General features: G+C 61.8%; 53 protein-coding genes (2 of these 53 running past the window's edge). 31 read left to right on the top strand and 22 right to left on the bottom strand.

Annotated elements, in window-relative coordinates; genetic code table 11:
• From KW840_RS17180 to KW840_RS17155, 6 genes are all read left to right on the top strand, one after another.
• Nucleotides 1-106: the end of an aldehyde dehydrogenase gene (locus KW840_RS17180; RefSeq protein WP_090456300.1), read on the top strand. It extends 1,376 nt beyond the left edge of the window; the window shows 106 of its 1,482 coding nt (coding positions 1,377-1,482); its start codon lies off the left edge, out of view; the stop codon is at nt 104-106.
• Nucleotides 107-118: 12 nt separating this feature from the next.
• A complete protein-coding gene (locus KW840_RS17175; RefSeq protein ID WP_218496465.1) occupies nt 119-604 on the top strand; it encodes a flavin reductase family protein in 486 nt (161 codons plus the stop codon).
• 147 nt (nt 605-751) lie between these two features.
• Nucleotides 752-2,203, top strand: a complete 1,452-nt coding sequence (locus KW840_RS17170) for an NAD-dependent succinate-semialdehyde dehydrogenase (RefSeq protein WP_218496463.1) — start codon at nt 752-754, stop codon at nt 2,201-2,203.
• Nucleotides 2,204-2,222: 19 nt separating this feature from the next.
• Nucleotides 2,223-2,612: a carboxymuconolactone decarboxylase family protein gene (locus KW840_RS17165; protein ID WP_007991919.1), complete on the top strand. Its 390-nt coding sequence runs from the start codon at nt 2,223-2,225 to the stop codon at nt 2,610-2,612.
• Nucleotides 2,613-2,701: 89 nt separating this feature from the next.
• Nucleotides 2,702-3,454 (top strand): GntR family transcriptional regulator, encoded by a 753-nt coding sequence (locus tag KW840_RS17160; protein ID WP_015095667.1) that lies wholly within the window; start codon nt 2,702-2,704, stop codon nt 3,452-3,454.
• Between the two features lies 1 nt (nt 3,455).
• Nucleotides 3,456-4,019 carry an NUDIX hydrolase gene (locus KW840_RS17155; RefSeq protein WP_218496460.1) on the top strand — a complete coding sequence of 188 codons (564 nt, stop codon included), beginning with the start codon at nt 3,456-3,458 and terminating at the stop codon, nt 4,017-4,019.
• Between the two features lie 134 nt (nt 4,020-4,153).
• On the opposite strand, the gene KW840_RS17150 is transcribed toward KW840_RS17155, so the two are convergent.
• Complete coding sequence (locus KW840_RS17150) at nt 4,154-4,450, bottom strand: DUF1330 domain-containing protein (RefSeq protein ID WP_090456308.1); 297 nt, start codon at nt 4,448-4,450, stop codon at nt 4,154-4,156.
• A gap of 70 nt (nt 4,451-4,520) precedes the next feature.
• Between KW840_RS17150 and ribBA the strand changes: the two genes are divergently transcribed.
• The 6 genes from ribBA to KW840_RS17120 all read left to right on the top strand — a co-directional run bounded on the left by ribBA (nt 4,521) and on the right by KW840_RS17120 (nt 11,861).
• The gene (ribBA, locus tag KW840_RS17145; RefSeq protein WP_218496459.1) at nt 4,521-5,630 is read left to right on the top strand and encodes a bifunctional 3,4-dihydroxy-2-butanone-4-phosphate synthase/GTP cyclohydrolase II; all 1,110 of its coding nucleotides are present in this window, start codon (nt 4,521-4,523) and stop codon (nt 5,628-5,630) included.
• A 308-nt stretch (nt 5,631-5,938) separates the two neighbouring features.
• On the top strand, nt 5,939-6,964 hold the full coding sequence (locus KW840_RS17140) for an ABC transporter substrate-binding protein (protein ID WP_095967714.1): 1,026 nt from the start codon (nt 5,939-5,941) through the stop codon (nt 6,962-6,964).
• On the top strand, nt 6,961-7,893 hold the full coding sequence (locus tag KW840_RS17135) for an ABC transporter permease (RefSeq protein ID WP_167362897.1): 933 nt from the start codon (nt 6,961-6,963) through the stop codon (nt 7,891-7,893). The genes KW840_RS17140 and KW840_RS17135 overlap by 4 nt, the downstream gene beginning before the upstream one ends.
• Before the next feature lie 6 nt (nt 7,894-7,899).
• A complete protein-coding gene (locus tag KW840_RS17130; protein ID WP_090456315.1) occupies nt 7,900-8,709 on the top strand; it encodes an ABC transporter permease in 810 nt (269 codons plus the stop codon).
• Between the two features lie 17 nt (nt 8,710-8,726).
• Nucleotides 8,727-9,881, top strand: a complete 1,155-nt coding sequence (locus KW840_RS17125) for an ABC transporter ATP-binding protein (protein ID WP_218496458.1) — start codon at nt 8,727-8,729, stop codon at nt 9,879-9,881.
• Nucleotides 9,882-10,145: 264 nt separating this feature from the next.
• On the top strand, nt 10,146-11,861 hold the full coding sequence (locus tag KW840_RS17120) for an amidase (RefSeq protein ID WP_218496457.1): 1,716 nt from the start codon (nt 10,146-10,148) through the stop codon (nt 11,859-11,861).
• 114 nt (nt 11,862-11,975) lie between these two features.
• Here KW840_RS17120 and KW840_RS17115 read toward each other — a convergent pair whose 3' ends face one another.
• Nucleotides 11,976-12,974, bottom strand: coding sequence for a bile acid:sodium symporter family protein (locus KW840_RS17115; protein WP_218496456.1), 999 nt, complete (start codon nt 12,972-12,974; stop codon nt 11,976-11,978).
• 85 nt (nt 12,975-13,059) lie between these two features.
• Here KW840_RS17115 and KW840_RS17110 point away from each other — a divergent pair, with 85 nt between their 5' ends.
• Nucleotides 13,060-13,848 (top strand): helix-turn-helix domain-containing protein, encoded by a 789-nt coding sequence (locus KW840_RS17110; protein ID WP_218496455.1) that lies wholly within the window; start codon nt 13,060-13,062, stop codon nt 13,846-13,848.
• 219 nt (nt 13,849-14,067) lie between these two features.
• On the opposite strand, the gene KW840_RS17105 is transcribed toward KW840_RS17110, so the two are convergent.
• Nucleotides 14,068-15,168 carry a polyamine ABC transporter substrate-binding protein gene (locus KW840_RS17105; protein WP_218496454.1) on the bottom strand — a complete coding sequence of 367 codons (1,101 nt, stop codon included), beginning with the start codon at nt 15,166-15,168 and terminating at the stop codon, nt 14,068-14,070.
• Nucleotides 15,169-15,183: 15 nt separating this feature from the next.
• On the opposite strand from KW840_RS17105, the gene KW840_RS17100 reads away from it, so the two are divergent.
• Nucleotides 15,184-15,426, top strand: coding sequence for a hypothetical protein (locus tag KW840_RS17100; RefSeq protein ID WP_090456324.1), 243 nt, complete (start codon nt 15,184-15,186; stop codon nt 15,424-15,426).
• 76 nt (nt 15,427-15,502) lie between these two features.
• Nucleotides 15,503-17,095, top strand: coding sequence for a hypothetical protein (locus KW840_RS17095; protein ID WP_218496453.1), 1,593 nt, complete (start codon nt 15,503-15,505; stop codon nt 17,093-17,095).
• A 586-nt stretch (nt 17,096-17,681) separates the two neighbouring features.
• Here the strand turns inward: KW840_RS17095 and KW840_RS17090 are convergent.
• On the bottom strand, nt 17,682-18,437 hold the full coding sequence (locus tag KW840_RS17090; RefSeq protein ID WP_218496451.1) for a putative DNA-binding domain-containing protein: 756 nt from the start codon (nt 18,435-18,437) through the stop codon (nt 17,682-17,684).
• The gene (locus KW840_RS17085) at nt 18,430-19,272 is read right to left on the bottom strand and encodes a DUF692 domain-containing protein (protein ID WP_218496446.1); all 843 of its coding nucleotides are present in this window, start codon (nt 19,270-19,272) and stop codon (nt 18,430-18,432) included. Before KW840_RS17085 ends, KW840_RS17090 begins: the two co-directional genes overlap by 8 nt.
• Nucleotides 19,273-19,620: 348 nt before the next feature.
• Between KW840_RS17085 and KW840_RS17080 the strand changes: the two genes are divergently transcribed.
• Nucleotides 19,621-20,667 carry a class I SAM-dependent methyltransferase gene (locus KW840_RS17080; RefSeq protein WP_154862055.1) on the top strand — a complete coding sequence of 349 codons (1,047 nt, stop codon included), beginning with the start codon at nt 19,621-19,623 and terminating at the stop codon, nt 20,665-20,667.
• 127 nt (nt 20,668-20,794) lie between these two features.
• The gene (locus KW840_RS17075) at nt 20,795-21,637 is read left to right on the top strand and encodes an NAD-dependent protein deacetylase (RefSeq protein WP_218496445.1); all 843 of its coding nucleotides are present in this window, start codon (nt 20,795-20,797) and stop codon (nt 21,635-21,637) included.
• 120 nt (nt 21,638-21,757) lie between these two features.
• Here KW840_RS17075 and KW840_RS17070 read toward each other — a convergent pair whose 3' ends face one another.
• Complete coding sequence (locus KW840_RS17070; RefSeq protein ID WP_150814351.1) at nt 21,758-22,654, bottom strand: LysR family transcriptional regulator; 897 nt, start codon at nt 22,652-22,654, stop codon at nt 21,758-21,760.
• 175 nt (nt 22,655-22,829) lie between these two features.
• Here KW840_RS17070 and KW840_RS17065 point away from each other — a divergent pair, with 175 nt between their 5' ends.
• From KW840_RS17065 to KW840_RS17055, 3 genes are read left to right on the top strand one after another with little or no spacing between them, the layout of a single operon-like run.
• A complete protein-coding gene (locus KW840_RS17065; protein ID WP_034150336.1) occupies nt 22,830-23,528 on the top strand; it encodes a CoA transferase subunit A in 699 nt (232 codons plus the stop codon).
• 36 nt (nt 23,529-23,564) lie between these two features.
• Nucleotides 23,565-24,230 carry a CoA transferase subunit B gene (locus tag KW840_RS17060; RefSeq protein WP_218496444.1) on the top strand — a complete coding sequence of 222 codons (666 nt, stop codon included), beginning with the start codon at nt 23,565-23,567 and terminating at the stop codon, nt 24,228-24,230.
• Nucleotides 24,231-24,241: 11 nt separating this feature from the next.
• On the top strand, nt 24,242-25,423 hold the full coding sequence (locus KW840_RS17055) for an acetyl-CoA C-acetyltransferase (protein WP_090456334.1): 1,182 nt from the start codon (nt 24,242-24,244) through the stop codon (nt 25,421-25,423).
• Nucleotides 25,424-25,669: 246 nt separating this feature from the next.
• Here the strand turns inward: KW840_RS17055 and KW840_RS17050 are convergent, their stop codons facing one another.
• Entirely contained in the window at nt 25,670-26,200 is a 531-nt protein-coding gene (locus KW840_RS17050; protein WP_218496443.1) for a chalcone isomerase family protein, read from the bottom strand.
• A gap of 166 nt (nt 26,201-26,366) precedes the next feature.
• Between KW840_RS17050 and KW840_RS17045 the strand changes: the two genes are divergently transcribed.
• Together KW840_RS17045 and KW840_RS17040 are read left to right on the top strand one after the other, a co-directional pair.
• The gene (locus KW840_RS17045; protein WP_218496524.1) at nt 26,367-27,161 is read left to right on the top strand and encodes a hypothetical protein; all 795 of its coding nucleotides are present in this window, start codon (nt 26,367-26,369) and stop codon (nt 27,159-27,161) included.
• 138 nt (nt 27,162-27,299) lie between these two features.
• Nucleotides 27,300-27,866, top strand: a complete 567-nt coding sequence (locus KW840_RS17040) for a hypothetical protein (protein ID WP_218496441.1) — start codon at nt 27,300-27,302, stop codon at nt 27,864-27,866.
• A gap of 3 nt (nt 27,867-27,869) precedes the next feature.
• Here the strand turns inward: KW840_RS17040 and KW840_RS17035 are convergent, their stop codons facing one another.
• The 3 genes from KW840_RS17035 to KW840_RS17025 all read right to left on the bottom strand — a co-directional run bounded on the left by KW840_RS17035 (nt 27,870) and on the right by KW840_RS17025 (nt 30,853).
• Complete coding sequence (locus KW840_RS17035; RefSeq protein ID WP_218496440.1) at nt 27,870-28,586, bottom strand: alpha/beta hydrolase; 717 nt, start codon at nt 28,584-28,586, stop codon at nt 27,870-27,872.
• Nucleotides 28,587-28,768: 182 nt separating this feature from the next.
• Nucleotides 28,769-29,881: a succinylglutamate desuccinylase/aspartoacylase family protein gene (locus tag KW840_RS17030; RefSeq protein ID WP_218496439.1), complete on the bottom strand. Its 1,113-nt coding sequence runs from the start codon at nt 29,879-29,881 to the stop codon at nt 28,769-28,771.
• A 192-nt stretch (nt 29,882-30,073) separates the two neighbouring features.
• A complete protein-coding gene (locus KW840_RS17025; RefSeq protein WP_090456345.1) occupies nt 30,074-30,853 on the bottom strand; it encodes an ABC transporter substrate-binding protein in 780 nt (259 codons plus the stop codon).
• A gap of 330 nt (nt 30,854-31,183) precedes the next feature.
• Between KW840_RS17025 and KW840_RS17020 the strand changes: the two genes are divergently transcribed.
• Nucleotides 31,184-31,825: a type 1 glutamine amidotransferase gene (locus KW840_RS17020; protein ID WP_218496436.1), complete on the top strand. Its 642-nt coding sequence runs from the start codon at nt 31,184-31,186 to the stop codon at nt 31,823-31,825.
• 144 nt (nt 31,826-31,969) lie between these two features.
• Here KW840_RS17020 and KW840_RS17015 read toward each other — a convergent pair whose 3' ends face one another.
• A complete protein-coding gene (locus tag KW840_RS17015) occupies nt 31,970-32,404 on the bottom strand; it encodes a rhodanese-like domain-containing protein (protein ID WP_154908689.1) in 435 nt (144 codons plus the stop codon).
• A gap of 101 nt (nt 32,405-32,505) precedes the next feature.
• Here KW840_RS17015 and ftrA point away from each other — a divergent pair, with 101 nt between their 5' ends.
• On the top strand, nt 32,506-33,534 hold the full coding sequence (gene ftrA, locus KW840_RS17010; RefSeq protein WP_218496435.1) for a transcriptional regulator FtrA: 1,029 nt from the start codon (nt 32,506-32,508) through the stop codon (nt 33,532-33,534).
• A 63-nt stretch (nt 33,535-33,597) separates the two neighbouring features.
• On the opposite strand, the gene cobF is transcribed toward ftrA, so the two are convergent.
• Both cobF and KW840_RS17000 read right to left on the bottom strand, forming a co-directional pair.
• Nucleotides 33,598-34,353, bottom strand: a complete 756-nt coding sequence (gene cobF, locus KW840_RS17005; protein ID WP_154947560.1) for a precorrin-6A synthase (deacetylating) — start codon at nt 34,351-34,353, stop codon at nt 33,598-33,600.
• A complete protein-coding gene (locus KW840_RS17000; RefSeq protein ID WP_218496434.1) occupies nt 34,353-34,925 on the bottom strand; it encodes a histidine phosphatase family protein in 573 nt (190 codons plus the stop codon). Before KW840_RS17000 ends, cobF begins: the two co-directional genes overlap by 1 nt.
• A 564-nt stretch (nt 34,926-35,489) precedes the next feature.
• Between KW840_RS17000 and KW840_RS16995 the strand changes: the two genes are divergently transcribed.
• The 3 genes from KW840_RS16995 (at nt 35,490) to KW840_RS16985 (ending at nt 38,602) form a co-directional block, all read left to right on the top strand.
• Entirely contained in the window at nt 35,490-36,506 is a 1,017-nt protein-coding gene (locus tag KW840_RS16995; protein WP_154908693.1) for an arginine N-succinyltransferase, read from the top strand.
• A gap of 49 nt (nt 36,507-36,555) precedes the next feature.
• Nucleotides 36,556-37,590, top strand: coding sequence for an arginine N-succinyltransferase (gene astA / locus KW840_RS16990; RefSeq protein ID WP_090456355.1), 1,035 nt, complete (start codon nt 36,556-36,558; stop codon nt 37,588-37,590).
• A 142-nt stretch (nt 37,591-37,732) separates the two neighbouring features.
• Entirely contained in the window at nt 37,733-38,602 is an 870-nt protein-coding gene (locus KW840_RS16985; protein ID WP_046043248.1) for an oxaloacetate decarboxylase, read from the top strand.
• Between the two features lie 864 nt (nt 38,603-39,466).
• Here the strand turns inward: KW840_RS16985 and KW840_RS16980 are convergent.
• Entirely contained in the window at nt 39,467-40,540 is a 1,074-nt protein-coding gene (locus KW840_RS16980; protein WP_218496433.1) for a diguanylate cyclase, read from the bottom strand.
• 198 nt (nt 40,541-40,738) lie between these two features.
• Here KW840_RS16980 and KW840_RS16975 point away from each other — a divergent pair, with 198 nt between their 5' ends.
• The 3 genes from KW840_RS16975 (at nt 40,739) to KW840_RS16965 (ending at nt 44,942) form a co-directional block, all read left to right on the top strand.
• A complete protein-coding gene (locus tag KW840_RS16975) occupies nt 40,739-42,193 on the top strand; it encodes an NAD(P)/FAD-dependent oxidoreductase (protein ID WP_218496431.1) in 1,455 nt (484 codons plus the stop codon).
• Nucleotides 42,194-42,215: 22 nt separating this feature from the next.
• Complete coding sequence (locus tag KW840_RS16970) at nt 42,216-43,172, top strand: alpha/beta fold hydrolase (protein ID WP_090456361.1); 957 nt, start codon at nt 42,216-42,218, stop codon at nt 43,170-43,172.
• A 375-nt stretch (nt 43,173-43,547) separates the two neighbouring features.
• Nucleotides 43,548-44,942, top strand: a complete 1,395-nt coding sequence (locus KW840_RS16965) for a VOC family protein (protein WP_218496430.1) — start codon at nt 43,548-43,550, stop codon at nt 44,940-44,942.
• Between the two features lie 361 nt (nt 44,943-45,303).
• Here the strand turns inward: KW840_RS16965 and KW840_RS16960 are convergent, their stop codons facing one another.
• The 4 genes from KW840_RS16960 to KW840_RS16945 all read right to left on the bottom strand — a co-directional run bounded on the left by KW840_RS16960 (nt 45,304) and on the right by KW840_RS16945 (nt 50,219).
• A complete protein-coding gene (locus KW840_RS16960) occupies nt 45,304-45,882 on the bottom strand; it encodes a hypothetical protein (protein ID WP_154862343.1) in 579 nt (192 codons plus the stop codon).
• Nucleotides 45,883-46,014: 132 nt separating this feature from the next.
• Nucleotides 46,015-47,088: a lipocalin-like domain-containing protein gene (locus KW840_RS16955; protein ID WP_218496428.1), complete on the bottom strand. Its 1,074-nt coding sequence runs from the start codon at nt 47,086-47,088 to the stop codon at nt 46,015-46,017.
• Nucleotides 47,078-49,549, bottom strand: coding sequence for an ABC transporter permease (locus tag KW840_RS16950; RefSeq protein ID WP_218496426.1), 2,472 nt, complete (start codon nt 49,547-49,549; stop codon nt 47,078-47,080). Before KW840_RS16950 ends, KW840_RS16955 begins: the two co-directional genes overlap by 11 nt.
• A 1-nt stretch (nt 49,550) precedes the next feature.
• Entirely contained in the window at nt 49,551-50,219 is a 669-nt protein-coding gene (locus tag KW840_RS16945) for an ABC transporter ATP-binding protein (protein WP_218496424.1), read from the bottom strand.
• Nucleotides 50,220-50,356: 137 nt separating this feature from the next.
• Between KW840_RS16945 and KW840_RS16940 the strand changes: the two genes are divergently transcribed.
• Complete coding sequence (locus KW840_RS16940; protein ID WP_218496422.1) at nt 50,357-52,330, top strand: alkyl/aryl-sulfatase; 1,974 nt, start codon at nt 50,357-50,359, stop codon at nt 52,328-52,330.
• A gap of 517 nt (nt 52,331-52,847) precedes the next feature.
• On the opposite strand, the gene KW840_RS16935 is transcribed toward KW840_RS16940, so the two are convergent.
• The 4 genes from KW840_RS16935 to KW840_RS16920 all read right to left on the bottom strand — a co-directional run.
• Nucleotides 52,848-54,233 carry a DUF1254 domain-containing protein gene (locus KW840_RS16935; RefSeq protein ID WP_218496420.1) on the bottom strand — a complete coding sequence of 462 codons (1,386 nt, stop codon included), beginning with the start codon at nt 54,231-54,233 and terminating at the stop codon, nt 52,848-52,850.
• The gene (locus KW840_RS16930; protein ID WP_218496418.1) at nt 54,230-55,579 is read right to left on the bottom strand and encodes a DUF1254 domain-containing protein; all 1,350 of its coding nucleotides are present in this window, start codon (nt 55,577-55,579) and stop codon (nt 54,230-54,232) included. The genes KW840_RS16935 and KW840_RS16930 overlap by 4 nt, the downstream gene beginning before the upstream one ends.
• Before the next feature lie 155 nt (nt 55,580-55,734).
• Nucleotides 55,735-57,072, bottom strand: a complete 1,338-nt coding sequence (locus tag KW840_RS16925) for a DUF1329 domain-containing protein (RefSeq protein ID WP_218496416.1) — start codon at nt 57,070-57,072, stop codon at nt 55,735-55,737.
• An 11-nt stretch (nt 57,073-57,083) separates the two neighbouring features.
• Nucleotides 57,084-57,086, bottom strand: the end of a protein-coding gene (locus KW840_RS16920) for a DUF1302 domain-containing protein (RefSeq protein WP_218496414.1). Its footprint extends 1,824 nt past the window's final position; 3 of the gene's 1,827 nt are visible here — the last part of the coding sequence; its start codon lies off the right edge, out of view — the gene reads right to left on this strand; it ends in the stop codon at nt 57,084-57,086.

The raw sequence follows: 57,086 nt of genomic DNA, 5'->3' as shown, positions 1-57,086 counted from the left end.
TGGACGCGAAAGCGGCATCGATTCGGTGCTGGCCTACACCGAGCTGAAAACGGTGTGGATCAACCTGTCCCAGGCACCGATGCCTGATCCCTTCGTGATGCGCTAGGAGTCCTGGAAAATGATCGAACCCGGCATTTACAAAGACGTGATGAGCTCGTTCCCGTCCGGGGTCACGGTGGTCACCACCCTGGACCCGGACGGCGGCATCGTCGGCATCACCGCCAGCGCCTTCAGTGCGCTGTCGATCGACCCGGCACTGGTGCTGTTCTGCCCCAACTACGGCTCCGACACCTACCCGGTGTTGCGCGACAGCAAGCAGTTCGCGATTCACCTGCTGTCCGCCGACCAGACCGCCGAGGCCTATGCCTTCGCCGGTAAAGGCAAGGACAAGGCCAAAGGGATCGAGTGGCACTTGAGCGAACGGGGTAACCCGATCCTGGCCAAGGCTACGGCGATCATCGAGTGCGAACTGTGGCGCGAATACGACGGCGGCGATCACGCGATCATCGTCGGCGCGGTGAAGAACCTGATCCTGCCCGCGCAACCGGTCACGCCGATGATCTACCACAAAGGCAAACTGGGCCCCCTGCCCACCCTGGCCTGACACTGCTTTTCTGTGGGAGCGAGCTTGCTCGCGATGACGGTGTATCAGTCGACATGGATGTTGAATGTCAGTCCGCTATCGCGAGCAAGCTCGCTCCCACAGGTACTGCACCAGACAGTTAAGTCTTCATTCTTTCCAGGAGCCGGCATGAGCCCAGCAGCCTCGCAACTGTTCCGCCAACAGGCCTACATCAACGGCCAGTGGCTGGATGCGCCGGATGGCGCCTGTCAGGACATCTTCAACCCGGCCACCGGTGAACTGATTGGCCAGGTGCCGAACCTCGGTGCCGAGCATGCGCGCCTGGCTATCGAGGCCGCCAACAAGGCCTGGCCGGCCTGGCGCGCGCTGACCGCCAAGGAGCGCAGCAATACGCTCAAACGCTGGCATGCCTTGATGCTGGAAAACGCCGACGCCCTGGCACACATCCTCACCCTCGAACAAGGCAAGCCACTGGCCGAAGCCAAAGGCGAAATCCTCTACGCCGCGAGCTTCATCGAGTGGTTCGCCGAAGAGGCCAAGCGCATCTACGGCGACACCATTCCCAGCCACAAGGGCGATGCGCGCATCGTGGTCAGCAAGGAGCCGATTGGCGTCGTCGCGGCCATCACGCCGTGGAACTTCCCGGCGGCGATGATCACCCGCAAGGCCGGCCCGGCACTGGCGGCCGGTTGCCCGTGCATCGTCAAGCCGGCTCCGGAAACTCCGTTCTCGGCACTGGCCATGGCTGCGCTGGCGGAACAGGCCGGGATTCCAGCGGGCATTTTCAACGTGATCACCGGCGATGCCATCGCCATCGGTGGCGAGCTGACCGCCAGCAGCCTTGTGCGCAAACTGTCGTTCACCGGCTCCACCGCCATCGGCAAACTGCTGATGGCCCAGTGCGCGCCGACCCTGAAAAAAGTCTCGCTGGAGCTGGGCGGCAACGCGCCATTCATTGTCTTCGACGATGCCGATCTGGAACGCGCCGTCGACGGCGCGCTGATCGCCAAATTCCGCAACGCCGGGCAGACCTGCGTCTGCGTCAATCGCTTCCTGGTGCAGGCCGGCATCCACGACGCCTTTGTCGCACGCCTGGCCGAGCGGGTTTCGCAACTCAAGGTCGGCAGCGGTTTCGATGATGGCGTCACCCAAGGGCCACTGATCAACGAGCGCGCCGTGGCCAAGGTCGAAGAACACGTGCAAGACGCTCTGGCCCACGGAGCACAACTGCTCTGCGGCGGCGAACGCCATGCCCTGGGCAATGGGTTCTTCCAGCCGACCGTGCTCATCGGCGTCACCACGGGGATGAAAGTCGCCCGGGATGAAACCTTTGGCCCGTTGGCCGCCGTGTTCCGTTTCGACACCGAGGCCCAGGCCGTCGAGATGGCTAACGACACCGAATTCGGCCTGGCCGCCTACTGCTACACCCGCGACCTGGGCCGCGCCTGGCGCATGAGCGAGGCGCTGGAGTACGGCATGGTCGGGATCAACGAAGGGCTGATTTCCACTGAGGTCGCGCCATTCGGCGGGATCAAGTCCTCAGGGCTGGGCCGTGAAGGGTCGAAGTACGGCATCGAGGATTACCTGGAACTCAAATACACCTTGATGGGCGGCCTTTGAGCCCGCGGGAGCTACGCAAATGAACAACGAAAAGTATGAAAAAGGCCTGAAGATCCGTACCCAGGTACTGGGTGAGGCCTACGTCAATCGCTCCATCGAGAACGCCGACGACTTCACCCGACCGTTGCAGGAAATGGTCACCGAGTATTGTTGGGGTCATGTCTGGGGTCGTGAGGGTTTGTCGCTCAAGGAGCGCAGCATGATCAACCTGGCGATGATCTCGGCCCTCAACCGGCCCCATGAACTCAAACTGCATGTACGCGGCGCCTTGCGTAACGGCCTGAGTCGTGAGCAAATACGCGAAATATTGCTTCAGGTCGGCATTTATTGCGGTGTCCCCGCTGCCGTAGACAGTTTCCGGCTCGCCCGTGAAGCCTTCGCCGAAGCCGATGCCGAGGCCTCCAGTTAACCCTTGGCTGTTTGATCTGACCGGGCACGTAGATTCCCGTAATCGAAGTGCTCTTTTTTGCATGGACAGCCACAATCAGAGCGGACCCCATGAAACGCCTGCCACTCGACGACAGCTTCAAGGTCAATCGCAACCCCGTTACCCTGCGCGAAATCGTGCTGGATAAACTGCGAAGCGCCATCATGAACTTCCAGCTCCTGCCGGGAGACCGTCTGGTCGAACGCGATCTGTGCGATCGCCTGGGCGTCAGCCGTACCTCCGTGCGCGAAGCCTTGCGTCACCTGGAATCCGAAGGCCTGGTGGAATTCGCCGACGCCAAGGGCCCGCGTGTCGCGATCATCACCCTGGCCGATGCCGTGGACATCTACGAGTTGCGCTGCGTACTCGAAGGGCTGATCGTGCAACTGTTCACCCTGCGCGCCAAGGCCAAGGACATCAAGGCCCTGGAAAAAGCCCTCGAAGAAAACCGAAAGGCGCTCAAGGACGGCGAACTGCAACAGGTCATCGACTCGGTGCAAGGTTTCTACGATGTTCTGCTCGAAGGCTCGGGCAACCATGTCGCGGCCACTCAATTGCGCCAGTTGCAGGCACGCATCAGCTACCTGCGCGCGACCTCGGTGTCCCAGGAAAACCGTCGCGGCGCCAGCAACCAGGAAATGGAACGCATGGTCGAGGCGATCAAGGGCGGTGATCCGCTGGCCGCCCACCAGGCTTGCGTCGACCACGTGCGTGCGGCCGCTGCCGTGGCCCTGGACTACCTCAAGCGCAAGCAGGAAGAAACCGGCGACATCCCGGCGATTACCTTGCCCATCGCGCTGAAAGAACCGCGCATAGGTCGCTGAAATGTTCAGCCCGAGCTTTTGCCCCAAGTGCGGCAGCGCTGATCTCGGTCAGCAGTTGCCGCCAGGCGATACGCACGAGCGCCTGATGTGCCGCGGTTGCGGCTACATCCATTACATCAATCCGAAAATCATTGCCGGCTGCATCATCGAGCAGGACGGCAAGTATTTGCTGTGCCAACGCGCCATCCCGCCGCGCCCCGGCACCTGGACCCTGCCGGCAGGCTTCATGGAAAGTGGCGAGACCACCGAACAGGCGGCCTTGCGCGAAGTCTGGGAAGAAAGCGGCGTGCGTGCCGAAATCGTCTCGCCCTATTCGATCTTCAGCGTGCCGAAGATCAGCGAGGTGTACATCATCTTCCGCGCCATCGCGCTGGAGATTACCGGGCAGTACGGCCCGGAAACCCTCGACTACAAGTTCTTCGCGCCCGAGGACATTCCCTGGGACAGCATCTACTATCCCGCGATCCGGCAGATCCTTGAGCGCTATATCGAGGAGCGCCAGGCCGGGGTTTATGGCATCTACATGGGCAATGATGACAGCGGGAAGATTCACTTCATTCGCTGAAAAAACCCCATTCCCCCTGTAGGAGCGAGTCTGCTCGCGATGGTCGTCAACGATGACGCGTGCTGACTGACCGAACGCGTTGCTCTAACGTTTTTCGCGAGCAGGCTCGCTCCTACGGGGTCAAGCGGTGTTGGTCAGAGCGGCGCCATGCCCTCGACGATAATGACCTCTGCCTTCGCCACGCCTTCGCGATGTCCCCTGGCCTCCTGATACAACGCCGAGTGATAGCAAGCCACCGCCTGCTCATAGGAATCAAACTCGATCACCACGCTGCGTTGCGGCGTAGGCCGGCCTTCCATCGCCTCGCTGCGCCCGCCCCGCGCCAGAATCCGACCGCCATACTGAGCAAACGCCTTCGGCGCCCGCTGGGTGTATTGGCTGTATTGATCGGGGTCGGTGATGTCCACGTGAGCAATCCAGTACGCCTTCATAGTGACCTCTCGGTTTGTTTTGTATTATGGTATACCACAATACCCATCCAACAAACACTGAGACTCCAGCATGGCCTTCAACAGCATCGAAGAAATCATCGAAGATTACCGCCTCGGCAAAATGGTCCTGCTGGTCGACGACGAAGACCGGGAAAACGAAGGCGACCTGTTGCTGGCCGCCGACTGCTGCACGCCCGAGGCGATCAGTTTCATGGCCCGCGAAGCCCGTGGCCTGATCTGCCTGACCTTGACCGACGAGCACTGCAAGCGCCTGGGCCTGGAGCAGATGGTGCCGAGCAACGGCAGCGTGTTCAGCACCGCCTTCACCGTGTCCATCGAGGCCGCCGTCGGGGTGACCACCGGTATCTCCGCCGCCGATCGTGCCTGCACCGTGGCCGCCGCCGTCGCTGCCAACGCCGGCCCTGCCGACATCGTGCAACCCGGCCATATCTTCCCGTTGCGTGCCCGGGAAGGCGGCGTGCTGACCCGCGCCGGTCATACCGAGGCCGGTTGCGACCTGGCCCGCCTGGCCGGCCATACCCCGGCCTCGGTGATCGTCGAAGTGATGAACGACGACGGCACCATGGCCCGGCGCCCTGACCTGGAAGTGTTTGCGCGCAAGCACGGGATCAAGATCGGCACCATCGCCGACCTGATCCACTACCGCCTTAGCACCGAACACACCATCGTGCGCATCGGTGAACGTGATCTGCCCACCGTACACGGCACCTTTCGTCTGATCACCTTTGAGGATCGCATCGAAGGCGGTGTCCACATGGCCATGGTCATGGGCGATCTGCGCCGTGATGAGCCGACGCTGGTGCGCGTGCATGTGATTGACCCGTTGCGCGATCTGGTCGGTGCCGAGTACAGCGGGCCGACCAACTGGACCTTGTGGGCCGCCTTGCAGCGTGTCGCCGCCGAAGGTCACGGCGTGGTGGTGGTGCTGGCCAATCACGAATCCTCCCAGGCGTTGCTCGAACGTGTACCGCAATTGACCCAGACGCCCCGACAGTTCAGCCGTTCGCAGTCGCGGATTTATTCGGAGGTGGGCACCGGTGCGCAGATCCTGCAGAACCTGGGTGTCGGCAAGCTGCGCCATCTCGGGCCGCCGCTGAAATATGCCGGTTTGACCGGGTATGACCTGGAGGTGGTGGAGAGTATTCCTTTCACGGGTTGACGCATCCCCTGTGGGAGCGAGCTTGCTCGCGATAGCGGTATGTCAGTCAACATTGATATCGACTGACACGCCCTCATCGCGAGCAAGCTCGCTCCCACAAGGAATTGCGTCGCCGGGCAATCTTCGGAGCCACTGAAAAACCACGTTTGGCTGATAGCCGGTACGGCAAAATGCTTGCACAAAGCTTGGAATACCATAATATGATATTCCATAGACCGGACAGTCAGCACTGACTCGACGGACCTACTGCTCCCGATAGGCGGGCACTCCAAAGCCCCGCTCATAAACACAACAATGAGGGCGTGAAAATGGTGTTGAACAAACGTGCGACCGCAGTTCTTTTTGCGGGACTGCTGAGCGTGACCAGCCAGGCATTGCTGGCGGCTGAAAGCGTCAACTTCGTGAGTTGGGGCGGCAGCACCCAGGATGCGCAGAAGCAGGCCTGGGCCGACCCGTTCAGCAAGGCCAGCGGCATTACCGTCGTGCAGGATGGCCCGACCGACTACGGCAAACTCAAGGCCATGGTCGAGAGCGGCAACGTGCAGTGGGACGTGGTCGACGTCGAAGCCGACTTTGCCTTGCGCGCCGCCGCCGAAGGCTTGCTCGAACCCCTCGATTTCAAAGTCATTGAACGCGACAAGATCGACCCGCGCTTCGTCAGCGATCACGGCGTCGGCTCGTTCTTCTTCTCCTTCGTCCTCGGCTACAACGAAGGCAAACTTGGCGCCAACAAGCCTCAGGACTGGTCCGCACTGTTCGACACCAAGACCTACCCCGGCAAACGCGCCCTCTACAAATGGCCAAGCCCAGGCGTGCTTGAACTGGCGTTGCTGGCCGACGGTGTAGCAGCGGACAAGCTCTACCCGCTGGACCTGGACCGCGCCTTCAAGAAACTCGACACCATCAAGAAAGACATCGTCTGGTGGGGCGGCGGCGCGCAGTCACAGCAACTGCTGGCCTCCGGTGAGGCGAGCATGGGCCAGTTCTGGAACGGCCGGATCCATGCCCTGCAGGAAGACGGCGCCCCGGTCGGCGTAAGCTGGAAGCAGAATCTGGTCATGGCCGACATCCTGGTCATTCCCAAGGGTTCGAAAAACAAGGACGCGGCGATGAAGTTCCTGGCCAATGCCAGCAGCGCCAAAGGACAGGCGGACTTCTCCAACCTGACCGCCTACGCCCCGGTCAACGTCGACAGCGTGGCACGCCTGGATTCGGCGCTGGCCCCGAACCTGCCGACCGCCTACGCAAAGGATCAGATCACTCTTGATTTCGCGTACTGGGCCAAGAACGGTCCGGCCATCGCGACACGGTGGAACGAATGGCTGGTCAAATGAAAATGGCGGTAACCGCCTCCCGTCCATCCACGCCAGTCGGTAGCGCCTCCGGCGCTGTCGGCAAGGCGGCTGCGATGACGCAATCCCCTACCCTGGCGCAACGCTGGCGCGGATCGAGCAACCTGATCCCCGCCCTGCTGTTCCTCGGCCTGTTCTTTCTCGCGCCGCTGATTGGCCTGCTGTTGCGCGGCGTGCTGGAACCGGTGCCGGGCCTGGGCAACTATGAGCAATTGTTCGCCAACTCGGCCTATGCGCGGGTGTTGCTCAACACCTTCTCGGTGGCCGGTCTGGTGACGCTGTTCAGCCTGTTGCTGGGCTTCCCGCTGGCCTGGGCGATCACCCTGGTGCCGCGCGGCTGGGGGCGCTGGATCCTGAACATCGTGCTGCTGTCGATGTGGACCAGCCTGCTCGCCCGCACCTACTCCTGGCTGGTGTTGCTGCAAGCCTCCGGGGTGATCAACAAGGCGTTGATGGCCATGGGCATCATCGATCAACCGCTGGAGATGGTGCACAACCTCACTGGCGTGGTGATCGGCATGAGCTACATCATGATCCCGTTCATCGTGCTGCCGTTGCAGGCGACCATGCAGGCCATCGACCCGATGATCCTGCAGGCCGGCTCGATCTGCGGCGCCAGTCCGTGGACCAACTTCTTCCGGGTGTTCCTGCCGCTGTGCCGGCCGGGGCTGTTCTCCGGCGGCCTGATGGTCTTCGTGATGTCCCTCGGTTACTACGTGACCCCGGCGCTGCTGGGCGGTGCGCAGAACATGATGCTACCCGAGTTCATCATTCAGCAGGTGCAGTCGTTCCTCAACTGGGGCCTGGCCAGCGCCGGCGCCGCGTTGCTGATCGTGATCACGCTGGTGTTGTTCTACTTCTACCTGAAGCTCCAGCCGGAATCCCCGGTTGGCGCCAGCAACGCGAGGTAAGCCGTCATGCTCCTGACCCCCAATGCCATGAGCCGGCGCATGCGCTTCGGCCTGTATGCCACCACCGGGCTGATCGGTCTGTTCCTGCTGCTGCCGATTGTGTTCATCGTGCTGCTGTCGTTCGGCTCGTCGCAATGGCTGGTGTTCCCGCCACCGGGCTGGACGCTGAAATGGTACGGCCAGTTCTTCTCCAACGCCGACTGGATGAGCGCGGCCATGGCCAGCCTCAAGGTCGCGGTGCTGACCACGTTCTTCGCCGTCGCGCTGGGCCTGCCCACAGCTTTCGCCCTGGTGCGTGGCCGCTTCCCCGGCCGGGAAATGCTCTACGGTCTGTTCACTCTGCCAATGATCGTGCCGCTGGTGATCATCGCCGTGGCGGTGTACGCGCTGTTCCTGAAACTGGGCTACACCGGGACCATGTTCGCGTTCGTGGTCAGCCACGTCATCGTCGCGCTGCCGTTCACCATCATCTCGATCATCAATTCGCTGAAGCTGTTCGATCAGTCGATCGAGGATGCAGCGGTGATCTGCGGCGCCTCACGCCTGCAAGCGGTGTTCAAGGTGACCTTCCCGGCGATTCGTCCGGGCATGGTGGCCGGCGCCCTCTTCGCCTTCCTCGTCTCCTGGGATGAAGTGGTGCTGAGCGTGATGATGGCCAGCCCGACCCTGCAAACCCTTCCCGTGAAAATGTGGACCACCCTGCGCCAGGACCTGACGCCCGTGATCGCCGTCGCCTCGACGCTGCTGATCGGCCTCTCGGTATTGGTCATGGTGATCGCCGCCGCACTGCGCCGGCGCAATGAAATCAGCGCCTGAGCGCGCAGGAGTACGACATGAGTGCAGTGATCAAAGATTCCGCGCAGCAAAATGACAAGCCCCTGGTGAGCCTGCGCAACCTGAACAAATACTACGGCGACTTTGCCGCCGTGGACGACATCTCGCTGGACATCAAGGACGGTGAATTCCTCACCTTCCTCGGTTCCAGCGGCTCGGGCAAAAGCACCACGCTGTCGATGCTCGCCGGTTTCGAAACCCCGAGCAGCGGCGAGATCCTGGTCAACGGCCAGTCGCTGGTGAATGTGCCACCGCACAAACGCGACATCGGCATGGTGTTCCAGCGCTATTCGCTGTTTCCGCACCTGTCGGTACGCGACAACATCGCCTTCCCGTTGGCCATCCGCAAACTGGCCGCCGCCGAACGCGAACGCCGGGTCGATGCGATGCTCAAGCTGGTGCAGCTTGAGCAATTTGCCCATCGCCGTCCTTCGCAACTGTCCGGTGGCCAGCAGCAACGAGTCGCCATTGCACGGGCGCTGGTCTATGAGCCACGCATCCTGCTGATGGACGAACCCCTCGGTGCACTGGACAAGAAACTGCGCGAAGACTTGCAGGATGAACTGCGTCAGCTGCATCGGCGCCTGGGCATCACCATCGTCTACGTGACCCACGATCAGGAAGAAGCCATGCGCCTGTCCCAGCGCATCGCGATTTTCAGCCACGGCAAGATCGTCGGCCTGGGCAGCGGCTTTGACCTGTACCAGAATCCGCCGAATGCTTTTGTCGCCTCGTTCCTTGGCAACTCCAACTTCCTCAAACTCAAGGCCCAGGGTAATGCGGTGGCGACCTTCGAGGGGCAACCGCTGTCGATCCGACTCACGGCCGGCCTGCAAACTGATCAGAACGTGTTGCTGATGGTGCGTCCGGAAAAAGCCCTGGCCCTGAGCAATGAACAGGCCGTTGCCGAACCCTTGGCTGCCGGCTGGAACGAAGTCTCGGCCAAGGTCGTGGAAGTGCTGTTTCTGGGTGAAAGCCAGACGTGCAGCGTGGTCACCGCTGGCGGCACCTCGATGACGGTCAAGGCGCTGTCCGCCGCCGGCATGCCGCTCAAGTCCGGCGACCCGGTGCGGGTGCGCTGGGCTACCGCGGATGCCTGCGTCTACACCGAATGGGCCGAAAGCGACCTGAACAAGGCCGCCGGCGCTCACTGATCCATTGGCCTGCGCGCGCGGGCCACTATAATGAGTCACCCTCGGGCCACCACAACGTCGGGTTGTGGTGGCCTTTTTTCTGTCGCCTGTAAGATAAATTGGACAACGGATTCCTAAAATCCCGGTTTAATGCTAAATAGTGCTCAGTATTTTTAACACCCGACCCTGTCGTGCCACACAGTGCAACGAGAATAACGATATGAAAGTCCATTTCGAGAAAAGTGAAGTGTTTGGGACCCTCCACCTGCAAGCGGCGGTGGCAGCATGATCGAAGTTACCGAAGTTTCCATTGCCGAGCTGCGCGCCGCGCTCGAATCCGGCCAGACCACCTCGGTTGAACTGGTCCAGGCTTATCTTGCGCGGATCGACGCCTTTGACGGCCCCGAAACGCCTACCGCGCTGAACGCAGTCGTGGTTCGCAACCCCGAGGCGCTCGCCGAAGCCCAGGCGTCCGACGCCCGTCGCGCCAAGGGCCAGACGCTGGGAGCACTGGACGGAATCCCCTACACCGCCAAGGACAGCTATCTGGTCAAGGGCCTCACCGCCGCTTCCGGCAGCCCGGCCTTCAAGGACCTGGTCGCCTATCGCGATGCATTCACCATCGAACGCCTGCGCGCCGCCGGGGCCATCTGCCTGGGCAAGACCAACATGCCGCCAATGGCCAACGGCGGGATGCAGCGTGGTGTCTACGGCCGCGCCGAGAGCCCGTACAACGCTGACTACCTCACGGCCCCTTTCGCCTCCGGCTCGTCGAACGGTGCCGGCACGGCGACCGCGGCCAGTTTCTCGGCCTTCGGCCTGGCGGAAGAAACCTGGTCGAGCGGCCGTGGACCGGCCTCGAACAATGGCTTGTGTGCCTACACCCCTTCGCGCGGCGTGATCTCGGTGCGCGGCAACTGGCCGTTGACCCCGACCATGGACGTGGTCGTGCCGTTTGCCCGGACCATGGCCGACCTGCTCGAAGTGCTCGACGTGGTGGTGGCCGATGACCCGGACACCCGTGGCGACCTGTGGCGCCTGCAGCCCTGGGTACCGATCCCGAAATCTTCTTCGGTACGCCCTGAGTCCTATGCCGCGCTGGCCGCGAATAGCGATGCGCTCAAAGGCAAGAAATTCGGCATCCCGCGCATGTACATCAACGCCGACCCTGAAGCCGGCACCTCCGAAGCACCGGGCATCGGTGGCCCGACTGGCCAACGTATCAACACCCGTCCTTCGGTGATCGGGCTCTGGGAACAGGCGCGCAAGGCCCTCGAAGCCGCGGGCGCCGAAGTGCTCGAAGTCGACTTCCCGCTGGTCTCCAATTGCGAGGGCGATCGTCCTGGTGCGCCGACCGTGTTCAATCGCGGCATCGTCTCCAAGGAATTTTTGCACCATGAACTGTGGGACCTGTCCGCCTGGGCCTTCGATGATTTCCTGCAAGCGAACGGCGATCCCAAACTGAATCGCCTCGTCGATGTCGACGGTCCGCAGATCTTCCCTCATGACCCGGGCACCCTGCCCAATCGCGAGGGTGACCTGGCCGCCGGCATGGACGAATACGTGCGCATGGCCGAACGCGGCATCACGCCGTGGGATCAGATCAGCACGGTGCCGGACGGCCTGCGCGGCCTGGAAAAGACCCGCAAGATCGATCTGGAAGACTGGATGGATCGCCTGGACCTCGACGCGGTGCTGTTCCCGACGGTGGCCGATGTGGGTCCGGCGAATGCCGATGTCGATCCGCAATCGGCGGATATCGCCTGGAGCAACGGCGTATGGGTCGCCAATGGCAACCTCGCCATCCGTCATCTCGGTGTGCCGACGGTCACCGTACCGATGGGCGTGATGCCGGACATCGGCATGCCGGTCGGCCTGACGTTTGCCGGGCGCGCCTATGACGACTCGTCGCTGCTGCAGCTGGCGTCGGCGTTCGAATCGACCGGCAGCAAACGCATGATCCCGCCGCGTACCCCGCCATTGGTCGCTGACAAGCGGTAATGTGGGAGCTGGCTTGCCAGCGATGGTCGTTAACGATAACGCGTTTGAGCTGGATGAACGCGGCGCACTTGAGTCCATCGCCGGCAAGCCGGCCCCTACAGTTTCCCGGGATCATCAGGGATCAACCTGGGCCATCAGCTCGGGAATCGATTCCGGCCGCTTGGCATAACGCTGTGCCAGCACCGCACAGACCATCAGTTGAATCTGGTGGAACAACATCAGCGGCAAGATCAGCAAGCCAATGGTGCTACCGGCAAACAGCACCTGCGCCATCGGCACGCCGGTCGCCAGGCTTTTCTTCGAACCGCAGAAGAGAATGGTGATGCGGTCCTCCTGGTTGAAGCCGAATGCCTTGCCCAGTACGGTCGAAGCCACCAACACCAGCGCCAGAACGATGCAGCAGACCAGCACCAGCCCAAGCAGATCCAACAACGGAATCTGCTGCCAGATGCCTTCGATCACCGCTTCGCTGAACGCGCCGTAGACCACCAGCAGAATCGAACCCTGGTCGACGAATTTCAACCAGCTCTTGTTGCGCGCCACCCAGTTGCCGATCCAGCGCCGCGCGATCTGCCCGGCAATGAACGGCAGCAGCAACTGCACGCTGATCTTGAGGATGGCGTCGAGGGTCGAGGCGCCTTCGCCGTGGACATTCAGCAGCAGGGTCACCAGCAACGGCGTGAGGAAAATCCCGAACAGGCTGGACGCCGCCGCGCTGCAAATCGCCGCCGGGATGTTGCCCCGCGCCAGGGAAGTAAAGGCAATCGCCGACTGCACCGTGGCGGGCAGCGCGCACAGGTAGAGCATGCCCATGTACAGGTCATTGCCGATCAGCGGCGACAGCAGCGGCTTGAGCGCCAGACCGAGCAACGGAAACAGCACGAAGGTCAGGCTGAACACCAGCAAATGCAGGCGCCAGTGCCCGGCACCGGCAATGATCGACTCGCGGGACAGCTTGGCGCCATGCAGGAAAAACAGCAGCGCAATGGCGATGTTGGTCAGCCAGCCAAAACCGAGCGCGACCTGGCCGCTGACGGGCAGCAGGCTGGCGAGCGTCACTACGCCGATCAGGGTCAGGGTGAAGTTGTCGGGTAACAAACGGGGGCGAGTCATGGGGTTGATCATCCGGGGGTTGCCAGTACATGAAAGTGACTCTAACGTGCCTGATAATTACCGACTAACGCCGATGAGCCAGCTGATGCCGCCTAAAGGACATGACAAGAGTGTTCGACGCAGTATTCCCGGGCTATCCAGCCTGCCACGACCGCTCTACGGCCGTACCGAATCGCTGCCCAATCGCGCACTGACCCGGCGCCACAGCCACCCGTGGGTGCAGCTTTCCTATGCCATTGCGGGCGTGCTCGAAATACAGACCGGCGTCGGGCGTTTCGTGGCCCCGCCAGAGCGTGCCGTGTGGATTCCGGCGGGCATGCCGCACCGGGTGTTCAGTTCGCCGCGCACGGAAATGCGCAGCCTGTACATCGATTGCAGCGTCTCGACGTGGGCGCCGCCGGGCTGTCATGTGCTGGGGGTCAGCGATCTGTTGCGCGAGTTGATCCGTGCCTTCAGCCAGATTCCGGTGGAATACGATCAGAACGGCCCGCACGGTCGACTGGCCCAGGTGATTCTGGATCAGTTGGCCGAGGCGCCACAGATCGACTTGATGCTGCCGCTGCCCCAGGACAGTCGATTGCGGCAAATCGCGCAAAGTCTGGAGTCGCACCCTGAGCAACAGACCACGCTCAGTCACTGGAGCGACCAATTCGGCGTCACCGAGAAAACCCTCAGTCGCCTGTTCCTGCGCGACACCGGCCTGACCTTTCGCGCCTGGCGCCAGCGCTCGCGCCTGCTCGGCGCCCTGACGCCGCTGGAGCAGGGCGAACGAGTGACCGACGTCGCGTTGGCCTGTGGCTACGATTCGACGTCAGCGTTTATCGCTGCCTTCCGCCAGCAATTCGGTGAAACACCAGGGGAGTTTTTTCGCTGAGTCCAGCACCGTACACCTCTGTTGCCTGTCAGTCCGCCATCGCGAGCAAGCTCGCTCCCACAGGGGCCATGGGTATACACAAAACCTGTGCTCGACATAAAAATCTGTGGAGCGAGCTTGCTCGCGATGGCGCCGGGTCAGTCGACACCTGCATTGACTGTCAGGTCGCTATCGCGAGCAGGCTCGCTCCTACAGGGATTTCACATAAATATCCCGGTGTTACTGATCGGACTTGATACTGGTCCAGACCCGGGTACGGACCCGCTCAAGCTTTTGCGGCAGTGGCTGCACGACGTACAGCGTCTTCAATGCCTCGCTGGTCGGTGTCAGGTTCGGGTTGCCGGTGATGTCCTTGTTGATCAGCGCCATCGAGTCCTTGTTGGCATTCGGGTAACCGAGAAAGTCGCTGATCGGCGCGATGACTTTCGGGTCCAGCAGGTGGTTGAGGAATTCGTGGGCCTCGGCGACGTTCTTCGCGCTTTTCGGGATGGCGAAGGTGTCGAACCAGATCGGCGCGCCTTCTTTCGGCAGGCGCCAGTCGACGACCACGCCGTTGCCCGCCTCTTTGGCGCGATTGCCGAATTGATAGAAGCTGCCGGAGTAACCGATGGCCACGCAGATATCGCCGTTGGCGATGTCGGTCATGTACTTGGCGGAGTTGAAATAGGTGACGTAGGGGCGAACCTTGAGCATCAATGCCTTGGCTTTTTCGTAGTCATCGGGGTTCTGGCTGTTCGGATCCAGCCCCAGGTAATGCAGGGCCAGCGGCAGGATCTCCGACGGTGAGTCGAGCATCGCTACGCCACAGGCCTTGAGCTTCTCCATGTTCTCGGGCTTGAACACCAGGTCCCAGCTGTCCACCGGCGCATTCTCGCCCAGCGCCGCCTTGACCTTGGCCGGGTTGAAACCGATCAACACGGTGCCGTACATGTAGGGCACGCCGTACTGGTTGCCCGGGTCGTTCTTGTCCAGCAGCTTGAGCAATGCAGGGTCTTGGTGCGACCAGTTCGGCAACCTGGACTTGTCGAGTTTCTGGAACACGCCCGCCTTGATCTGGGTTTCGATGAACTGGTTCGACGGCACCACCAGGTCGTAGCCCGAGTTGCCGGTCAGCAGCTTGGCTTCCAGGGACTCGTTGGTGTCGAAGGTGTCCCAGGTCACCTTGATCCCGGTGTCCTTGGCGAAATCCTTGGGCACGGACGGCAGGATGTAGTCCGCCCAGTTGTACACCCGCAATTCGCGCTGTTCGGCATGCACCGCGCTGGCCAGCAGCGACAGTCCGCAAACGGTGGCGCCCAGTATGCGTTTCATTGAGTCCATGGATCATTTCCCCAAGTGTGGCGTGAGTTCGATGGTTTTTATGTTCTGTACACGGCAGCAGCCTTGAAAACAGCCAAGGGCAAGGAAGTGAAGCGTCTGGTTGTGGTTTTCACCTTGGGTTGCCGACTCAGCCACCCGCGTCTGATTCTTGCTGACGGCGTCGCCGGTTCACAGCGTGAGGCAGGCCAAAAGGAGATCGAAATGGCCAAAATACATGTCCGCTTTGATCAGCGGTGCGAGGCCTTTCACCGAGGTTAGTCCAAACAGCCGATGCCCGGGCAGCCTCGTTGCTGCCTATTGCGCAACACACCAATAACAAGATCGCGAGGCTTCGATGCGTGCTCCACTCCTGCTTGCCCTGCCCCTGCTCGGCCTGCTCAGTGCCTGTTCCGAACCCTATGAACCGCAACCGCTGGCCAGCAACGGCAGCGCCGCACCCTTGATCGGTAGCGCCGCTGTCGCGCAACCGCTGAACGGTACGATTCCCGCCAACCCCTACATGACCAGCAACGGCAGCAGCTACATGCATTCCGATGGCTACAGCTCCGACACGCACCCGGGGCCCGGTCCGTTGGGCCGGGATGTTCAGGTGAACAGTCGCGATGGCAGCCGCAAGCCCGGCGGCATGTGCCCGATCCATACCTTCGATCAGCAGGGTCGCCTGGTGGTGTTGTGCGCCAACCTGATGCAGTTCGAACTGCAATTGCTCGAACCACGCACCCTCAAGCTGCTGGCCCGCTATCCGCTGCCGCCGCGTCCGTCGACTTTCCACGCGCTGATTACCCTGGACCCGGACAAGATCATGGCCGACACCTCCGGCGCCTATTTCTATGTCGACGAACAGAATCGCGTGGTCATCGCCGATGCCGAGCAGCACATCCAGCGCGTCGTGCATCGTCAGGATGAGTCCGGTGCGTGGTCGTTCGAAGCGGTCGACAACTGGGACCTGAGTGACAAGGTCCCCCACGATTGTGTGAAGCCTGCCAACTGGTTCCCCAAAGGCGAATGCGACCCCGTCACCGGGGTCATGCCCGATCACCGGGGCTTGATCTGGTGGATCACCCGGCGCGGCCGCATCGGCACCCTGAACCCCGACACCGGCAAGGTCCAGGGCATTCAACTGGCCCACGAAGAAATCCAGAACGGCATGTCGGTGGCGGCCGATGGTGTCTACCTGGTGTCCGACCACGCCATGTACCGCTTCGTCGCCGATGCCGAGGGCAAGCCCGTGCAAGGCTGGCGCGAAGTCTATGACCGCGGCACCGGGCGCAAGGTCGGCGCGATCAATCAGGGCAGCGGTACCACCCCGACCCTGCTCGGCGAGCGCTACGTCACCATCACCGACAACAGCGACGGACGCATCAACCTGCTGGTCTACCGTCGCGAGCAGGACTACGCCGGCAATCGCCTGATCTGCAAGCTGCCGGTGTTCGACAACAACGCCTCGGCCACCGACAACTCGGCCATCGGCTGGGGTCGCTCGATCATCCTCGAGAACAACGCCGGCTACACCAGCGCCTTCGCGCAGAAGGACTGGCAGGCCGTGCACGGCGGCATCAGCCGCATCGACATCCGCACCGATGAGTCGGGCTGCGACCGGATCTGGGAATCGAAGGAACGTTCGCCTTCGGTGGTCCCCAAACTCTCGGTGAGCAACGGTCTGCTGTACTTCTACACCTTCGAGCCACAGCCCGACGGCGAGAACGCCTGGTACCTGATGGCGCTGGATTTCGACAGCGGCCAGACCCGATTCAAGGCGCTGAGCGGGGTCGGCCAGGCCTTCGACAACAACTGGTCGCCGATCACACTGGCGCCGGACGGCACGGCCTATGTCGGGACTTTCGGTGGGTTGGTTGCTCTTTGGGACAAGGGGGTGAATGCAACAAACGAGCAACCACGCGTGAGTGCCAGTGGCAGCCAACCCTGAAAAGAGATTCATTGTGGGAGCGAGCCTCCCACAGGGGATCGGGTGCACCTTTGAGACATTGGTCAGCTGTCAGGCCGTCATCGCGAGCAAGCTCGCTCCCACAGGTATCGAGTACATCTGCAAGATTTCGGTCGGCTGGTTGGCCGCCTTCGCGAGCAAGCTCGCTCCCACAGAAGAGCAAAAACAGATCGGCGTACACAGACGCTTCTCACCACTCATCAGGCCGAGCGTTAGCTCGCCTGCAGCTTTTGATCTTGATCCACCCGCCCCCTCGGCAGGCTGAGTGGAGGCGTTTATCCGGGGATTGGCGCGCAGCGCCGTTCGACGCAGTCGAACACATCGCATGTAGGTGCCAGCGAAGCCAACCGGAGGGCGATGCCCCCGGATGAATGCCGGAGCGAAAGAACCCCGAGCCTTGGCGAGGGGCCGTACGTAAGGGGCGAGACCTTTTGGTTCCTTTTGGGGCGTTTGCCAAAAGGGACTCGCCGTAAGGGCGAAACCGCCAGCCGCCGTTACCGCAGCAACGGATATGTACTCAATCAACCAAGAACCTGGTCGGCCCAAAGGCCGCCAAGGTCAAAGAATATCAACCAACACCAACAACCCCCTCCCCATGCATCTGCCGCAACAACACCAACCCACCCTCCAGAAACTCCGAAGCCCCCACCGCCCCCGCCTCGATCGCCAGTCCTTGCAACTGCTCACGCCCGGTCAACTCGGGAAACTCGCCAATTCGCAGCAACAACCGCCACGCCAACGGACTCAATTCAGAAAACCTCACACTCCAGTCCTCGGCGCGACGCACCAGCAACAAGGTCGGCTGAGCAGGCGCCACATCAGGCTGGTAATCCGGCCCCACCCTTTGCACCGGCCAGGCATACGCCAACGGCCAGGCCAGCGGCGACACCCGCAAGGGCCGATCCAGCAGCAACGCGGCATCACCACCCACCAGAAGCTCGGCGTCAGACTGTTGCAACGCCATTTCCACCCACTCGTAATGCGCCAGCTCCACCATGAACGGCGGCCACGGCCCATCACTCAACGCCTGAGGCCCGGCCGCGAGAAACTCGACAAACTCCTGGGCGATCTCACCGAATTTCGGCGTGCGGGCGCGGTAGTCCCGTAGAAAGATCCGCACCAGCGAACGCCAGTGCTCGTCACCCAGAATCTTCACCAACACCGGAAAGGTGCCACTGAGCAGTGAAGACAGGTTGGCGAACACCAGATCGCGATAAACCAGGGCCCGCGCCGGGTCCATTTCGGTGGGGGGGCCGTTGCGTTCAGGGTCGCGCAGGTACAGGCCCATGGTGGTTTGCTGATGCAAAAGACTCGACTTACCCACGGTTCACGCCCTCCTGTTGCAGGCGGCGAATGGTCTGCAATTCCGCCACCAGTTCAGCGAAGACGGGAAAGTTGAAATCCCGCTCCAGCAAGGTCGGTTGCGCACCGAACCGGGCATAAGCCTGGGCCAGCAACGACCACACCGCCGGTTTGACCGAAGCGCCATGGGTGTCGATCTTCAAGGTGTCAGACTCATCGAAATGCCCGGCAATGTGCATCGCCACCACCCGCCCCGAATCGATGCCAGCCAGGAACGCCTGCGGATCGAAGCCGTGGTTGATCGAATTGACGTACACGTTGTTGACGTCCAGCAACAGGTCGCAATCGGCCTCGCGCAGCACGGCATTGGTGAAGGTCACCTCGTCCATGTCCTGTTGAGGCGCGGCATAGTAAGAGACGTTTTCCACCGCCAGGCGTCGCCCGAGAATGTCCTGGGCCTGGCGGATACGCGCGGCGACGTGGTGCACCGCCTCTTCGGTAAAAGGCAACGGCAACAGGTCGTACAGGTGACCGTCATCGCTGCAATAGCTCAAATGCTCGCTGTACAGCGGCACGTTGTAGTGATCGAGAAAACCCCGGACTTCCTGCAAAAAACCAACGTCCAGCGGCGACGGCCCACCGAGGGACAGGGACAGGCCATGACAGGACAATGGATAGCGTTCCGCCAGGGCACGCAATGCCGCGCCGTGGGCACCGCCGATGCCGATCCAGTTTTCCGGTGCGATTTCCAGAAAGTCGAAATCGCCTGCTGGTGCGGCCTGGAGGTCTTTGAGTAAACCGCGACGCAGGCCAAGCCCTGCGCTGGCCTTGGCTACGGGGGGAATGGAGGTCTGCATGGTGTCGATCTCACAAGATGTTCAAGGACGCGAGCCGGTGCCCGCCATGAGACAGAGTTAATCGAAGGGGTGTATCAGGACTGTGTTCGGCTGGGGCCGGAATTAGAGGTCACTGTGTCGAAAAGGGGTCTGGATACAGTGGGATACACGCCCGCTCCCACAGGGTCGTGTACCGGCAGAAAAAACGTTGCTTTCGTCGCGCCAGACCGCGCGGTACAAGGCCCGAACTAAACTTACTGCACACAGGGCCCGCTTGGTGCCCTGTACATACCCACGACCACCGCCCAGTGGCGATCCCCTCGCCAGACAATGCCTCTGGACCGTGATCCTGCTGAAGGAGCACACATGATGGACGAGGCCAGACTCAACGATTTCATGGGCAAACTGGTTAATGACATGGGCGGCGCGGCGATGCTCGCCAACGTCATCCTCGGCGAAGAACTCGGTCTGTACCGGGCGATGGCCGACAGTCAGCCCATCACCCCTGAAACCCTTGCCGAGAAAACCGGCTGCAACACCCGCCTGCTGCGCGAATGGCTCAGTGCCCACGCCGCCTCAGGCTACATGGAACACCAGGACGGCCAGTTCCGCCTGCCCGAAGAGCAGGCCATGGCTTTGGCAAAAGAAGACTCACCGGTTTATGTGGCGGGCGGGATCGGCGTGGTCGCGTCGTTTTTCCATGACAAGGACAAACTGGTCAACGCCATGCGCGGCAACGGCGCCCTGCCCTGGGGCGATCACCATCCGTGCATGTTCAGCGGGACCGAACGCTTCTTCCGCCCCGGCTACAAAGCCCATCTGGTCGCCGAATGGTTGCCGGCCCTCGACGGCGTAGTGGCCAAACTGGAAGCCGGGGCCAAAGTGGCGGACATCGGCTGCGGCCATGGCGCCTCGACGGTGATCATGGCCCAGGCGTTTCCGGATTCGCGCTTCGTCGGTTTCGACTACCACGCGCCGTCCGTTACCGTTGCCACCCAACGGGCCGAAGAAGGGGGTGTATCCAGTCGGGCCAGGTTCTTCCAGGGCACGGCCAAAAGCTACCCCGGCAGCGACTACGACCTGATCTGCTACTTCGATTGCCTGCATGACATGGGCGACCCGGTGGGCGCAGCCAAGCATGCCTATGAGTCGTTGAAGGACGACGGCACGGTGCTGCTGGTCGAGCCCTACGCCAACGACTTGCTCGACGACAACGTCAACCCGATCGGACGCCTGTTCTACGCGGCGTCGACCTTCATCTGCACGCCCAATTCGCTGTCCCAGGAAGTCGGCCTCGGCCTCGGTGCCCAGGCCGGTGAAGCGCGTTTGCGCAAGGTGTTCAGCGAGGCCGGTTTCACCCGTTTCCGGCGGGCCACGGAAACACCGTTCAACCTGATCCTGGAGGCGCGTAAATAAATACTGTCTGCTTTTTGTAGGAGCGAGCTTGCTCGCGATAAACGCGATCACGTCGCGGGGTGTCAGGCTAACAGTGCTATCGTTGACGACCATCGCGAGCAAGCTCGCTCCTACAGGCCTGCACAGCATGTTCGACAATCTGATCCATGAACAGCTCGATCGCCTCCATCAGCTCATGGCGGATCAGCCGTTTGCCGTGCTGACCGGGGCCGGTATCAGCACGCCTTCGGGCATCCCGGATTATCGCGACAGCCAGGGCGTGCGACGGGGCCGGCAGCCGATGATGTACCAGGAGTTTCTCTCGGCCCCGGAGTCCCGGCGACGCTACTGGGCGCGGGCGATGCTCGGCTGGCCGAGGGTGCGCCTGGCGCAGCCGAACGAAGCCCACGACACCCTGGCTCGCTTGCAAGACACGCGACAGATCAGAGGGCTGATCACCCAGAACGTCGACACCCTGCACGACCAGGCCGGCAGCCGTGATGTGATCGAACTCCACGGCAGTCTGCACCGGGTGTTGTGCCTGGATTGCGGCCGGCACAGCGAGCGCGATTCGATCCAGCACTTGATGGAAACACAGAATCCCTACCTGGCCGGCGTCGACGCGGTGCAAGCGCCGGACGGCGACACCTTGCTCGACCCGGCCTTCGAGGCACGCTTCCAGGTCCCGCACTGCCCGCATTGCGCCGGGGAACGGATGAAGCCGGATGTGGTGTTTTTTGGCGAGAACGTCGCACAGGCCACGGCGGCGAAAGCGATGGCCGCCGTCGAACAGGCTGCCGGGCTGTTGGTGGTCGGCTCGTCGCTGATGGCTTATTCGGCGTTTCGCTTGTGCCGGGCGGTGGTGGATCAGGGCAAGCCGTTGATTGCGATCAACCTGGGCAAGACCCGGGCGGACGAGATTCTGGATTTGAAGATCGAGGGGTCGTGCGAGCGGTTGTTGCCAATATTGGCGAAGCTACTTGGCAACTGACGAAACCCGATCCCTGTGGGAGCGAGCTTGCTCGCGATGACGGTGGATCAGCCAATAAACTGTCTGGATGTGCTGGCCTCATCGCGAGCAAGCTCGCTCCCACAAGGTCCCCCATACAACTCACGAAAATCGCTGCCCAAGGTTTTCCTCTTTCAGCACATCAAACATCGCCTGCGCCGCCGCCGACAGCTCGCCCCCCGGCAACGTCAACACCCCCAGCGCCCGCTCCACCACCGGGTCGCGCAAGGTGATGCAACGCGCCCCCAGTTCACGCATCTGCCCCGCGCACAAGGCCGGCACCGCGCTCACGCCCAGGCCACTGGCGACCATGCGCCCGACCGTCGCCAGTTGATGGCTTTCAAATTCCACCGGCAGCTTCATGCCGCGGGCCTGCAGATGCTCTTCAAGCATTACTCGCACAGTGGACGGACGCTGCAAGGTAATGAACGGCTCCTTGAGCAGGGTCTGCCAGTCGATGTCATCGAGTTCGGCCAGTGCCGAATCCAGAGGCACCACCGCGACGAAACGGTCGATGTACAACGGCGTGAATTGCAGCGACGAACTCTGGGTCGGTTCAAAGGCCACTCCCAGCTCCACCTGGCGGTCACGGACCATTTCCAGCACCTGCTCGTTGATCACGTCATTGACCGTGACGTTGACATTCGGATAACGGGCGCGGAAGGTCTTGAGGATCGGCGGCAGCAGGTTGCCGGCGAACGACGGCATCGCCGCCAGGGTCACGCGACCGCGCTGCAGGGTGAAGCGTTGACGCAGTTCATCCTCGGCATTGTCCCAGTCGGCGATCAACCGGCGCGCCAGCGGCACCAGGGATTCGCCTTCGGCGGTGAGCGCCACGTTACGCGTGTTGCGGGTGAACAAGCGCCCGCCCAGGCCCTCCTCCAGCGCTTTGATGGTCAGGCTCAGGGCCGATTGCGACAGGTGCAGGCGCTCGCAGGCCACGGCAAAGCTCAGGCTCTGGGCCACGGCCAGAAAGGCGCGGATCTGCTTGACGGTCATGGGGCAACGCTCCGGTTGTAAGCTACAGGTTCTAAGCTGCAAGAGACTGCGCAGCACATTATTGAGCTTTATCAATCAATCCGCTCTAAAAAACAACTTAACAAATGAATCTGGCAGCGAGACACTCCATCCCATTCGGCTAGCCAGCCGCCCACAAAGAATAAAAGAGGTGCATATGGCAGGTTTCGACAAGCGCGTGAGTTCCTACGAGGAAGCTCTGGCAGGTCTTGAAGACGGCATGACCGTGATCGCCGGCGGCTTCGGCCTGTGCGGGATCCCGGAAAACCTGATCAACGAGATCAAGCGTAAGGGCACCCGCGATCTCACCGTGGTTTCCAACAACTGCGGCGTCGACGGTTTCGGCCTTGGCGTACTGCTGACCGACCGCCAGATCAGCAAAGTGGTCGCGTCCTACGTCGGCGAAAACAAGCTGTTCGAAGAGCAGCTGCTCAAGGGCGAAATCGAAGTCACCCTGACCCCGCAAGGCACTCTCGCTGAAAAAATGCGCGCAGGCGGTGCCGGCATCCCGGCGTTCTTCACCGCCACCGGCGTTGGCACGCCTGTCGCCGACGGCAAGGAAGTCCGCGAATTCCATGGTCGCAAGTACCTGATGGAAGAATCCATCACCGGCGACTTCGCCATCGTCAAAGGCTGGAAAGCCGACCATTTCGGTAACGTGATCTATCGCCACACCGCTCAGAACTTCAACCCGCTGGCGGCCACCGCCGGCAAGATCACCGTGGTCGAAGTCGAAGAAATCGTCGAACCCGGCGAGCTGGACCCGGCGCAGATCCACACCCCTGGCATCTACGTCGACCGGATCATCTGCGGCACGTTCGAGAAGCGCATCGAACAGCGCACCGTGCGTAAGTGATCCCCTGCCCCCGGACCGAATGAAGGAATAAAAACAATGGCACTTTCCCGCGAACAAATGGCTCAACGCGTCGCCCGCGAAATGCAGGACGGCTTCTACGTGAACCTGGGCATCGGCATTCCGACCCTGGTCGCCAACTACATCCCTGAAGGCATGGAAGTCATGCTGCAGTCGGAAAACGGCTTGCTGGGCATGGGTCCTTTTCCTACTGAAGACACCATCGATGCCGACATGATCAACGCCGGCAAGCAAACCGTGACCGCACGTATCGGTGCTTCGATCTTTTCCTCGGCCGAGTCCTTCGCGATGATCCGCGGTGGTCATGTCGACCTGACCGTGCTGGGCGCCTTTGAAGTGGACGTGCAAGGCAACATCGCCTCGTGGATGATCCCCGGCAAACTGGTCAAGGGTATGGGCGGCGCGATGGACCTGGTCGCCGGTGCAGACAACATCATCGTCATCATGACCCACGCATCCAAGGATGGTGAATCCAAGCTGCTGCCCCAATGCAGCCTGCCGCTGACCGGCGCCGGGTGCATCAAGCGTGTACTGACCGACCTGGCCTACCTGGAAATCGAAAACGGCGCGTTCATCCTGAAAGAACGTGCGCCGGGCGTCAGCGTCGAAGAGATCGTCGCCAAGACCGCAGGTAAACTGATCGTGCCGGACCACGTACCGGAAATGCAGTTCGCTGCCCAGTGAGGAATCATTCCATGCAAGAAGTCGTCATTGTTGCCGCCACGCGCACCGCGATCGGCAGTTTCCAGGGTTCGCTGGCCAATGTGTCCGCCGTCGACCTGGGCGCTGCGGTGATCCGCCAGCTGCTGGCACAAACCGGCCTGGATCCTGCGCAAGTCGATGAAGTGATCATGGGCCAGGTGCTGACCGCCGGCGCCGGGCAAAACCCTGCGCGCCAGGCCGCAATCAAGGCCGGCCTGCCCTTCGCCGTGCCGGCCTTGACCCTGAACAAGGTCTGCGGCTCCGGTCTCAAGGCCCTGCACCTGGGTGCCCAGGCGATTCGCTGCGGTGATGCCGAGGTCATCATCGCCGGTGGCCAGGAAAACATGAGCCTGGCCAACTACGTCATGCCCGGTGCCCGCACCGGCCTGCGCATGGGCCACGCGCAAATCGTCGACACCATGATCAGCGATGGCCTGTGGGACGCGTTCAACGATTACCACATGGGTATCACCGCCGAGAATCTGGCCGAGAAATACAGCCTGAGCCGCGAGCAGCAGGACGCGTTCGCCGCCGCCTCGCAACAGAAAGCCGTGGCCGCCATCGAAGCCGGGCGCTTCGTCGATGAAATCACGCCGATCCTGATCCCGCAGCGCAAGGGCGATCCGCTGTCCTTCGCCACCGACGAGCAGCCACGGGCCGGCACCACCGCCGAATCCCTGGGCAAACTCAAAGCCGCCTTCAAGAAGGACGGTTCGGTGACCGCCGGTAACGCTTCGTCGCTGAACGACGGTGCCGCGGCCGTGATCCTGATGAGCGCCGAAAAGGCCAAGGCCCTGGGCCTGCCAGTCCTTGCAAAAATCGCCGCCTACGCCAACGCAGGCGTCGACCCGGCGATCATGGGCATCGGCCCGGTGTCGGCCACCCGCCGCTGCCTGGACAAGGCCGGCTGGTCCATCGACCAGCTGGACCTGATCGAAGCCAACGAAGCCTTCGCCGCGCAATCGCTGGCCGTGGCCAAGGACCTGGAATGGGACTTGAACAAGGTCAACGTCAACGGCGGCGCCATCGCCCTGGGTCACCCGATCGGTGCCTCGGGTTGCCGCGTGCTGGTGACCCTGCTGCATGAAATGCTCAAGCGTGACGCCAGGAAAGGCCTCGCCACCCTGTGTATCGGTGGTGGTCAGGGCGTGGCACTGGCGCTCGAACGGGCTTAAGCCAACAGCGTTCAACAGACGGCGCGGGGACCCACGAAGATCCGTGACCGCCTGGAAAAACACCCGGTGCGATGCAAGTCGCACCGGGTTCTTTTTTGCCTGCGTTTTATTCAGATGGACCGCGTTATCGTTCATCGCGAGCAAGCTCGCTCCCACAGGTTTTTGTACTGTTCACAAAATGGAGCCACACCGCCAAACACTGTGGGAGCGAGCTTGCTCGCGATGAGGCCCGGATCATCGTAAAGTTTACGGCGCCACGCCCAACAACTGTTGACGCAACTCGGGGTTGCCGGTACGCGGATCGAGCCAGATGGCAAAAAACGCCTTGGCGAATTGCAGGTCCTTCACATCACGCAACAGCTGCTGGCCGAGAAAAAACCGCACGCCCTGCCCCGGCAGATAGACACCGGTCAGCCGCGTGCCGGCCTGTACGTCGACGAACGACTGTTGCATCTGCACGTGCCAGGACGCCAGTTGCTCGGCACTGACCGAGGTGCCGGCGAGTCGCTTGATTTCCCTGACGCTGGCATTCACCAGGTCATCACGGGAAATGCTGCGCTGGTAGATCAGCTCCAGGGCGAACGGCTGATCGCTCGCCAGGGGTCGCGAAGTACTCCAGAGCCGTGCGCTGTAGACATCGAAGCCGTACTTGCGAAACTCACCACTGCCGAGGATTTGCGCACCGGGCAGCGAGTCCTGCCAATTGGCCAGGGCCTGGCAGCTCAGCAAGACAAGCAGCCACAGACCATGGCGCAGGAGTGAACGTTGGCGTTTCAAGGTGAGCTGTCCTCATCGTGGGATGCCTTGATAAAACGTTTGCGCAAAAGAGCCTTTCGTAGAACTCGAGAAAATCTCTATTTTGTATACAAAACTTACATGCACATAAAGCAATCTACCCGCTGCAATGTTACCGTTGCCACCTCACAAGGTCGGAGACGTGCGCGTGTTGATCCTCAAACTGCTGGTGATCCCAGGCTTCCTGCTGCTGATTTCCCTGGCTGGCAAACGCTGGGGGCCGAGCGTGGCCGGTTGGTTGTCGGGGTTGCCGGTGGTGGTCGGGCCGATCCTGTTGTTCCTCGCCCTCGAACAAGGCCAGTCGTTCGCTGCGCAATCGGCCACCGCCGCGCTGTCAGCCATGTTCGCGATGATTGCGTTTTGCGTGAGCTACGCCCAGGTCGCACAACGGGCCGGATGGCCGCTGGCGCTGTTGATCTCGCTGTCGGTCTGGGCACTGGTGGCGGTTGTCCTGTCGTTGATCCCGGCCTCCCTGGTGTTTTCGGTGTGCGCCGCCGCCACCGCGCTGCTCGCCGCACCGTACCTGTTCCCCACTGTGCAACCCGTGCTCAGTGGCCCGGCGCCGAAATCCGACAAGCTCCTGTTGCGCATGGTGGCCGGTGCATTGCTCACCCTGGTGGTGACACTGCTGGCCAGCACCGTCGGTGACCGCTGGAGCGGCCTGCTGGCAGTGTTCCCCGTATTGGGCAGCGTGATGGCGGTGTTCTCCCAGCAAACCCGTGGCCCGGCCTTTACCGCCGCGCTGCTGCGCGCCACCGCCACCGGCATGTACTCGTTCGCCGCCTTCTGCCTGGTGTTGGCCCTGGCCCTGCCGACGATGGGAATGAACGCTTTTGTGCTGGGCGTCGCGGTGTCGGTGGCCATGTTGGGCGTGACCAAACGCCTTCTGGCGCGGCCAGCCGGCCCGGCGAATGACACTCAAAGAGCAGCCATCAAACGCTAAGCTGCCTCAGCTCATCGAGCGGCCCTGAGCATAGGTGGGTGTTCAGCCAAGGTGACCGCTGGGTAGAGCACACTGGAATGCATCGCAACCTCCATGGGATGATCGCGCCCCACCGCGCGCCCATCCCTGGAGATTCCGATGTCATTGTTGAGTAAAAAAGCCCTTGTACTGCTGCTGGCAGCCGCTACCGGCCTTGGGGCTTTGAATGCGCAGGCCGCCAAGGCCACTTCCAGCGATGCGCCCGCCCATAAAGTCTCCATGCTCGGCAGCAAGTTCACCTTCAACCTGCCCAAGGGTTTCGTCGCCAACCCGCTGCCGGCCAGCCCGGACGGTGCCAGCGGCACCCTCTACAGCAATGAAACCACCAAGACCGTGGTGATCGCCGCTGAAAACACTCTACCCAACGGTATCAGCGTCAAGGACAACGACGGCGGGTTCCTCGACGGCACCGTGGCCGATTTCGATGCGGCGCAACATAAATCCCTGCCCGACTACAACAAGCTCAGCGAGAAAGCCCTGACCCAAAAAACCGGGCTGGGCCTGCGCCAGATCGACGGCACCGCCACGCAGGGCGGTGGCATGACCCTCACCACCACGCTGATGGCCGCATCCGACACTCGCATGGCGGTAATCCAGGTGATTTCCCGCCCCGGCGACATGGCGGCCCACGAAACCCTGGTCAAGCAGATCGTCAGCGGAAAATGAATGTCAGGGGTTGAGACGCTGCAACCAGGCGCTCAAGTCCTGTATCTCGTCGGCGCTGATGCTGTGACCGACACCTGGGTAGCCGTGGAACTCGGGTTCGAGTGACACGCTCTGCAGCAGGCTGTTGGCTTCAGTACCGTCGCTGTAGGGAAGGCGTTTGTCCTGCTCGCCATGCCCGATGAAAATAGCCAGCGACTGGCGTTTTTCATCCGGCTGGAGCTCGGACTTGAGCACCGGCAGAATCCGTCCGCTCAGCGCAGCGATCCCGCCTAGCGCCTCGGGATGCCGCAGGCCTGTTTCGTAGGTCATGATCGCGCCCTGGCTGAAGCCGACCAGGAACACCTTCTCCGGTTCGGTGTGATATTTCTTCGTGGCCTGTGCGACGAAATCCAGCAACAACTGGCCGCTGGACTTCAGATCATCGGTCTCGCCGTTGTAGGCCCCTTCGCCCTTCTTGCGAAACCACTGATAGCTGCCCGTCTCCATCACCAAGGGTGCCCGCACCGACAGGTAGGTGTAGGACGCGGGCAAGTCATCCTTGATGCCGAACAGGTCCTGCTCGTTACTGCCGTAACCGTGGAGGAAAATCACCAGGGGTTGATGGTTCGAATCGGCGCTGGCCTGCTCCAGATACTTGAGCGGCAAGTCGGTTTGCAGCGGGGTTTGGGCGTGGACAGCGGTGGATACCAGGAGCGTGAGCAGCGCGAGAATCTTCAACATGGGTCTTCCTTCACTGAATGCAGGATTCGCGCAAGAGCCTAACACTGTGCAGTAGACAGGAACATCTCAGGCGTGGCCGATGCCGCCTTCGCGAGCAAGCCCGCTCCCACAGGGAACGCGTAAACCCTGTGGGAGCGAGCTTGCTCGCGAAGAGGCCCGAACAGACAGCAAAAATCTCCCGGTCAGTCGTTGATCAACTTGCCCACCCGAATCGGCTCGCGCCCGGCGACCTTCGCCTGCCAGCTGCCTGGCTGGGTGTAGCGCCCACGGTCGATGGCGAACAGCACACCGCTGGTGCCGGCCTGCACGGTGGTGACCTTGTCGTTCAACGGGTCGACCACCTCGAACAGTGCATCGCCCTTCTCCACCCACTCCCCGGCCTCGCGCAGGAAGCTGACCACGCCGTGATGCGGGGCGAACAGGTATTGGGTGCCTTCGAATGGCATGCCTTCACAGCATTCGGCCGGTGCCGCCGGCCAGGTGCCGGAGATGAATCCCTGCTCGGCGAGGAACCCGAGAATGGCTTCGCAATTGGCTTGGGCCTGATTGACGCGGGTGTCTCCCATGCTGCCCAGTTCCAGGGTGGTCGCCAGGTTGGCCGGTGGAATCGCTGCCGCCGGGAACGCCCTGGCCAGGCGCAACCATGGCGAAGAACAGGATTCATCGAACGAGCTGCCGCCGGAGTCTTCACACAACAACGCCACACCGGCCTGCAAACGCGCCGCCAGGGATTGCCACTGCGGCCAGTGCTGCGGCAACGCGTAGATGTGGATCGCCGCATCGAAATCGCAATGCAGGTCGAGGGTGATGTCGGCGTCACAGGCATGGCGCAGCAACAGGCGGTGCATGGCTTCCAGCTGCGATGCCGCTGCCGGCAAGCTGTCGAGGACCTGGCCCATGGTCTGGCGAATCAACGCAATGTTGGCCTGGGCATCGCTGCCGAGACGATCACCGATCAACGCGGCCACCGGCGCACTGAGTTCGACGAACGAGCGGTTGAAATTCTTGCCGCTGCCGAGCTCGAAACGCCCCATGTGGCTGCCTTGCAAGTGCTGGTCGAGGCCAATGGGATTGGCCACCGGCACCAGTTCGATCACACCCTTCAATTGTCCCTGTTGTTCAAGTTCGGTCAGGCGCTTCTTCAACTCCCAGGCCGTGCGCATGCCCGGCAATTCGTCGGCGTGCAGGCTGGCCTGGATGTACACCTTGCGCGTGCCCGCACCATAACGAAACACGCTGAGGGTACGCTCGCTGCCCAGGTGGCTCCAGGGCAGTTTGTGGTCGATGCGTTGCATATAAACTCCTGAAAACAGAGAAACCTGTGGGAGCGAGCTTGCTCGCGATGGCGTTCATTCAGTCGAAGCCATTTTGCCTGACCCACCGCTATCGCGAGCAAGCTCGCTCCCACAGGTATCTTCTTCGCTGAAAAAATTGCACAAAAAAAGTGGCAGCCGCGTCAACGGCTACCACTTTCTTGAACGGCTCGCTTACTCGCCGTAAACGTCAAACTTGAAGTACTTGTCCTGCACTTGCTTGTACTTGCCGTTGGCGCGGATTTCGGTGATGGCGGTGTTGAACTTGTCCGCCAGTTCCTTATCGCCCTTGCGCACGGCAATGCCTGCGCCGCCGCCGAAGTATTTCGGATCGTTGTACTCAGGGCCGACGAAGGCAAAACCTTTACCGGCGTCGGTTTTCAGGAAACCGTCGTCCAGGTTGACCGAGTCGGCCAGCAGCGCGTCAATGCGGCCGGAGACCATGTCCAGGTTGGCTTCCTGCTGGGAGCCGTAGCGCACCAGGACAATCCCCGCCGGCTGCAGCACTTCAGTGGCGAAGCGGTCGTGGGTACTGGCGCGCAGCACACCGACTTTCTTGCCCTTGAGTTCGGTCAGCGGGTCCTTGACGTCGCTGCCTTCCTTCATCACGAAGCGCGCCGGGGTGTGGTAGTACTTGATGGTGAAATCGACGTTCTTCTTGCGGTCGTCAGTGATGGTCATGGACGACAGGATGGCGTCGATTTTCTTGACCTTCAGCGCTGGGATCAGGCCGTCGAACTCTTGTTCGACCCAGGTGCACTTGGCTTTCATCTGCTCGCACAGCGCATCGCCGATATCCACGTCGAAACCGGTGAGTTTGCCGTCAGGGGTTTTCATCGAGAATGGCGGGTAGCCGGCTTCGATACCGATGCGAATCGGCTTGGCGTCTTCGGCCACGGCGGTCAGGGACAACATCGACAGTGCCAGGGCACCGAACATCACTAGCTTCTTCATTTATAACTCCTGTGTGCGGAGACTTTTATTGGCAGCTTCGATTGGCAGCGTTCGGTCATCGCTTCGTGAGCGGAAACCGAAGTGGCCGGCAGTCTAGAGCGGCTACAGGAGGGTAAATTACGCCAAGGCGACAAATATTTATAGAAAAGTGGCACCCGGAGAGAGGCATCGAGGTGAACGCGCCATGACGGTGCAAAGTCTGTCAGACATACCGCGTTTTCAGAGCAAACCTACAGGTTTTCCGACTCCATCCGACAGAATGCGACGACTGGCGATGCCCGGTGTTTTGCGGCACATTGAGCGCCCTTGCGTCCCATCGAGAGTAGCGTGATGCCCACGTTGAACCTGATCCAGCACCACTGCGCCGAAGGTCCGGGCGCCATCGCCATCTGGGCCGAATCCCGAGGGCTGACGCTGAAGGTGTTTCGCGCCGACCTCGGCCAATTGCCGCCCGTCAGCGCCGAACCCGTGATCCTGTTGGGCGGGCCTTATGAATCCGATGCCGGCCCGGCCTGGCTGGAAGCCGAACGGCAATGGCTCAGAGGCACGCTGGATCAGGACGCGGCCGTGTTCGCCATATGCCTGGGGGCACAGTTGCTGGCGCTGAGCCTGGGCGGGAATGTACGGCGGATGGACCGGACCGAAACCGGATGGACCACCGTGACCTTTATCGATGGGAAAACGCTGAAGGTGCTGGAGTGGCACGAAGACGCCATCGACCTGCCGCCTGCCGCGCAGCTGTTGGCCAGCAGCGTGCACTGTGTGCAGCAGATGTACCGAGCCGGGCCGGCGCGGCTGGGTCTGCAGTTTCATCCGGAGTGGAACGCCGAGTCGGTGACCATGCTCAATGCGCATTTTGGCGATGAGTCGCCGTTGCCCCGAGGGCCGCAGGACAATGCGGCCTACGCCGATGTGCTGGCGTGGTTGCAGGCGACACTGGATGAGTGGTGGGCGGCCGCTTCCTTTCGCTGAAATACATACCTGTGGCGAGGGGGCTTGCCCCCGTCGGGTTGCGCAGCAACCCCAGAATCTCTGAAATAGTCGAGAATGTCGGGAGCGCTTCGCACTCCAACGGGGGCAAGCCCCCTCGCCACAATGATCAATGGTGTCTGGATATCAGCATTCACAACCGATCACAGCATTCACCGGCCGCTGCACCCCGACACTCAACTCAAACCCTTCATCGAGCCACCCTGTCACTCCGCCGATCATCTCCTTGACCGGATAACCCAGGGCCGCCAGTTTCACCGCCGCCTTGTTGGCGCCGTTGCAGTGAGGCCCGGCGCAATAGACCACAAACAGGCTGTTTTTCGGATAACCCGCCAAACCTTCGGCGCTCAGCAAGCGCCCGGGAATGTTGATCGCTCCCGGTACATGCCCGCGCTCGAACGCCAGCGGCCCCCGAACATCCACCAGAATGAAATCGACTTCGCCTGCCTGCTGGCTGCCGTAGACGTCTGAACAATCGGTTTCGAACGTCAGACGGTTACTGAAATGCATCAGGGCGATGGCCGATGGGGCGGCGGGAATTTCGCGAACCAGGCTGGTCATGGGCTGTACTCCAAAGAGGTGGTGGGTGTGGAAAGACTTTATCCGCCAGCGACTTGCGGCTACAGTGGCGTACAAGACACTCACCGGGAATTTTCCGCCAAATGCAACCCGCCCCAGGATTGGTCGCGATTCTGGCCTACGACGGCCTGTGCACGTTCGAGTTCGGCATTGCCGTGGAGATCTTCGGCCTGCCACGACCTGAATTCGATTTTCCGTGGTACGAGCATCGTATCGTCGCGGTCGATCAAGGTCCGATGCGGGCCATGGGCGGCATCCAGGTACTGGCCGATGGCGGCATGGAGTTGCTCGCCGATGCCCGCACCATCATCATCCCCGGTTGGCGCGACCGCAGCGCCACGGTGCCAGCAGAACTGATCGCTGCTTTGCGCCAGGCCCATGCCCGGGGGGCGCGGTTGCTGTCGATCTGCTCCGGTGTTTTCGTCCTCGCCGCCACCGGGTTGCTCGACGGGCACGGTGCGACCACGCACTGGCGCTATACCTCGGAACTGGCCGAGCGGTTTCCCGGCATCCTCGTGGACCCGGACGTGCTGTATGTCGATTCCGGCCAATTGATCACCTCCGCCGGCAGCGCAGCAGGCATCGATGCCTGCCTGCACCTGGTGGCGCGGGATTTCGGCACCCAGGTGGCCAACTCCGTGGCGCGGCGCCTGGTCATGTCGCCGCAACGCAGCGGTGGTCAGGCGCAATTCATTCCGACGCCGGTCAGTCCTGCACCGCGCAGCGATCTTTCCCGCGTCATGCAGTGGGCACGTGAGCGTTTGCACGAGCCGCTGGAGGTGCGCGACCTGGCCAGCGAAGCCGCCATGAGCGAACGCACCTTCCTGCGCCGCTTCACCGAAGCCAGCGGCCAGTCACCGAAAACCTGGTTGCAGCACGAACGTCTGGGCCGCGCCCGTGAACTGCTGGAAAGCAGCGACCAGAACACCGAGCAGATTGCCGAACGCTGTGGTTATCGCTCGGTGGAAAGTTTCCGGGTGGCGTTTCGAACGGTGGTTGGCGTGCCACCTTCGGTGTATCGGGAGCGGTTTGGGCGTGGGGGTAACACTTTACCTTCGGTTGACCTTCAAGGCCCAATCGCGAGCAGGCTCGCTCCCACACCGATGGTGTGAACACTGAAGATCCACTGTGGGAGCGGGCTTGCTCGCGAAGGCGTCAGCCCGGTCAACGACTGATCAAGGCTTTCGCAGCAGATAGGTATCCATGATCCAGCCATTGGCCAACCGCGCCGCCTTGCGCACCCGTTCGATTTCATCCGCGACATCCTTGAGCTTGCCGCTGATCAGGATTTCATCCGGCGTCCCCAGATAGGCCCCCCAGTAAATCTCGGTGTCCTGATCCACCACCTGATGGAAAGCATCCTGGGCATCGAGCATCACCACCAGGCTGTCGGCATCGCTCACCTGCCCTGCCGCCAGGCGTCGGCCGGTGGTGATTTCAACGGAGCGGCCAATCTGGTTGAGCGGCACCTTGTGTTGTGCCGCCAATGCCTGGACGCTGGTAATCCCGGGAATCACCTCGAACTCGAACCCACAGGCGCCCGAGGCCTGGATCGCCTGAAGGATACGGATGGTGCTGTCGTACAGCGCAGGGTCGCCCCACACCAGAAAACCACCACACTGGCTGTCGGACAGTTCTTCATTGATCAGCCGTTCGAAGGTCTGTTGTTTGGCCAGGTTCAAGTCGTCGACACTGGTCTTGTAGTCCACCTCACCGCGCTCACGCTCGGGGCTGTGGGCTTCGACAAAACGGTAGTCGTGGCCGGTGATGTAACGCTCGCAGATTTCGCGGCGCAGATCGATGAGTTTGTCTTTGCTCTGGCCCTTGTCCATGAGAAAAAAAACATCGACCTGATTCAGCGCCTTCACGGCCTGCATCGTGATGTAGTCGGGGTTGCCGGCACCGATCCCGATGACCAGGAGTTTTTTCATCACAACAGCTCCTCGGGATCGATGCCCGGAAAGCGCAGCCGCCAGCGGTCATGGAACCTCAACTCGATGGTCGACAGGGGCTCGACGTCGATCAGGTTGGACGCGCCCCCCTGCAACACTTGCGTCAGCGCGGCGCGGATGACAAAGGGATGAGTAACGGCAACGATGTGCCCTGGCGTCGATTGCAAGGTTGTCAGCCAGGCGCCCACCCGCTCGCCCAGTTGCACCAGCGACTCACCACCGTGGGGGGCCGAAGCCGGGTCGTCCAGCCAATGCTGGAGCGTCTGGGCTTCGGTTTTTTGCAGATCGCCGATGCGCTCACCCCCCCAACGCCCGAAATCGCAGTCCTTCAAGGCGTCGACAATCTGCGGCGCACTGCCAAACAGTCCAGCGGTTTGCCGGGTGCGCAACTCCGGACCACAGACAAGGCGTGGAGCGCCCTTGAACTGATTGCGACGGGAAAGCCTGAGCGCTTGCCAATCCATCTCCAGAGGCTCGTCCAGAGGAAAGCGCGCCAATTTCTGTGCGACGGTTCGAGCGTGGCAAATCAGGGTTAAACGGGTTGCCTGCACCAGCAATCACTCCAGGGATGGAAAGGAACGACGGCGTCAGGTGACCGCCATCGCGCAATTGTGCCGCAAGAAAGCAGGCCCGGGTGGTGTTTAATTTTCCTGTTTGAAACGGATTCCTTCAGTCATTTCCTGCAAGACTTTCTGTCATGGCTGACCGCAATGCAGGCAATCGCCTACAAGACTTTACGACATCGGCGTAGCCCCGTAGTACAGGCACTTCGCATCTTTTTCGGGCACGAGCAGACCACGCGAAAATTCACTAGACAGGCAGTACGCGATGATTAAATACTCCTTTCAACGGATTGTTAAAACACGTGCCACACTCATCCAGCAGGAGCCCGGATGCCTTTACTCGAACACCCGATCAACGCGCCTGGCCAGGCACCACCTCCGACCGAACCGCCTGCTCCTCGTTTAATGCGGTCCATCCCAAGAAACATCCGATAAGAAAAAGCGTGGCGCCTGACAACGTTCAGATGACCACCGATTTAATGTGTGGAAAAACCGACAGTGATAGTCAGGTTCGGCTCAAGCCGCCGAATCGTTTGATACAGGAGTGTCTCCATGCTGGTCTTGCGTCCAGTCGAGTTGGCCGACCTGCCCCAGTTGCAGAGGCTGGCCCGTGAAAGCCTCGTGGGCGTCACGTCCCTGCCCGACGATAGCGAACGGTTGCGCGGAAAAATCCTCGATTCCTGTGCCTCGTTCGAAAAGGACGTGCAGGCTCATGGCCCGGAAAACTATTTCTTTGTACTCGAAGACCTGACGACACGGCACCTGGCCGGCTGCTCGGAAATCCTCGCCACGGCGGGTTACAACGAGCCGTTCTACAGCCTGCGCAACCGGCACTTCACCAGTGCCTCGCGGGAACTGAACATCGAGCACGGTGTACCGGCCCTGTCGTTGTGTCACGACCTCAGTGGTCACACCTTGCTGCGGGGCTTCCATATCGATGCCGCGCGAGTGCGCAGCGCGCATTCCGAACTGCTGTCGCGGGCGCGCCTGTTGTTCATCGCCGCTCACGCCCGGCGTTTTTCCGAAACGGTGATCACCGAGATCGTCGGCTACAGCAGTGATGAAGGCCACTCGCCATTTTGGGACGCCGTGGGCAAGCATTTCTTCGACTTGCCCTACGTCGAGGCCGAACGGCTTTGCGGTCTGCAGAGCCGCACCTTTCTCGCCGAGCTGATGCCGCAGTATCCGATCTACGTGCCCATGCTGCCCCAGGCGGCACAGGACTGCATCGGCAGCATCCACCCCGATGGCCAGGAAGCCTTCGATATCCTCGAACGGGAAGGCTTCGAAACCAACAGTTACATCGATCTGTTCGATGGAGGCCCGACGCTCTATGCGCGTACCTCGGGTATTCGCTCCATCGCCCACAGCCAGTGCGGCATAACGCAGCCTGGCCCGGTGATCGACACCCGCGGCAGCTTTCTGGTGAGCAACGAGTCCTTGAAGGATTACCGAGCCATCGTCGCCGATCTTGATTACATCCCCGGACAACCCGTGACCCTTGACGCAGCCATGTGCACGGCGCTGAAGGTGACCGAGGGCAGCCCCGTCAGGCTGGTAGCCCTGTGAACACCCGCCAGATTCAACGCCCGAGCACCCGCGCACAAGGAACCGCCCCATGATTGTCCGTCCGGTCCAGATCACCGACCTGCCCGCCTTGTTCACGCTGGTGCGGCAGGCCATTCCGGGGCTTACCAGCCTGCCGGCCGATGAAGAACGCCTGGCCTACCGGATTCGCTGGGCCCAGCGCACCTTCGCCGGACAGGTCGACCGGGCCGATGCCGATTACCTGTTCGTGCTCGAGGATGACGAGCAGCAAGTGGTGGGCGTCAGCGCCCTGACGGGGGGCGTCGGTCTGCGCGAGCCCTGGTACAACTACCGGGTCGGACTGACGGTCAGCGCTTCCGCGGACCTGGGTATCCAGCGCCAGATCCAGACCCTGTTCCTGAGCAATGAATTGACCGGGCAATCGGAAGTCTGCTCGTTGTACCTGCGCCCCGATCAGCGCCAGGGCAGCAACGGCCGTTTGCTTTCCCTCGGGCGTTTGTTGTTCGTGGCCGAGTTTACCCAGCTGTTCGGCAACCGGCTCATCGCCGAATTACGCGGCAGTGCCGACGAACGAGGCGGCTCGCCGTTCTGGGACAGCCTCGGCCGGCACTTTTTCAAGATGGATTTCAGCCACGCCGATCACTTGTCCGGGCTGGGCAACAAATCGTTCATCGCCGAACTGATGCCGCGCCAGCCGCTGTACACCTGCCTGCTCACCGAACAGGCCCAGGCGGTGATCGGCAAGGCCCACCCCAATACCGAGCCGGCCCTGAAAATCCTCAGCGCCGAAGGCTTTGCCCACCAGGGTTACATCGATATCTTCGACGGCGGGCCGGTCATCGAAGCCCCGGTTTCCGGGATCCGCACCGTGCGCGACAGCCGACCGCTGTCACTGGCCATCGGCTCGCCGGACGATAAAGCGCCCCTCTGGCTGATTCACAACCGCCGCCGGGAAAACTGTCGCATTACCTGCGCCCCGGCCCGACAGGTGGGCAACAGCCTGGTGGTTGATCGCCTGACCGCCAAGCGCTTGCAACTGCAACCCGGAGACTCGGTGCGCGCCGTGCCGCTGCTTGACCAGCGGCAACAGGCCGTGGCGGCGTGACCTATCAGTTCCATCGCGGCGATGTCAATCGGCCTGACCCAGCAAATTCGTCATCATTCTCCCCTTGCGCGCGTGATAGCCTTTTATTTCTTCGGCGTTGACACTTTTGCTCAAGCCCTTCCATTCCATTGGTGGAACTCATATGTCCAGGCTTTCCCATCAAGATTTGCGCCGCAATTTTCGCCAACTGTTCGCCTCCAACACCTGCTACCACACGGCCTCGGTTTTCGACCCGATGTCGGCCCGCATCGCCGCCGACCTGGGCTTCGAAGTCGGGATCCTCGGGGGTTCGGTCGCATCGCTGCAAGTGCTGGGCGCCCCTGACTTTGCCCTGATCACCCTCAGCGAATTCGCTGAACAGGCCACTCGCATCGGCCGTGTCGCCCAGTTGCCGGTGATTGCCGACGCCGACCACGGCTACGGCAACGCGCTCAACGTCATGCGCACCATCGTCGAACTCGAACGTGCGGGCGTGGCTGCGCTGACCATCGAAGACACCCTGCTGCCCGCGCAGTTCGGCCGTAAATCCACCGACCTGATCACGGTCGCCGAAGGCGTCGGCAAGATCCGTGCGGCGCTCGAAGCCCGCTGCGATTCGGAAATGGCAATCATCGCCCGCACCCATGCCGGGATTCTGCCGGTGCAGGAAATCATCAGCCGCACCCGGCAATACCAGAGCGCCGGCGCCGACGGGATCTGCATGGTAGGCATCAAGGACTTCGACCATCTGGAGCAGATCGCCGAGCACCTGAGCGTGCCGCTGATGCTGGTGACCTATGGCAACCCGCTGCTGCGCGATGACAAACGCCTGGCCGAACTGGGTGTGCGCGTGACCATCGACGGCCATGGCGCGTACTTCGCCGCGATCAAGGCGACCTACGACAGCCTGCGCGAACAACGCCAGATCCTCACCCAGACGTCGGACCTGAGCGCCACCGAACTGACGCACACCTATACGCAACCCGAGGAATACATCCGCTTCGCGGAGGAGTTCATGAGCGTGAAGGAATGACGGTTTAAACCGACCCGCCGCCATCGCGAGCAAGCTCGCTCCCACAGTTGATCTTTGTTGAACACAAATCTTGTATTCACCCGGAACCCCGTGGGAGCGAGCTTGCTCGCGATGAGGCCGTCAAAGCCAACATCCCTGCCGCCTGACACGCCGCCATCGCGAGCAAGCTCGCTCCCACAGTGGATTTCTGTTGAACACAAATCTTGTATTCACCCGGAATCCCCGTGGGAGCGAGCTTGCTCGCGATGAGGCCATCACAGCCAGCATCCCTGCCGCCTGACACGCCGCCATCGCGAGCAGGCTCGCTCCACAGTGGATTTCTGTTGAACACAAATCTTGTATTCACCCGGAATCCCCGTGGGAGCGAGCTTGCTCGCGATGAGGCCGTCACAGCCAGCATCCCTGCCGTCTGACCCGCCGCCATCGCGAGCAGGCTCGCTCCCACAGTGGATTTCTGTTGAACACAAATCTTGTATTCACCCGGAGTCCCCGTGGGAGCGAGCCTGCTCGCGATAAAGCCATCACAGCCAACATCCCTGCCGCCTGACACGCCGCCATCACGAGCAGGCTCGCTCCCACAGCTAAATTTTGTTGAACACAAATCTTGTATTCACCCGGAACCCCGTGGGAGCGAGCTTGCTCGCGATGAGGCCGTCAAAGCCAACATCCCTGCCGCCTGACACGCCGCCATCGCGAGCAAGCTCGCTCCCACAGTGGATTTCTGTTGAACACAAATCTTGTATTCACCCGGAATCCCCGTGGGAGCGAGCTTGCTCGCGATGAGGCCATCACAGCCAGCATCCCTGCCGCCTGACACGCCGCCATCGCGAGCAAGCTCGCTCCCACAGGTTTTGCGGTGAAGGGTCACACCGAGTCGAGCAGTTCGCGATGGGGTTTCCCGTTACCGCAGCAGATCACCCGATTACGCCCGGTGGTCTTGGCTTCGTACAACGCATGATCGGCATCATTGAGCCAAAGCATCGCGTCGGCATGGGCCGGGTTGAATGACGCCAGGCCAATGCTCAGGCTGACTTTCAGCGCCGGGTTCTGCTCGTAGCCCAAGATGGCGAAGCGAGCGCGCAGGGCATCCATGATGGCGGCGGCGCGGTTCAGGGGCAGGTCCGGAAGGATCACGCAGAACTCGTCGCCGCCGTAGCGCCCTGCCACATCGGTCGCTCGCAGGTTCTGCTTGAGCATTTTGCTCAACTGACGCAAGACGATGTCGCCGGCAACATGGCCGTAGGTGTCGTTGATGGCTTTGAAATGGTCGATGTCGATCAGGGCGATCGCTCCGCCTTTTTGCTGGCTGTTGCAACGCTGGAACTCGATCTCCAGTTGGTCCTTCCAGGTGCCATGGTTCAGCAGGCCTGTCAAGCTGTCGGTGCGGCTCAGTGCCAGCAGTTCACGCTTCTGACAGCCCAGAGTATGGGCCTGGCGGAAGCAGATCCAGCCCAGCGCCAGCGGATACAGGCACAGCAACGGCAAACAGGCATAGAGCTGTACCGCGCTGGTGGCAGGAATGAACGCCGGGGCGAAAATCAGCAGGCCAACGCCCACGCCCAGGATTTGCGAGGCTGTCCCGGCCAGTAGAAAGCGCGAGCCGCCTATGGCCACGTTGTTCATGGCCATCATGGAAATGGTGGTCGCGCTGGGCAGTGGATTGAATTGCATCGCGGCAATCCAGAAGCCGCCGAGAAAGGCATCGATCAGCAGATTGCGGTGTTCGGCATGATAGGGCGTCTTGGCCCGGCGCGCCCATTGGTAAGCCAGGTGCGGCCAGACCAGGCCATTGAACCACATGAAGCCCCAGACCCAAGGTGCAGGATCGAGTGGATACATTGCCGCGCTCACACACACCAGCCCCAGGGCCAACCCCAGGATCCGCGATGTATAGAGCCTCCTGGCCAATGAAGATCCCTTTCCTCCCGCTTTTGCCATAGGACCTCTTTGCCACTCCACGGAATGCGATTACAGCCTGTGCCTATGCGCTGGAGTCTATCAGGGTGGCATTAAATAGCCATCACCGACTAACGGGCTGAAAATCGCGACATCAGGCTCACATAAAAGCAAAAGCCTCCCCCCATTAACGGCTATACATGAAAGAAGGGGTTGATCAATGACCATAAGAGGAGGCCCATGCAGACCTTTCAAGTATTGATCATCGGCAGCGGGTTTGGCGGCCAATGTGCAGCAATCAATTTGCTCAAGGCCGACATCGATGATTTTCGCCTGCTGGAGCGACGTGATTTCTTCGGCGGCACCTGGTGCCAGAACACCTACCCCGGCGCGGCAGTCGACGTGCCCTCGCCGCTGTACTCCCTGTCTTTTGCTCCGTATCGCTGGACGCAAATGTTCGCCGAACAGGCCGAACTGCACCGCTACACCCGCCACGTGGTGGAGCACTTCGGCCTGCGGGACAAAGTGGAACTGGGTGCCAATGTCGAGCGCGTCGAATGGGACGACACCCACAAACGCTGGACGGTGTACACCGCCGGCAAAGGCACGTTTTGCGCGCAGTTCCTGATCAACGCGACCGGGCCGCTGAGTCAACCGGTTGTTCCGCGCTTCGACGGACAGGAGCGTTTTCAAGGTAAAGCGTTTCACACCAACAACTGGGATCATCACTACGACTACCGGCAAAAACGCGTGGCCATCGTCGGCAGCGGCGCCAGTGCGGCCCAGGTCATTCCGGCCATCGCCCCGGACGTCGGGCACTTGCATGTATTCCAGCGCACGCCCCACTGGGTCCTGCCCCGGGCTGACCGCAGCTTTGGCCGTTTCCAGCGCTGGCTGCTGGGGTGCAAGCCGGCCTACAAGCTGCTGCGCTGGGGGATCTACTGGCAATTCGAAACCCGGGTGATTGCCTTCAAGTATTCGAAACCGGCGGTGCACATGGTCCAGCGCCAGGCCCTGCGTTTTCTCAAACGCCAGGTGCCGGATGCCGAACTGCGGCGCCAACTGACGCCGGACTACACCATCGGCTGCAAACGGGTGATTCTGTCCAGCACGCTGTACCCGGCACTGGCGCGCGACAACGTGACGCTGCACAGCCGCGAGCAAGGCATCGCGTCCATCGACGAGACCGGTATCGTGACACTGGACGGCCAGCACATCGACCTGGACCTGATCGTCTGGTCCACTGGCTACGATGCCACCGACGGGGTGATTTCCTACCCGGTAACGGGCAAAAAAGGCACCCGTCTCAAGGAAGTCTGGGCGCAGTACCCACGGGCCTACCTCGGCACCGCCCTGCCCGACTTTCCCAACCTGTTCATCGTCACCGGACCGAACACCGGGATTGGCCACACCTCGGCGCTGTTCATCATCGAATCCCAGATGAATTACATCCTCGATTGCATTCGCACCTTGAAGACTCAAGGTTTACGCAGCATCGAAGTTCGCCATGAAGCGGAACGTACCTACACTGAAATGATCCACCGGGAAATGGAACGTACCGTGTGGAAATCCGGTGGTTGCCACAGTTGGTATCAAAGCAAGAGCGGTCATGTGATTGCCATGTTTCCGGGATTCAGCTTCAGCTTTCATCGCTTGACCCGAGCGCTGAAACCCGCCGATCACATTTTGTCCTGAGCAGATAGAAGGGAGACGCGTGATGCTTTTGTTGTTCGTCGTTCTCGCAGTGTTCGTTGCCTGGAGCTGGCTGACCTACCCGGCCATCGGCTACTGGCTCTATGACTTGAGCATGGCGGCCGAGGCCAAGTTGTACCGGCTGCACAAGATCGTCGTGCCCATCCCCGAAATGACCGTCTCGACCTGGCAAGGCGGGCCGTACGAGGCCACCAGCAGTGTGCTGATGCTCCATGGCTTCAGCGCCGACAAAAACCTCTGGCTGCGTTTCGCCCGGCACTTTGTCGGCAGCCATCGGGTGATCATCCCGGACATCGCCGGCCATGGCGAAACCGGCTTCAAGGCGGGCGGCGGCTACGACATCCCGCTGCAGGCCAAACGCATGATCCAGCTGCTGGACGTTTGCGGGGTGGAGAAAGTCCATGTCATCGGCAACTCCATGGGCGGCTACATGGCGGCGTGGCTCGCGGCCACTTACCCGGAACGCATTGTGTCCGTGGCCCTGGTCGACCCGGCCGGGGTCACCGCCCCCGAGCCCAGTGACCTTGAGCGGCATTTGGCCAAGGGCCACAACCCGTTTCTGATTCACTCGCGCGAAGAATTCCGGCGTTTCTACGCCATGACCATGGCTTCGCCACCCTGGGTACCGAAGCTGGTGCTCGATGCCGTCGCCCAGCGCTATGAACAGTCCCGCGAAGAGCTGGAGGAAATCTTCCGCGAATTCCGTGCCAGCCCGCCGATGGAACCGCACCTGCCCGACATCACCGCCCCGGCGCTGTTGCTGTGGGGGCGCAAGGACCGGCTGATCGACGTCAGCAGCGTGGCGGTCTGGAGCAAGGGCATTGCCGACCTGCGCGTGCATATCTGGGACGCCATCGGGCACATGCCCATGGTGGAAGCGCCATACGGTTCGGCGCGCCTGTATCGCGAGTTTTTGGCATCGCTGCGCTCGGAGAGCCCACAGGATCAACGACTGCATTAGGGGGGGCGTTCTCAATTAGTTTCCCCACCGCGTTGTCGCCTTAAAGCTGGCCAGGCAAGGCGTAGGCCGCGGGGAATGGTTGTTCCCTTTCCAAGGCCTGCAACGCAGCATGGCCAGCTTTAAGGCACAACCCGAAGGGCCGGGTCTGCTGTTGTGCAGGGCTGTGTTGCTCGAAGCTGATTTGGAATGACCAAACTGCGCTTCTCGCGCCTTGCCCTGCACAACAGCAGACCCGGCGCGGTAGGGAAACTAATTGAGAACGCCCCCTAGCAGTCCTTAGCAGAATGAAGTTCGTCAGAAACTTCGTTTGTCGGCGTCGCTGAAGGCTGCGATCTTTCGTCCATCCTTTACGTCACCGCGCCAGGAATCCTGTTCATGAACCACCCGAACTTCGTCAGCCCTGACCTGATCCGCCAACGCTTCTCCAAAGCGATGTCCGACATGTACCGCGAGGAAGTGCCGTTGTACGGCGCGTTGATGGAACTGGTGGAACAGACTAACCGTCACGTGCTGGACAACGATGCGCAAATCCTGCGGCAGCTCACCAGCACCGGCGAAATCGAACGCCTGGACCTGGAACGGCATGGGGCGATCCGTGTCGGTACGGCCGATGAACTGGCGACCCTCGCCCGCCTGTTCGCGGTGATGGGCATGCAACCGGTGGGTTACTACGACCTGACACCGGCCGGTGTGCCAGTGCATTCCACGGCGTTTCGCGCGGTGCATGAAGCGTCGCTGCAGGTCAGCCCGTTCCGGGTGTTCACGTCGCTGTTGCGCCTGGAATTGATCGAAGACCTGGAGCTGCGAGCGTTCGCCCAGTCGATGCTCGACCAGCGTTCGATCTTCACCCCCACGGCCCTCACGCTCATCGAACTCGCCGAATCCCGGGGTGGCCTGACCGAGCAGCAAGCCCTGGACTTCGTCGAGCAGGCACTGGAAACGTTTCGCTGGCACCACAGCGCCACCGTCACCGCCGAACACTATCAACAGCTCAGCGCCCAGCATCGTCTGATCGCCGACGTGGTGGCGTTCAAGGGCCCGCACATCAACCACCTGACACCACGGACCCTGGACATCGACATCGTCCAGGCGCAGATGCCGGCCCATGGCATCACCCCCAAAGCGGTGATCGAAGGCCCGCCTCGCCGCCAGTGCCCGATCCTGCTGCGCCAGACCAGTTTCAAGGCCCTGGACGAGCCGATTGCCTTCACCGATCAAAGCGAGGCTCGCGGCAGCCACAGTGCCCGGTTCGGCGAGATCGAACAACGCGGTGCCGCCCTCACGCCCAAAGGCCGCGCACTCTACGACCGTTTGCTTAATGCCGCGCGGGACGAACTCAAGGACTTCCCCAACGAAGCCAACGCTGCGCGCTATAACGCCCTCATGGCGCAGCATTTCAGCGAGTTCCCTGACACCTGGGAAGGCATGCGCCAACAGGGCCTGGCTTACTTCCGCTACTTCGTGACGGAAAAGGGCCTGGCGGCGGGCGACCTGAAAAACGCGCCCCTGGAAGACCTGCTCAGCGACGGTTACCTGCGGGTAGAACCCCTGGTGTACGAAGACTTCCTGCCCGTCAGCGCGGCGGGGATTTTTCAGTCAAACCTGGGGGACGCGGCGCAAACCCGTTACGGCGCCCATGCCAACCAGCAAGCGTTCGAACAGGCCCTGGGGCGTTCGACGATCGATGAGCTGGAACTGTACGCCGAGAGCCAGCGGCGTTCGATCGAACAGTGTTTCGCCGCGTTGGCCGATGTTGCGTCAAGTCAATAAAAAACATGATTGAATGATTTGTCACAACTCAATAAAAACGGGCGACCTACAGGTCGCCCGTTTTTTTATATCCGAAACGTTCTATACAGCAAATAAAGTGTTCGCCCAGTGCAATGGCCTCGGCAATCCATGCACTGGTAAAGAGCCCTGACACTGGGCGAACGGAACGTATTTTAGTAGAAGCGGATTAATATGTCCGTACGCAAAAATGAAATTTATCGACACAATGTTTAACAAGATGTCGATTTAAATACTATGCAACACGGCATCTCAAACTCACCAGTTCGACCATTACGAGCTGATTATTTCTATACAAAACTTGCACAAAAACAATCGGCCCGTATAACGCCAATACTCAATATTAGTGCTTGCTGGTCACCGTCAATATGTCGGTATAAACCACGTTGACGCTTTGTCCGACTTTCAAGTCCTTGAGTTTGGCCTGGACTTCAGGTCGTTTGACGTCGACGGTCTTGGACTTGCCTTCCGGGTTTTCGAAGGTCACCTGGTTTTTCTTCAGGTCAATGCTGGTGATTTTCAGCTGCACTTTCACCTGACGGTACGCTTCGCCGCCGGGGTTGGGGCTACCTGGCGCTGTGCGCATTTCGCCGGTGGCTTCGGCGGTGCCGGGCAGGCCTTTGTCGACATCGGTGTCGAGGAAGGCTGCAACGGCGCTGGTAACCCTGATTTCCACCGTATCGCCAGCCTTGAGGTTGTCGAGGTTTTTCGCCTTGTCGGTCAACTGCACAGGGAACTCATTACCCTGCGGGCCTTTAAGGACCACGGAATGGTTCGCGGTATCTACCGAAACGACTTTGGTGGTGACCTGGTCAACCACCACAACTTCGGACAACGGGAGTTCGGCGGCAACCGCGCCAAAACTGGCGACAGACAGCAAGGTTGCGAGGGTGATGGCTTTGCTCAGTGCGTGGCGTTTCATAGGCAGAACATTCCCTGTGATAGATGGCAACAGACGGCGTTGAAACCGGGCTCAACGCCATGTGTGCGAGTGAGCATAGACGCTGTTCAGCGAGTGGTCGCGCCGCAGCGGTGATTTTCCTGACACGAGCGCCTAGTACCCGGTCATTTCCAGATAGCCCTGCCCTGCATGGCTGCCACTGAGGCGCACCGGGCCTTCCCAGTACGGAATGCGCAAGTCCATCCAGGCCTGGGGATTGAGCGCGGCAATGGTTATATCGAGGTGTCTGGCAGGGATTTTGATCGACCAGCGAATGGGCATCTCACGCCCGGCAACCCGGGCGGTGTCTTGCGGCGAGAGGCTGATGTCGCGGGCGTGCAGCAATTGTGTCTGGCCCCGGGCGTCGATCCAGGTGCCGGTGAGGTAAGGCTCACCGTCCTTTTGCCGCATACGATAAAGCATCACCTGCTCGCCGCTGTCCAGATGCAGGGAGAGCCAGTCCCAACCGGTCTGGTTGCTCGTCAGGGGCTGGCTGCTCCATTCCCGGTCGAGCCAGGCCGGGCCACTGACCCGAAAGGTCTTGCCGTCGATGTCCAGGGTCCCGCTGGCCTGGAAAAACGGCTGGCTGTAGTAATAAGAGGCCTGACCCTGTTCGGATTTCTGGCTGAAGCCCCGGTCCCCCTGAAGCACCAGCGGACCTGTCGAAGTCAACCGCAGCCGGTAGCTGAAACGCCGGTCGCTGGCACTGAGCTGCAGGTCGGCCAACGGGTCGTCGGCAGTCGCCTGGCTACTCAATTGCCAGTCGTCGATCCAGGCGTTGAACGGCGCGACGCTGACACCGGCTTGACCGACGCCGCCACGGGCATAACGTTCGGCCGCGTGATGCGCCGTCGCCGATGTCACCGCCGCGTGGCCGAGCCAGATCGTCTGATTCTGCCAGCCCAGCACCTCGGGGGCGGCTTTCAAGGCACTGCGGAACAAGGTCCATTGCGCGCCAAACTCATGCCCCTGATCGTCCTTCAGGTTGGCCGTGACGTACCACCACTCGATGCGAAAGCCGTCGTGCGGGCCGTGATCCGCCGGGAAGCTGAACACCCGACCGGGCACCACCGGGGTGAACGCAGCGGCCTGGTTGCCCAACCCGGCAAAGCCCTTCTCGACCGGTGCCGGTTGATCGCAACCGCTTGCCAGCAGCGCCAGGAGCAACACGCCGACTTTAATCTTCATGGGCAAACGTCCGCAGCAGGTCCGCCGGTTGCGTGCGGTACAAACGGTACAACGGCCAGGCCGAGGCCAGTAACGTCGCCACCAGCGCCAGCCCCATCAATTGCAACAGTTGCAATGGAAACACTCGCAACGGCAGTCGCCAGCCAAAGGCCTGCACGTTGATCACCGCGTCCAGGCACCACGCCAGGGCGATGCCCAGCGGCAACGCCAGCACCAGGGTCAATATCGCCAGCAGCCAGGTTTGCCCGAGGTTGAGCAACATCAAATGCCGACGCGTCACACCCAACGCCCACAATGGCGCCAGTTGCCCGAGACGGCTCTGGCTTTGGGTCAACAGGCTGATGAACAGCGCCACCCCCGCTACGCACAGCGTCAGGCTGTTGAGTGCGGCGGTGGCAGCGAAGGTGCGCTCGAAGACTTGCGTGGACCAGCCCTTGAGCCGCGCCTGATCGACGATGCGGCTGTCGTCCAGGGTAAATCGTGCCTGCAATGCCGTGACGAACGCCGGGATCGATGCCGGATCGATGCGCAGGTTGAAGCGGTTCGGAGTCAGTTGCGGCCAGCCGCGCAACAGGTGGCGGATGTTCACCAGGATGTGGCCCTTGGGATTGCCATAGTCGGCGTAGATCCCGACGATCCGTGGCGACCACGGGCCGGTGGGCGTCGGCAGCGTCAGGTGATCGCCCAGTTGCACTCGCAGGCGCCGGGCCAGTTGTTCGCTGAGCATCACCGCATCGTCCTTGGCCAGTCGCTCCCAAGGGTTGTCGCCCAAGGCTTCGAGCAGTGGCCAGTGCTGGCGATAGGTCGGATGGTCGATGATCCCGGACAGGTCCGTCGGCCAGCCCTGCAATTGAATCGAAACCTGCCAGTTGGGCAGCACGGCCACCAGTTGCGGCTGCTGGTTGAGCCAGCTGTGCAGGTCCCGAGCCTGGGCCGGGTTCTGTGGATTGAGGTAAAGCTCGGCCGTCAACCGTTGTTCGAGCCAATTGCTGAAGGTCTGGCGAAACCCTGCTGTCATGCTGCCGGCACCAATGTTCGCCGCCATGGCCAACAGCAGCGCCATCAAGGCCAGGCTCAACGCCGGCAGTTGCTGGCGGCAATCGGCAACAAACCACTGGCCGAGCACCGAGCGACTGCGCTGCGAAACGAGACTGAGCAGCGCGCTGAGCACCACCGGCAAGGCCAGCGCGGCACCGATCAACAGCGCGGCCATCAACACGAAGCCACTGATCAGGCTGTCGCCGAAGATCAACGCCAGCAACGCGATCACCCCGGCCATGGCCGCTACCCAACCCTGGCGTCGCAACCAGCGCGCATGGGCTTGATGCCAGGCCTGCGGATCGGCCAGCGCCAGCAATGGCAGACGCGCCGCCCGCAGCAGGCTGTTGGCCCCGGCCAGCAACGCGCCGATCAGACTCAAGCCGATACCACTGAACCACCACGACAGACCAAGGCTCAACTGCCCCGCCACTTCGGCACCATACAAGCCACGCAGGCTGGCGGCGACATCGGGTAACAGCACGCCGGCCAGCAGGTAGCCGCTGACCACCCCGGCCACACCGCCGATCAGGGCCAATCCACCCAATTCGACGGCAAGACAGGCCATCAGCATCCGCGCACTCACACCGCAGGCACGCAGGGTTCGGAGCAAGCTTCGCCGTTGCTCCAGCGCCAGCCCGATGGCGGCGTGCACGATAAACAGGCCGACCACGAACGACAGCACCCCCAGGGCATCGAGGTTCAGGTGAAAGCTTTCGGTCAGGCGCCTCAGGTTGTTTTCTTCGCCGGCGCGCTTGAGTTGCAACAGGCCTTTGAACGGCTCCGGCAACGGCGCGGTGAAATCCTTCGGTAACAGCAGCCGCGACAGTTGCTCCGGCAACCCCAGAATCTGCTGGGCAAAACCAATGTCTACCAGCAGCACGCCGGGCGCCATATCGGCCTGCACATGCAGCGGCGGCAGGGCCACGCCCGCCAGGTTCAGTGGCCGGTCACCCTCGCGCAAACCCATTGCCTGCAAGGTCTGCGACGATATCCAGGTACTGCCCGGCGGACTGAAAAAGCCGACCACCTGTTCAATCGCCAACGCCTGCCCGGCCACCGCTGCGCCCGCCGGCAGCGACACCGGCTCGATGCCCATCAACTGCAAGCGCTGCTCTTCGTGCCCCTTGAGCGTGACCCGGCCTTGCAGCACCGGTGACACCGGCCACCCCGCGCGCCGCAGATCGATAAACCATTGCTGGGGGAACGTGCCGCCACTGGGCGCACCGAGGCTGGCCTGAGGTTCGCCACCGATCAATTGACTGGCGCGGGCATAGCTGTCGCGGGCCTGGCTGTTGAGTGCCTGGACGCCGGTCAACAGACTGGTGGCCAGCCACAACCCGGTCAGCACACTGAAAAACTGCACCGGATGCTGCCGCCAGTGGCTGAGCAGTGCGCGCAGGGTTTCGCCAAAGATGCGCATGTCAGCGCTCGCCCGCAGCGGCCAGGCGACCGCCGCACAGCAGGGCTTTTTCCGCCAGCCGTGCCGCGACGCCAAGACTGTGGGTGACCATCAACAGGCTGGTGGGACTGTCGTCGAGCAATTCCAGCAGCAACTGCAACACCTCGGCACCGGTGGTTTCATCGAGGCTGCCGGTGGGCTCGTCGGCCAGCAACAATGGCGGACGCGACGCCAGCGCCCGGCCCAGCGCGACCCGTTGCTGCTGGCCGCCGGACAGTTGCTCGGGATAGCGCCGCAGCAGCTCGCCCAGGCCCAGGCGTTGCACCAAGTGCGCCTGCCAGCGTGGGTCATGACGCCCCGCCAGCCGCGCCTGAATCGCCAGGTTGTCTTCGACCCGCAGGCTGCCGATCAGGTTGAACTGCTGGAACACCAGGCCGATTTCCGTACGGCGCCAGTTCGCCAGTTGCCCTTCATTCATCTGTTCCAGGCGATGCGCGCCACTGCGGATGCTGCCGCGATCGACCTTGTCCAGCCCGGCGATCAGGTGCAACAAGGTGCTTTTGCCACTGCCCGACTCGCCCATCAGCGCCAGGCTGCTGCCGGGCCTGAGCGTCAGGTCGACGCCTTGCAGCACCGGCAGCGGCCCCTGCGGTGTGGCGTAGCTTTTGAAAACACCATGGACTTCAAGCATGGGTCAACCTGCTGGATAGGCGTGGCTCAAGGATAGCGGTCCTGAATGTTTTTTGTCCGTTGCTGATGATCGCCCCGCCCGCGCCCCGCACTACCCTCGAAGCTGGTCTAACCATAACGATAAAAAACGGAGACGCCATGCCTCGTTTCACCTTGAGCCCTCGTGGGCTGCTCGCTTGCCTGATCACTGCCTGCCTTGCGCAATCGGTGGTCGCCGCCGATGGACCGGTCGCAGCCAGCCCGCAAACCACGGCCAGTAACGCCGCCGTGCTGCAACAACTGCCCTTCACCGACCGCACCGACTACGAGTCGGTCACCAAGGGTCTGATCGCGCCGTTCAAGGGCCAGGTCAAGGACGCCTCGGGCAAGGTCATCTGGGATATCCAGGCCTATGACTTCCTCGCCAAAGACCAGGCCCCGGAGTCGGTCAACCCGAGCCTCTGGCGCCTGGCCCAACTCAGCGCCCATGCCGGATTGTTCGAAGTCAGCCCACGGCTGTATCAGGTACGCGGCCTCGACCTGGCCAACATGACCATCATCGAAGGCGACGACGGGCTGATCATCATCGACCCGCTGACCATGGCCGAAACCGCCAAGGCGGCACTGGACCTGTACTACCAGAACCGTCCGCGCAAACCGGTGGTGGCGGTGATCTACAGCCACACCCACGTCGACCACTTCGGTGGCGTGCGCGGGGTCATCGACGAAGCCGACGTCAAGGCCGGCAAGGTCAAGGTGTTCGCCCCCACCGGGTTCATGGAACACGTGATGAGCGAGAACGTCTACGCCGGCAATGCCATGAGCCGCCGCGCACAGTTCCAGTTCGGCAGCCTGCTGCCCCGTGGCGAAAAAGGCCAGGTCGACGCCGGCCTGGGCAAGAGCACACCGAGCGGCGGCACTGTCACCCTGATCCCGCCCACCGACCTGATCGACAAGGAACTGCAAACCCGCACCATCGCCGGTCTCGAGGTAGAGTTCCAGTTGACCCCGGGCACCGAGGCGCCGGCAGAGATGAACCTGTACCTGCCGCAATTGCGCGCCTTGTGCATGGCGGAAAACGCCACGCAAATGATGCACAACATCCTTACCCCCCGCGGCGCGCAAGTGCGTGACGCCAAGGCCTGGGCCGAGTACCTCGACGCCAGCCTGGCGCGTTACGGCGACAAGAGCGACGTGTTGTTCGCCCAGCACAACTGGCCGACCTGGGGTGGCGAACGCATCCGCACCTTCCTCGCCGACCAGCGCGACATGTACGCCTTCCTCAATGACCGCACCCTGCACCTGCTGAACCAGGGCCTGACGCCGCTGGAAATCGCCGATTCAATCAAGAAACTGCCCGGCAACCTCGACCAGAAGTGGTACACCCGTGGCTACTACGGCTCACTGAGTTTCAACACCCGGGCGGTGTATCAGCGCTACATGGGTTTCTATGACGGTAACCCGGCCAACCTCAATCCGCTGCCGCCGGTAGAAACGGCCAAGCGTTCGGTCGAGGCCATGGGCGGCGAAGCGGCAGTGCTTGAGAAAATGCAGGCGGCGATGGCCAAGGGTGAATACCGCTGGGCCGCGCAACTGGGCAATCAGGTGCTGTTCGCCAACCCGGACAACGGCGACGCCCGCAAAGTCCAGGCCCAGGCGTTGGAGCAAATGGGCTATCAAAGTGAAAACGCCACCTGGCGCAACATGTACCTGACCGGTGCCATGGAGCTGCGCAACGGCGTGCCACCCCATGCGGGCACTTCGGTATCGGTGGACATGGTGCGGGCGATGAGCCCGCAGATGTTCTTCGACTTCCTGGCGGTGCGCCTGGACAGTGAAAAGGCCGTAGGCCATGACCTGACCCTGAACTGGACCTTCGATGACCTGAGCAAGGACTTCAACCTGACCCTGCGCAATGGCGTGCTGACCCACCGTGCAGGGCTCAATGCTCAGGCGGATGCCAGCGTGACCATGAGCAAGGCCACCCTGGAACAGATCAGCCTCAAGCAACTGGATATTCCGACGGCAATCCAGAAAGGTCTGATCAAGTTGCAAGGCAATGGCAAGAAGCTTGGGGAGTTGATGAGCAGCCTCGATACGTTTGCGCCGCAGTTCAATATTGTCACGCCTTGACCGGATGACGCGGGAAACCGCGTCGCCTTCATCGCGAGTAGGCTCGCTCCCACACTGGATCTGTGCCATTCACAAATGCTGTGAACAACCCGATCCCCTGTGGGAGCGAGCTTGCTCGCGATGGCTTTGTGTCAGGCGATGATTGTTTTGTGGGTGTACATATCCCTTGCTGCGGTCACGGCCACTCAGGGTTCCGCCCTTACGGCGGGTCACTTGGAAAAGCCCCAAGTAACCAAGGGCTCTTGCCCCTGACGTTCGGTGCCTCGCCTAGGCTCGGCATGCCCTCGCTCCGGTCCTGCTCCGTGGGCCCGCCGCCATCGGCCATCCATGGCCGGGGGCGGCTAACCCGAGGCGGCCTACCGGCCGGCCTGTTTGCCGGGTTCGTTCGTCTGTGAGTACCTGATTGACTGTCAGGTCGCCATCGCGAGCAAGCTCGCTCCCACAGGGGGCCGGGTTGTTCACAGCATTTGTGAACGACACAGATCCTCTGTGGGAGCGAGCTTGCTCGCGATGCGGTTCAGGCAGACACCACTTCAACCACCGGCATTTTCCAGCGCTGATTGACCACCTGCTGCCCGGGTCCATACAGGCGCAGGACCAGGGTGAACGCTCCGCTTGCAGGCGTCGGCAACCAGTTGCTCTGCTCCGGCGGAGCGACGTTCTGCAGGATCAACGTCAACCCACCATCCGCATCTTCCTGCAACTGATCCCGGCTGCTCAGGCAGTAGCGATTGATCGGGTTGGCCACCAGTTGCCGGTCCGGCAAGTCATACAGCGTCAGCGACCAGAACTCGCTGGCCGGCGGCAATTGACCCGCTGCGAAACGCAGGCGATAGCTTCGCCCACCCTGCAAGGGTTGCCCCTGATTATCCAGGCGAGTGCCGGTGTAGAAGGCCTCTTCCACGCTGTTGCCGTAGATGCCGACATTCGCCGCGACAGCGCGGTTGAGGTAATTGCCGTTCAGCGCTTCGCGAGTGCCGAACAGCCCGAGGGTGGTGCGAACCTGGCTCACCGCGGTTTGCAGTTGCGCCTGGGCGTCTTGAATCCCGGCGAGCAGTGCCTGGCGCGTTGCTTGCGGCAACGTCGCCGGGTCGAAACCTTGGCCGGGCACGATGCCGATCCGTGCAAAGCGCGCGCGCAAGGCTTGTTCGGACGGTTGCGTGGGGCACAGGCTGAGGATCTGGTTCAGCGCCGGGATAAACTCCAGCCCCAACCCGGTCTTGCTGTCCCAGGGGCGCCAGTCAATGGCTGGCGCAGCCACAGGCGGCGCACTGCCGATGTATTCATGCAACGAACGCAAACCGTATTGCTGCTGCAAGGCACGCACCGCCGGCAGGTCCCCGGCGTTTTTCAGGCCCGTTCTCCCAAGCACCATGACGATTTCGGTTTCACTGCGCAGCACAGCCTTGACGCCGTCCGGTGTCGGGCCTTGCCAGTGGGGTCCGGCGATCAGGTAATTCCCCGCATCGCGACCGGTGCTGAGCACGCCGACATAGGCAAAGTTGTGGGTGTACTGGTCGACCAGTTGAAGCACGTAATAGCGGTCGTCAGGCACGGCCGGCACACTCAACACCTGCGGCTCGCTGCGCAGGTCAAGCCACGCCCAGGAGTACGGCGTGTCGTTGTTCGGCGTGACGATGTCGCGGTTGTTCGGGGTAAACAACTCGCTGTAATGACGAAAGCGGTTGAAGCCGCCAACGTACTCCGGCGCGGCCGGCTTGAGCGCCTGTTTTTCCATGGTCTGGTAATGCATGAGCATGGGGTACGCGTAAATCCACGCCTCTTTGGCAATCTGCCGAGGGTCATCGGAATCACCGGCCAGCAGCCGGCGTGGAAACATCAGACTTGCTCCCAATATCCCCATGCCGCCCAGCAACCGGCGGCGACTGAAAATCAGGTTCATGATTCGATCCTCGCAATCGTCGGCAACTGATAACTCCCGTCCAATGCCCCGCCCTTGGGCAGGTACAGGCGCAACAGCAGGTTGAACGGACCTTGCGGCGTCGGCAGCCAGTTGCCCTGCGGCGCAGCCTTGGGCGCATCGGCTTGCAGGATCAGGGTCAAGCCGCCGTCGGCATCGTATTGTAGACCAGGGCTGCGGTCGCCCAGGGCGTAACGCTGGATCGGGTTGGCCACCAGCAACTGGGTTTTGCCGTCATACAGGGTCAGCGACCAGAACGCATTCACCGGCGGCAATTGCCCGGCGGGAAAATGCAGGCGATAGGCGTGTTGGCCGTTGAGCTCCTGCCCCTTTGCATCGTGCAACGCCATCGGGTACAGCGCTTCCACCGCATCGTTGGCGTAGATGTAGCGCCAGGCGACTGCGGCACGGGTCAGGTCATCGTCACCAAACTTGCCGACGTTGGGCGGCGACGGCAACCAGCCCTGCTGTTCCACCGATAGTTGGCTGGAGGCTGCGCGGACCTGTTCGCGACCGGCTTCGGCGCCCTGTGCGACGGCTTCGTTCAAGTCCGCCGGGGCCTGGAATCCGGCCCCCGGTTTCACCCCGATGGCGGCGAAACGGGCCAGTTTCTTTTGTTCGCTGGCGGTCCATTGATGCAAGGGGGCCAGCGCGTTGAAGGTGCTGAACAACACCTGCGCCGGCCCGTGCCTAGTGTCCGTGTACGCTGGCAGTTGCAGCGGTACCAAGGGTTCAGGGGGCGCGCTGCCATTGACTTTGGACAGCGGTTGCAAGGCGTAGCCCCTCAGCACTTGCGCGGCGTCTTTCTGATCCGCTTCGCCCTTGACCTCGGTCCGTCCCAACAGGAAGACCAGCCGGCTCGGTGAGCGAATCACCGCGCTGAACCCCGATGGCGCGGGCCCCTTCCAGTCCGGCCCGACAATCAGGTAGCGCCCCGCCTTGTCACCCGTGGCGCGAGTGCCGATGTAGTCGAGGTTGTCGGTGCGCATGTCCACCAGCTGGAAACTGTAGTAGCGACCTTGCACGGCCGGTACGTCAAGCACCACAGGTTCGCTGCGCAAGTCCAGCAAGGCACGGGAATAGAAGGTGTCGTTGTTGGGCGACACCACTTTGTTGTCTTGCGGGCCGAGCAGGCGCGGTTCGCTGTAGAGACGGTTGAACGGCAGTTTCGCGGCGATGGCGCTGAGCACTTTGTCGTGTTCGACGGTGGCGTAGGCGAACACGTAGGCCTCCTGCGCCAGGTCTTTGGCTTGCTGTTGGTCGAGGGTTGCGGCGTGAACAGTACCCAGGCTCGCGCCCAGGGCCAGAGCGGATATCCAGTAGCGCATGGCAGATCTCCTGGTAGATAAATATCAACACACACTGATCCCTGTGGGAGCGAGCTTGCTCGCGATGAAGCCGGAACATCCAACATTGATGTCATCTGACACGCCGCCATCGCGAGCCAGCTCGCTCCCACAAGGGATTTACGGTGCCTCCCGGTTTATTTGGCCCAACGCCTCAGGTCCGACGGGGTGTAGTCGTCGGTCTTGGCGGCGAAGCCCACGCGCATCGGCTCGGTCTCTTCGTTGGCCAGGCCGCCGGCGTAGTAGCGTCCGGAGATCAGGTCATAGGAGGTTTCCAGCACGTTGTAGGTGAAGCCGTGGTCGTACTGCTGGATCGCGTGCAGTTCACCGCTGCGCCACAGTTCACCGCGACTGTCGTACTGGTCCGACTGGGCGATCTGCCAGCTGTCTTCGTCCACATAGAAGCGACGTTTGGCGTAGATGTGCCGGGCACCGGGCTTGAGGGTCGCTTCGACCACCCACACGCGGTGCTTCTCGTAGCGGGCCAGGTCCTGATTGACGTGGTTGGGCTTGATCACGGTGTCGTACTTGAGGTCGCGGCTGCCGATCTTGTAGCTGTTGTAAGGGATGAACAGCTCTTGCTTGCCCACCAGTTTCCAGTCGAAACGGTCCGGCGCGCCGTTGTAGCCATCGATGTTGTCGGCGGTGATCAGGCCGTTGCTGTAACGGGCGCTGTTGTCGTAGGCGATCATCGGCGCACGGCGTACGCGACGTTGCCCCGGCAGGTACTGCCAGGCCGAACGCGGCTCGGCGACCTGGTCAATCGGCTCGTGCACCAGCACCGCCTCACCGGACAGACGCGCCGGTTCCAGCACCCGGCTCTTGAACATGAACAGGATGTTCGAGCCCGGTTCCAGCCCGCCCACGGTGTCGGCAAAGTTGATCAAGGACTGGTTGCGCACGTAGCTGGTGGCGCCATTTTCACGCACCAGCGCGGCGCTGCTGATGCGCTCGTAACTGCCGCCGCGATAACGGGTCATGTGGTTCCACATCACCTCCAGGCCTTCGGTGGGCAACGGAAACGGAATGCCCCTGGCATAGTCGTGCAAGCCGTTGCCGCCGTCGGCCATGCTGGTCTTGGCGACGTTCTCACGACTGGCCGCCAGTACCTCCTTGGGCAGGTTGGCGCTGCGATGGCTCGGGTAGATGTTCATCTTGTAGGTGTCGGGAAAACGCTTGAACAACGCGATTTGCCCGGGGCTGAGAAACTTCTGGTATTGCGTCAGGTTCTGCGCGGTGACGGTGAACAACGGCTTCTCGGCGGCATACGGATCGCTGTAGCCGCCCTTGCTGTCGACGGTGCCGGCGTTGCTCGCCAGACCACCGGTCCAGGCCGGAATGCTGCCGTCGGCATTGGCCGCCATTTCCGAGCCCATGGGGGTCAGGGTCTTGCCCAGTGCCGTCGAATCGGTGCCTTTGGCCTGGGCCAGGCCGACGGTGCAGGCCAGGGCCAGCACGCACAATTGCATACGCATAACGGTTCTCCTTA

Source organism: Pseudomonas sp. PDM30, from assembly GCF_019218985.1.
GTDB lineage: Bacteria > Pseudomonadota > Gammaproteobacteria > Pseudomonadales > Pseudomonadaceae > Aquipseudomonas > Aquipseudomonas jessenii.
Note: the sequence above shows the minus strand (reverse complement) of the source record. Positions and strands in the feature narration are given on the sequence as shown.

Bases quoted from the DNA above. Each gene is read 5' to 3' on its own strand.
- KW840_RS17175 (WP_218496465.1), top strand. From the start codon at position 119: ATGATCGAACCCGGCATTTACAAAGACGTGATGAGCTCGTTCCCGTCC.
- KW840_RS17170 (WP_218496463.1), top strand. From the start codon at position 752: ATGAGCCCAGCAGCCTCGCAACTGTTCCGCCAACAGGCCTACATCAAC.
- KW840_RS17165 (WP_007991919.1), top strand. From the start codon at position 2,223: ATGAACAACGAAAAGTATGAAAAAGGCCTGAAGATCCGTACCCAGGTA.
- KW840_RS17160 (WP_015095667.1), top strand. From the start codon at position 2,702: ATGAAACGCCTGCCACTCGACGACAGCTTCAAGGTCAATCGCAACCCC.
- KW840_RS17155 (WP_218496460.1), top strand. From the start codon at position 3,456: ATGTTCAGCCCGAGCTTTTGCCCCAAGTGCGGCAGCGCTGATCTCGGT.
- KW840_RS17150 (WP_090456308.1), bottom strand. From the start codon at position 4,450: ATGAAGGCGTACTGGATTGCTCACGTGGACATCACCGACCCCGATCAA.
- ribBA (WP_218496459.1), top strand. From the start codon at position 4,521: ATGGCCTTCAACAGCATCGAAGAAATCATCGAAGATTACCGCCTCGGC.
- KW840_RS17140 (WP_095967714.1), top strand. From the start codon at position 5,939: ATGGTGTTGAACAAACGTGCGACCGCAGTTCTTTTTGCGGGACTGCTG.
- KW840_RS17135 (WP_167362897.1), top strand. From the start codon at position 6,961: ATGAAAATGGCGGTAACCGCCTCCCGTCCATCCACGCCAGTCGGTAGC.
- KW840_RS17130 (WP_090456315.1), top strand. From the start codon at position 7,900: ATGCTCCTGACCCCCAATGCCATGAGCCGGCGCATGCGCTTCGGCCTG.
- KW840_RS17125 (WP_218496458.1), top strand. From the start codon at position 8,727: ATGAGTGCAGTGATCAAAGATTCCGCGCAGCAAAATGACAAGCCCCTG.
- KW840_RS17120 (WP_218496457.1), top strand. From the start codon at position 10,146: ATGATCGAAGTTACCGAAGTTTCCATTGCCGAGCTGCGCGCCGCGCTC.
- KW840_RS17115 (WP_218496456.1), bottom strand. From the start codon at position 12,974: ATGACTCGCCCCCGTTTGTTACCCGACAACTTCACCCTGACCCTGATC.
- KW840_RS17110 (WP_218496455.1), top strand. From the start codon at position 13,060: ATGCCGCCTAAAGGACATGACAAGAGTGTTCGACGCAGTATTCCCGGG.
- KW840_RS17105 (WP_218496454.1), bottom strand. From the start codon at position 15,168: ATGGACTCAATGAAACGCATACTGGGCGCCACCGTTTGCGGACTGTCG.
- KW840_RS17095 (WP_218496453.1), top strand. From the start codon at position 15,503: ATGCGTGCTCCACTCCTGCTTGCCCTGCCCCTGCTCGGCCTGCTCAGT.
- KW840_RS17085 (WP_218496446.1), bottom strand. From the start codon at position 19,272: ATGCAGACCTCCATTCCCCCCGTAGCCAAGGCCAGCGCAGGGCTTGGC.
- KW840_RS17080 (WP_154862055.1), top strand. From the start codon at position 19,621: ATGGACGAGGCCAGACTCAACGATTTCATGGGCAAACTGGTTAATGAC.
- KW840_RS17075 (WP_218496445.1), top strand. From the start codon at position 20,795: ATGTTCGACAATCTGATCCATGAACAGCTCGATCGCCTCCATCAGCTC.
- KW840_RS17070 (WP_150814351.1), bottom strand. From the start codon at position 22,654: ATGACCGTCAAGCAGATCCGCGCCTTTCTGGCCGTGGCCCAGAGCCTG.
- KW840_RS17065 (WP_034150336.1), top strand. From the start codon at position 22,830: ATGGCAGGTTTCGACAAGCGCGTGAGTTCCTACGAGGAAGCTCTGGCA.
- KW840_RS17060 (WP_218496444.1), top strand. From the start codon at position 23,565: ATGGCACTTTCCCGCGAACAAATGGCTCAACGCGTCGCCCGCGAAATG.
- KW840_RS17055 (WP_090456334.1), top strand. From the start codon at position 24,242: ATGCAAGAAGTCGTCATTGTTGCCGCCACGCGCACCGCGATCGGCAGT.
- KW840_RS17040 (WP_218496441.1), top strand. From the start codon at position 27,300: ATGTCATTGTTGAGTAAAAAAGCCCTTGTACTGCTGCTGGCAGCCGCT.
- KW840_RS17035 (WP_218496440.1), bottom strand. From the start codon at position 28,586: ATGTTGAAGATTCTCGCGCTGCTCACGCTCCTGGTATCCACCGCTGTC.
- KW840_RS17030 (WP_218496439.1), bottom strand. From the start codon at position 29,881: ATGCAACGCATCGACCACAAACTGCCCTGGAGCCACCTGGGCAGCGAG.
- KW840_RS17025 (WP_090456345.1), bottom strand. From the start codon at position 30,853: ATGAAGAAGCTAGTGATGTTCGGTGCCCTGGCACTGTCGATGTTGTCC.
- KW840_RS17020 (WP_218496436.1), top strand. From the start codon at position 31,184: ATGCCCACGTTGAACCTGATCCAGCACCACTGCGCCGAAGGTCCGGGC.
- KW840_RS17015 (WP_154908689.1), bottom strand. From the start codon at position 32,404: ATGACCAGCCTGGTTCGCGAAATTCCCGCCGCCCCATCGGCCATCGCC.
- ftrA (WP_218496435.1), top strand. From the start codon at position 32,506: ATGCAACCCGCCCCAGGATTGGTCGCGATTCTGGCCTACGACGGCCTG.
- cobF (WP_154947560.1), bottom strand. From the start codon at position 34,353: ATGAAAAAACTCCTGGTCATCGGGATCGGTGCCGGCAACCCCGACTAC.
- KW840_RS16995 (WP_154908693.1), top strand. From the start codon at position 35,490: ATGCTGGTCTTGCGTCCAGTCGAGTTGGCCGACCTGCCCCAGTTGCAG.
- astA (WP_090456355.1), top strand. From the start codon at position 36,556: ATGATTGTCCGTCCGGTCCAGATCACCGACCTGCCCGCCTTGTTCACG.
- KW840_RS16985 (WP_046043248.1), top strand. From the start codon at position 37,733: ATGTCCAGGCTTTCCCATCAAGATTTGCGCCGCAATTTTCGCCAACTG.
- KW840_RS16980 (WP_218496433.1), bottom strand. From the start codon at position 40,540: ATGGCAAAAGCGGGAGGAAAGGGATCTTCATTGGCCAGGAGGCTCTAT.
- KW840_RS16975 (WP_218496431.1), top strand. From the start codon at position 40,739: ATGCAGACCTTTCAAGTATTGATCATCGGCAGCGGGTTTGGCGGCCAA.
- KW840_RS16970 (WP_090456361.1), top strand. From the start codon at position 42,216: ATGCTTTTGTTGTTCGTCGTTCTCGCAGTGTTCGTTGCCTGGAGCTGG.
- KW840_RS16965 (WP_218496430.1), top strand. From the start codon at position 43,548: ATGAACCACCCGAACTTCGTCAGCCCTGACCTGATCCGCCAACGCTTC.
- KW840_RS16960 (WP_154862343.1), bottom strand. From the start codon at position 45,882: ATGAAACGCCACGCACTGAGCAAAGCCATCACCCTCGCAACCTTGCTG.
- KW840_RS16955 (WP_218496428.1), bottom strand. From the start codon at position 47,088: ATGAAGATTAAAGTCGGCGTGTTGCTCCTGGCGCTGCTGGCAAGCGGT.
- KW840_RS16950 (WP_218496426.1), bottom strand. From the start codon at position 49,549: ATGCGCATCTTTGGCGAAACCCTGCGCGCACTGCTCAGCCACTGGCGG.
- KW840_RS16945 (WP_218496424.1), bottom strand. From the start codon at position 50,219: ATGCTTGAAGTCCATGGTGTTTTCAAAAGCTACGCCACACCGCAGGGG.
- KW840_RS16940 (WP_218496422.1), top strand. From the start codon at position 50,357: ATGCCTCGTTTCACCTTGAGCCCTCGTGGGCTGCTCGCTTGCCTGATC.
- KW840_RS16935 (WP_218496420.1), bottom strand. From the start codon at position 54,233: ATGAACCTGATTTTCAGTCGCCGCCGGTTGCTGGGCGGCATGGGGATA.
- KW840_RS16930 (WP_218496418.1), bottom strand. From the start codon at position 55,579: ATGCGCTACTGGATATCCGCTCTGGCCCTGGGCGCGAGCCTGGGTACT.
- KW840_RS16925 (WP_218496416.1), bottom strand. From the start codon at position 57,072: ATGCGTATGCAATTGTGCGTGCTGGCCCTGGCCTGCACCGTCGGCCTG.